Genomic DNA, 57,671 nt, shown 5'->3' with positions numbered 1-57,671 from the left:
CTACCCTGCAAAAAGCCACAGAACAGGTTCTGCAGCTTTTTGGTGGGACTATTAAAATCTCTAATTCAGGACAGAGGTTGTTCCTTCTGATCCTTGCATTTCATCAGATCCCTTTCCTTGAGATTCGGCAAGTTTGCGAAAGTCAATCATGGCAAGATTAATGGGAACTACACTTGCCTCATGGGTTGTGCTTGCGATAATTGCCCGTGCAAAGGGGAATAAAATTCGTGGGCAGTCAATAAGAAGCATTTCTTTGAGTGCACGTTCATCTGTTTCTGTGATTGTGAAAATTCCTGCGTACGTGAGCTCAAAAATAAACATTTTTTCCGATTTATGCGTTGCTTCTGCCCGTACGATCAACTCGACTTCGTAGGTTTGCTCGGCCACGCCACGCCCCTGGACTTCAACGTTAATGCTGATATCTGGGTTTTCTTGCATACTAAATGTTTTGAGAGGGTTAAGGTTCTCAAAAGATATATCCTTCACATATGTTACATTAATATTAAGGGGAAGGCCGTCATATGCTGTTACAGGGGCCGTTGGTTTTTCTTTGGACATGTTGTTTCTCCATTTTTCTCAAACGATGGTAATGGAAAATCCCTCTTTAAATCAACAGGTATGTGGCAAAATGCCTTTCTTATTACGCACATATGCGTTAATTTGTTCATAATAACCGATGGAGATTCACGTAATGGGAATTGATCTCATGTTTTTGGCACTGGTAGCCGGAGTTTTGATTTTTCGACTTTATTCTACACTGGGTAAGGAAGATCCTCATACCCAAGAGCGTGTCAGGCACATCAAGGAAAATCTTGCCCGTGAACTAGGTGAAATTACCGAGCGCGGGTTACCATCATCCCACGACACAGAACCCTTCGATGATGTGCTCAATCTTTTCCGTGATTCTGAGCGTCCTTTTCTCTCTTCCCTTCACAAAAACTGGCCAGAGTTTTCTCCTGTGATGTTTGTGGAAGGAGCAAAGAAAGCCTATGTCTTTATTGTGGAATCATTTGCAGCAGGTCAAAAAGAAGTCATCAAACCTCTTGTTTCGCAGGATTTATACAATACCTTTGCCACAATTATGGATGCACGGGAAAAAAAAGGAGAAGTGCATCAACATACAGTGAATAATGTCCGCTCGTTGCGCTTCGTCGATACATCTTTTAAGGGGAAAGTGGCCACAATTACTCTTGATATTCATAGCTTTCAAACGCATACCTCAAAAGACAAAGACGGAAATCCTCTTTACGAAACGGGTGAAGATTTAGAGGAAATGTGGGATCGGTGGGTGTTTAGTCGTGACACTACCAAAGCTCATCATTCTTGGGTTCTGATCAAGATTGAGGCGACCCCACGAGATGATCGAACAGAGTAAATCCGTGACGTTGGCAAGACTTTACAGACATGCGGATATGAAGGATTTTGATCCAGATTCTGCCTGGGAGTCATTTGCAGAAACGGTGACCCCTCATTGTGAAAAAATTTCTTCGGCGGTGCCCAAATATTTGCCTAAGCCTGATCCTCATATCAAAGGGACGCCGCGTCCAGTTGAAACCCTCTTTGCTGCTTCCTCTGTCCCGCAGGTTGCATCGTTTCAATCACGTAAGCAAAAGGGTAAGATTCCTTTGATTGAGACTACGCTTGATCTTCATGGGTTTACGCAAAAGTTGGCCTTTGAACGCCTGTGTAGTTTTGTGCATATGTGCTGCACCCAGAAAAAACGGTATGTGTTGGTCGTGACAGGTAAGGGGAATCCTCTGACTGGCACAGGCATTATCCAACAGGAACTCCCGCGCTGGTGTGCTGTATCACCCTTATCACAGCATATTATTGCGTGTGCATTTGCCCCCCCAAATAGGGGAGGTAAAGGTGCCTACATTCTGCATCTTCGGATTGCCAAAAACCATCAGTCAGAAACAGAAAGCGATTAACGATGGGGATAAAATGCTCACATACATAGGCTCGTTTATTCTCTGTATTATGCTTGCGACGCCCACGTGTGGGGCAAGTGTCTCTGTGCTTGATGGCGCTACGATGGGCTTGGCATGGACATTGCCGTTTGTCGGGATTTTACTATCAATTGCAATGGGCCCATTACTGTTTCCGCACGTGTGGCATGCGTACTACGGACGCATTGCACTTTTTTGGGCTCTTTCAATGATTGTACCCTTATATATGACGAACGAAGTAGCAACAAAAACAATTCTTGTTCATACCTATATAGCAGAATATATCCCGTTTGTTTCTCTTGTTGGAGCCTTATTTGTTGTGGCCAGTGGATTGCATATACGCATTCGAGGAGAGGGTGGGCCCGTGATCAACGTTACGATCATGCTTGTGGGATCAACTTTTGCAAGCTTTGTAGGAACAACGGGGGCAGCACTTCTCTTTATTCGACCACTCATTCGCATGAATGCGTGGCGAAAATATCGTTCTCACACAGTGATCTTCTTTATTTTTACTGTTTGTAATGTGGGTGGAGCTCTCACAGCACTGGGGGACCCCCCCTTGTTCTTAGGTTTTTTGAATGGTGTTGACTTTTTTTGGACGACAAAGCATTTGTGGCCTCCAACAGTATTCATGGTTTTTTCTCTGCTTTTTATTTATTGGGTGATTGATCATCGCTATCACAGGAAAGATGTTGCTGCGCTTGTGCCACCACACGAACGCCGCAAAAGCCACGACATGGTTCGTTTTGTCGAAGTTGAAGGGAAGGAAAACTTTTTTTATCTCGGTATTATTCTTGGTGCTGTAATCATGAGTGGATATTGGGACCCTGGTGTGAACACCGTGATTTTTGGTGTAAAGCTTGAACTTCAAAATATTTTGCGTGATATCATTATTGTGACGGCTTCTTGTTTTTCTTATGTGCGTACCCCAAGCAACATTCATCACAAGAACCAATTTAGATGGGAGCCACTGTGCGAGGTTGCCAAATTATTTGCTGCTATTTTTATTACCGCATCGCCCGTTTTTTCTATGCTAAAGGCGGAAAAAGCAGGGGCATTTTCTTGGCTTATTGACTTTGCTTACACAAATGGCAAGCCCAGTACAGATGCCTTTTTTTGGTTAACAGGATGGCTGTCATCTTTTCTGGATAACGCTCCTACATACATGTTGTTTTTTCACCTAGCAGGAGGAAATGCCACCACGCTTATGAATGAGTATGCGAATGTTCTTGCAGCCGTTTCCTGCGGATCCGTCTACATGGGGGCCATGACGTACATTGGGAATGCGCCTAATTTTATTGTCAAATCTATAGCTGAAGAAAATCACATTCACATGCCTAGTTTTTTTGGATACCTGGGATGGTCGAGCGTGATTCTACTGCCTCTTTTCATTTTTGTGGATCTCATTATTAACTGGTGGTAAATAATCGTTCACACGCATAACTACCCATCTGTTTCGGGTAATAGTACTTCCCGTCTGCCTACATGATTTGCCTCAGAAACAAAACCGCGTTTTTCAAGATCATCCATAATTGTGGCTGCACGGTTATAGCCAATCTTTAAGTGCCTTTGAATGAAACTAGTGGATGCCTTTCGTTGTTCCTGAATCAATGTCACAGCCTTCTCAAAAAGATCGTCACCATCGCCACCGGTGGCGCTAAAGCCCGTCACTCCTGAGGATGTATCCTCATTTTCCTCAAGAACAGTTGATACATATGAAGGAGATCCTGATGCACGGAGGCTATTGGCGACACTCTCGACATCGTGATCTTTAACAAAAGGACCGTGTACGCGGATTGTGCGCCCACCGCCTGCCATGTAGAGCATGTCACCCTGTCCGAGAAGCTGTTCTGCACCCCCTTCTCCCAAAATGGTACGGCTATCAATTTTTGAAGTGACCTGAAAGCTAATACGGGTAGGGAAATTTGCTTTGATTGTTCCGGTGATAACATCAACGGAGGGGCGTTGTGTTGCCATAATAATGTGTATTCCAGCTGCGCGGGCCATTTGTGCCAAACGTTGAATGGCCCCCTCGACATCTTTGCCTGCAACGAGCATCAAATCGGCCATTTCATCAACAATAACAACAATATAAGGAAGTGCCTTCATATCAAGCTCTTGTTCCTCAAACTGCGGACGACCGCTTTCATTATCAAAGCCAACCTGGACACGTCGTGTGAGAACATCGCCCTGCTTATTGGCGCGTACAATTTTTTCGTTATAACCATCGATGTTCCGTACACTAAGCTGTGACATGGCCCGGTAGCGATCTTCCATTTCACGTACAACCCACTTTAAAGCGACAACGGCTTTGCGGGGATCTGTTACGACAGGTGTTAAAAGGTGGGGAATACCATTATAGACAGATAGCTCAAGCATTTTGGGATCAATCATAATAAACTTACACTGATCGGGCGTTAGGCGATAAACGAGTGATAAAATCATAGCATTCACAGCCACCGACTTTCCTGACCCCGTTGTGCCGGCGACAAGTAAATGGGGCATCCGTGACAAATCTGCAATAATGGGACTCCCACCAATATCCTTTCCTAAAATCAGTGGCAAGTTGGCTTGATGACTTAGATAACTGTCACTTTGCAAAAGGTCTTTGAGGTAAACGGTATGGCGATCTTCATTGGGAAGTTCAATACCAATAGCATTGCGCCCAGCAATCACAGAAACACGTGCCGAAATTGCACTCATGGATCGGGCGATGTCATCAGCTAATCCAATAATACGCGATGACTTAATTCCTGGTGCCGGAACGAGTTCATAGAGTGTTACGACAGGGCCTGGACGCACGCTCACAATGTCTCCGCGTATTCCGAAATCCTCGAGGACAGCACTCAGCTCCTGAGCGCGCTGGGAAAGCGCATCTTTAGAGATGCGAACGTTTGTTGATTCTGCGGCTGCGTCACTAATCAAGTTTACGTCAGGTAATTGTAATGGGGTATGTACCTGGGATGGGACAGCAACAGAGGAAGATCCCAATGCTCCAGGAAAGCGTGTGCGTGATTGCGTGTGTGAGGATGCTGGTGCACGTGTCCTTGATGTTTCAGGGGGTTCTTCGGTTTTTGGTGTGTACATACGGTAAGAATCAAGGGATCCATTATTTGACACCCCATCATCAGGAGAGTCACCCACGACATCCACAGGACCTATGCTCGGTGCCTTGCTCTGCAAAGGCCGGACTATGTGTGAATTCCTTGCGAAAACACGTGTATTTATTCTCGAAAATACACGCACCCCATAGCCGTACATTAGTCGCATGCTACTAACAATACTGTGGCCACACACTGTCTTTATTTTCTTCCACTGTTCATCACGCAGCCCCAGTGAGAAAAAATATCCCGCAAAACCAATGAGAAGAAATATTCCTGAAACCCCCCAGCTGATGTGTGGAAAGTGGGTCTTACGCACGCACCACTCTGCTACAAGATAACCCATGTGTGAGCACACAGAAGAGACCCCCACAGATGCTCCTGTTCCCATTGCGACCACAATAAGGGAGAGAGGCAAAACAGCAAAGCGTAAATACAGCATGCGAATGTCACGGAAGTTCATGATTTCCCATCCCCAAATGAGAAAGGGGAGGCCAAGTAGTAATGACCACGCATGAATGGATTGCCATAAAAAATCATGAATAACGGAACCCCAAAAGCCAAGTATGTTGCTATAGCTATCTGTGGATACAATATTATTCAATGATGCATCTTCGGGGTGTGCGGTAATGAGGGCCATCGTAAGAAGAGCGCCCCCTAAGACGAATGCTAGACCTCGTGCTTGGTGGAGGCGTCGTGACAGATATAGCCGCAACGATAATGGCAAAAGGCGGGATTTATTTTTTGATCCAGAAGATTTTAAGTACATATAATTTTGTTTATTTTAGAAATACTTTTATTATAGATTCCATCATAAAACGTTTTTGAGTGAGAGGGAATACAGGAACCGTCACGGGCACATATTTTTTGAATAGGAGCATAGCTCTGTCTATGGAAGGGGGTAATCCCCTGACGGATAAGTGCGTTGAGATGCGCCTGTGTCCCGTATCCCACATTGGTGAGCCAGCCGTACCCCGAGTATAGTGTATCAAGGTGTGCCATGATAGTATCACGAACAACCTTGGCGACAATCGAGGCAGCGGCAATGCTGTAGGAGATTTGATCTCCCTTCACGATCATTTGCGTGGGGAACGGCAGAAGTGGATCACGGTTGCCATCAATGATAAGTGCAGAAGGCGGCACAGATAAATCATCTATAGCCTCCTTCATTGCTTGCTTTGTAGCCCCTGCGATGGTTATCGCGTCAATTGTAGCGGCACTTATTTCCCCAACACCGATATGCACTGTGCGACCATTTTCATGACAGAGCTGTGAAAAAATGGCTCGACGTCTAGGAGCGCTTAGCTTTTTGGAGTCTCGTAAGACACACAAAATATTTTTCGGGAAATCATACAATATAATGACAGCAGCGGCAACAACGGGTCCAGCCCAAGGACCACATCCGACCTCATCAATACCAGCCACGAGAGATGTGCCCATGGATTTCTCATAGGCAAAACTGGGCATATGGTCAGGCATCAGAAGCGGATTCATCGATCAGAGAAGGTTCCTTAGAAGACTTCAGGCGGGTTATTTTTTTTTCACCTGCTCCTGCTTGCGTTTTCAACTTTTGACGCAAATGCTGATGGCATGATTGGAAAAAATTCAGCTCCTGTGTGTATACCTCGCACATGATTTCGTTTGCATCCAAGGTTGCTTTCGTCAATTTTTTCAATCGACGCAGTGAGCGCACCCAGTAAGGACTAAAAACTAGTGATAGGGCTACGAGAGTCAAGATCATTTTCTTTCCATAAGGGCTAATAAGGGATTCTTGTGCCCCAATTGTCGCCATGAGGAATCCGAACTCTCCCATTTGTGAAAGAGCAATTCCTGAAACAAAAGCTGTTTTCCACGTTTGACCAAACAACCGCAAGGAAATAACATTGACAAAAGTTTTAATGCTTGCCACGGCAAACAGTGCAAAGAGCAACAAATTCCAGTTGTCAAAAATAAAGCGCACATCCAAGAGAAGGCCAATTGAAAGAAAAAACACGGCCATTAAAATACTTTGTACGGGCTGAATGACTTTAAAAAGGGCGTGACTTTGGCTGGAGTTTCCAATGATCAGACCTCCAATAAATGCACCATAGGCCGCAGAAAGCCCCACAAGACCCGAAAGTGCCGCACATGTAAAGCAAAAAGCAAGACCTGCCAAAGGGGAAAGCTCTGCATTTTTCGCTAATGTATCAAGCGCTCCTAGGCGCCAGGTTCCTCCCTCGCGAAACAGCCGTACAACACCCCATAAAACCCCCATAGCAATAGCCATCTTTCCCAACAAGGAGGCATACCCTGCGTTTTCCCCCCACTGTCGAAGCATGATAATTACTGGAATTACAACCAAATCCTGTGCAATCAAAATACCAACAGAAAGCCTTCCCACTTGTGTCGTTAGTTGGTCAATGCGGTTTAGCATGTTAATTGCGACGGCTGTACTGGAAAAACCAACACTTGCGCCCAACACGACAATCATTTGTGTCGATAAACCAAAGATCGAACCACCGATGTACACGGCAAGAAAAATCGCCGCTAACTGGGTCAAGGCGGCGCCTAAGGCAATGCTCCACACTTTCTGAAACTCCTTCAGCTTTAGTTCCATACCAATAACATAAAGCAACATCTGAACACCAAGTTCCGCTAAGAGAGTGATATAGCTTGCGTCAGAGGCAAAGCCTAAAACTGAGGGACCTAAGAGTGTGCCGGCAAGAATGTACCCCAGAATAGCCGGTTGCTTAAAATATTCAAACAAGAGCCCACACCCCAATGCCATCATAACCAGCAGTGAGAGTTCAACCAAAAAACGATCTTCCATATATGTAATCCTTAAAAATCTAAGTTGCTATAGTGGGGGCTTGGGATAAGAGCGGGTACGCGATCTTTTAATAGGGGGCGAAAACTAGGGCGCGACTTGACCCGTGCATACCAATCTGATGCCTGGGGATAGTTTGCCCAAAAAATGTGTCCTAAGTAATCCACACACGATAAATGTGCAGCAGCCGTGATATCGGCAAGGGTGAGTGCTTCGCCAGCCAGCCAGTCATGCATCGTGAGAAGCGATGTTATATAATCCAGGTGCTGTGTGAGAAGGATGTTGCCTTCGCGGATGATTTTGGCATCTGGATTGCCGAGATTACACTTTGATTTCAGGCTCTTTTCAAAAATAATTGCTTGCCACACATCGTTATAAAACTTCTGGTCAAACCACGCCACTAACCGCCGCACTTCTGCACGTCGCAAGGGGTCTCGACCAATCAGCCCAAGTGCGTATGACTCGTCTAAGTATTCGCAAATAGCCTGGCTATCGCAAAATGTAATATTGTGTTCTTCAATAAATACTGGCAATATTCCTGACGGGTTGAGCTGTAGAAAATCCTCTCGTAAATCCCACGGATTTACGAGGAGAACATCATGGGGAAGGCGTGCCTCACCAAGCATGACCCGCACTTTTCGTGAGAGAGGGCACAACCACCAATAGTATAGCTTGCGCATCTATCAAATATTTCATCCTCTTACTTTTTGTAAGTGAACGTGACGAGGAACGCAAGGAAAACTCTCAAAAAATATTCACTAATGTGCTGTTTTTTCAGAACCCAAACCAGTGTATTGTAGATTTCTATAATTTTAGGATACACATATGAGCCTTATGCACGCACTTTTACTTGCACTTATTCAGGGGGTAACAGAATTTCTTCCTGTTAGTTCGTCTGCACATTTACAGCTTGTGCAGTTTGTTACACCCTTTCCTGCGCATGACAAGTTGTATGATGTTGGTCTTCATGGTGCAACACTTCTAGCTGTTTTGCTTTATTTTCGTCACGATCTCACGCAAATGACGATAGGGAGTCTGCGTGCTTTGCAGGGGCAGATAACCCCACCTTTTTACAAAGTACAGTGTCTCATTATTTCAACACTTCCTGTCATTATTACCGGGGCATGTGTTTCTCTTTTTGAGATTTCATTTCCCGAAACGTGGTTGGGTGCCAATATGATCATCTTTGGTATCCTGATCGGTTGGGCTGATCACAAAGGAAGAAAAAACCGTACACAGGAAGAAATTACCCGTATGGAGGCTTTGGTTATCGGCATGTGCCAGGCCTTTGCTGTTGTTCCAGGTGTAAGCCGACTCGGTGCATGTCTTATAGGAACACTGATGATTGGGCTATCACGGGTTGAGGCTTTGAAGTATGCATTGCTGCTATCCATTCCTTCCGTGGTGGGGGCTATTGCCATGACAGTGTTTAAGGAATCAGCAGGTAAGGAACTGGTATGGGACTACACAATGACGGTAGGCGCATGCATGGCCCTGTCTATTGCCATGATGACACTGCGGTGGGTGTTTGTGTGGTTATCACACAATTCTTTGCGACCAATTGTAATCTATCGCATAATTATTGGTCTTGTGATTCTTCTGGGAAGATAAGGCCCGTTTCAGTGCAAAGTTGTGGATGGTTGGAGGTCTTAGTCGTTCAACCTCACACTGAAAAGGTATCTTCATAGTATCCATAAAAGGTTAATAAACAGTTAAGGGGATGCACGGTGAAATACGGTAGTGTGTAAATCTCCAGATCCACTGTGCTACCTAAGGAGTGTGCTGTGAGGCGGATGGGCATAAAATGGGACCGGAGAAGGAGCACTATTTTATGGGTGAGCCGAGGCTAACGCCTTCTTTGTGATGATGAGCACGCAATTCTTTTTCTTTTTTCGCCATTTCTGCCCGTGGTAAGGGCACTATTTCCCCCTTGTCTGGTACTTCATGGAGGCGAGGTATTGTTTCACCTGGATTAAGATCACGACCATGCTTGCTAAAAAGGGTGCCGATACACCCTGAAAGAAGCAAAAAGATTGCACCGACGATCAGAGGTTTTATGATCATGACGGCGTTCCTTCTTTTTGTGCCAAGGCGCTTTCTAAAAACATGTCAATATCGCCATCAAGAACATCTTGTGTTTGTGCTGTTTCTGCTCCTGTGCGCACATCTTTGACCATTTGATAGGGGTGTAGCACATACGAGCGAATTTGATTGCCCCAGCCCATATCTGTCTTTGCTGCTTGTCCTGCGATTGCTTTTTCTTCTCGTTGGCGCATTTCATATTCAAATAAGCGCGCTTTGAGCATGGTAAGAGCCTCTGCTTTGTTACGGTGTTGGGACCGATCATTTTGGCACTGTACCACAATGTTTGTGGGGAGATGGGTAATACGAATAGCACTGTCTGTGGTATTGATATGCTGGCCACCGGCTCCTGATGCTCGAAATGTGTCAATGCGTAGATCCTTGTCCTCAAGAACAATATTAATATTATCGTCAACAACAGGAAAAATATTCACAGAGGCAAAACTCGTATGACGCCGGGCGCTGGAGTCATAGGGAGATATGCGTACCAACCGGTGCACCCCCTTTTCGGATTTTAGCCACCCATAAGCTTGTAACCCATCGATTTCCATTGTCGCAGATTTAATACCTGCGCCATCCCCTGGCAGATAGTCTACTGTGCGGACGTTGAATCCCCGTCGTTCACCCCACCGCGCATACATCCGCCACAAGATTTCTGCCCAATCTTGCGCTTCTGTTCCTCCGGCTCCGGCGTGTACTTCGAGAAAACAGCTATTGGCATCTGCCTCTCCTGAAAGAAGAGTTTCGAGACGCTTGCGCGCAACGGTTAGGGCAAGAGCATCAAGCAATTTTTTGGCCTCAGCCCCGGTTTCTGCATCATCTGCATCGTCAGCCAACTCGAGCAATTCCTGGATCTCGGTTAATTCTTGCGCCAGTGTCGCAACGTTAGAAACCTTTCGTTGGATGCTCTCACGTTCTTTCATAAGCTTCTGGGCGGCTGTGGAATCATTCCATAGCTCAGGATCTTGGGCCTTTTCATCAAGATTCTTTAGCGTTTCGGTTAGTTTTTCCCAGTCAAAGAAACCTCCGCATAAGGGCAAGAGAATTTGTAATCGTTGCTATTATATGGGTATTTTCAGCATTCATTGTATATAATCCTATTTTTCCCGAAAGAGACAGTAGTCTACCATTTCATATAAGTAATCACGCGCCTGTCCAGATGGTAGATTAGCAAGAAGGCGTTTGCTTGTGTCAGCATATCTGGCACATATCCCTTTGATAGTATCAAAAACACGATGATTCTGCATATACGCAAGAGCGGTGATGAAGTCATCGGGCTTTTGTTCTTTGTAGCAAAAGATACGTTCCCAGAAGGCTCGTTCTTGGGGAGTGGCGCGCTGATAAGCCAACAGTACGGGGAGAGTGACTTTTCCTTCGTGAAAATCATCACCCTGACCTTTGCCGAGGATATCACTTGGCGTCAGATAATCAAGGCTATCATCAATCAACTGAAACAAAACACCCAATGCTCTACCATAAAGACTTAACGCCTCTACCTGTTCAGCATGTGCTGACATAAGCATGGCCCCAGACGCAAGGGCGGCGGCAAAGAGTCTGGCTGTTTTTGATTCAATGATGGTGATATAAACATCTTGTGACATTGTCAGATTGCTGTGGTTCGATAGCTGCAAAACTTCGCCCTCAGCTAGATATCCAGCTGCTACGCTCAATGTTTTGACAATAGCAAGGCTATCAAGACGCGTAACCAGTGCAAATGACCGTGCCAGCAAGAAATCCCCAACCAGAACACTAAAAGCATTTCCCCAAACGGTATGCGCGCTGGGCTGGCCCCGACGTAGAGTGCTGTCATCGACAACATCGTCATGCAAAAGGGTTGCTGTGTGGATACACTCGATTCCCGCAGCCAAGTAAGAGAGGTGCTCTGATCGATCTTCATCAGGAGCAAACACATGCCGTGCGAGAATACTAAGTGTTGGGCGAATACGCTTTCCCCCACTACGTATCACATAGCGAGCAATTTCTGGCACATGAGGAGAAACACTTTCAAGGGTGGTGTGAAGAACATCGTTGAGAGCTGCAAGCTCACACGCGTAGGTTGTGTGAATGCGGTGTAGCAGGTCTTTCTGATGGCCTGTTTCCGTCTGTGTGCGCTGTGCTTTCATTCACATAACCGTTCATCATTGAGCGGTCATTATGCAATTTTACACGGACTTGTCCATAACCGAATGATAGGGAATCACGAATTACTTCCCTTGTAATTCTTACGATGAGAAGAACTCAGGAATATTTTTACTCATCTTTTTTCCCAAGAATTGTTTGAAACAAGTGTGGTGGGGTAAGACCTCCCTTATGCAAGATTCTTTTTAAAGAGAAAATTAACTAGAATCCTGTATGCTTTCCGTAAGTGATCCATACGTTCGTGATGCGGCTGACATTACATATATATAAAGTTTTGATAATGTGTATCTGCGTGTTTCCTCTTTGTGCGACACCGGTAAGTCTGGTTATTGCGGAAATTGAACGGGAAATTACAGGTGTGTCAGAAACAAACAATACCAAGCTGTCAGCCAAGACTGAACCAAACCTTCGTTGTCGCACCCAATTTCGTCAAGCGCACAAAACTTGCACGACAGACCGTTGCCGTGATTCGGCTATAACGGAGTTTCGTTTTTGTACTGTCAGTGTTGCGAAAATTGCCCATGAAGCCCAACAAAAAGCCTCCTTTGAGAAGGCCGAGGTCTTGCGTATGGAGGCTGTAAAGCCTGATTCATGCATGACTATTTTGCAGCTTCGCACAGTTTGTGGGAAAAACACCCAATGTAAGAGTGCTTTGTGGCAAACGTATCAGTCTTGTCTGCGACGCTTTGATACTTCTGGAAAAAAATGGGAAGATGCCTCGATGAAAAATGAGGCAAAGTTATCACCTTCTGAGCTGAAAGAATTTCAAATTTCCATTGAGCGCCTACAAAGTGAAGCTTCTCAAGCGCGGGCCAAGCTTGAGGAAAAAAATAATAAAAAGATGATGCGCAAAGCACGCAAACAGCTAAAAATTAATAAACGAAAACTGAAAAATCTTTCAACAAAAAACAAAAAACTTGGTGGAAAGGGGGTGACCCACAAATCTGATGTTCCCCCAATAGTGCGTCCAAAACCGCTTCCTCACAACGGCAAGCCAATGAAAGATTCTGTCAGTGCTCCTGGGAACATTGCAAAAGTCTCAGCGCTGATAAAAGAAGGTGATGGGACTAAAAAATGCCAACAAACATTTATTGAGGCGGTACAGAAATGTCAGAAGCGCTATCAGCTTAATCCTATTCCACGCTTTGATAATGCCCATGTGGAGTGTGTGCGTACTGCTCACACCGAAATGACAGAGTGTGGTGTGAAGCAAGGAATTCTTGGATTAGCAGTGCCTTATCATGAAGACATACACTTGGAGTTTGAGGGTCAAAAACCGGAAAATCCCCAAGCCTGTGAAAAGTTGTTTGCAAGCGACTTGGACAAAAAATGTGGCAAAAACTGGTCTTGTCGCAACCGTCTTCAGCAAAAAGCATGGATGTGCAAGGCTCTTGTGAGTCTTCCTAAGTAAAATCAGAGAAAATTTTTCCTTTGCTCACAGGCGATTTTGTATAGATGTCCTTGACAAGCACTGGGTGTTGGGGCTATCCATATCGTCTATATTTTGTGGCGGAGTAGCTCAGTTGGTTAGAGCAGCGGAATCATAATCCGCGTGTCGGGGGTTCAAATCCCTCCTCCGCTACCATAAAAATATCTAATAAAATATAGAGACACTTTTCAACAGCAATTACTCTATGTCTTGTTTGTACCAAGAGGAATACCTTTCTTATCAGCGATTATTGTAATTGCTCTTCTTACAGCACGATGCGCACCATAGTTGATTTTTCAGGCTTTTTTTTGCGTTCATTTCAGTGTAGAGTTTTTTTCATGCGTAACGAACATGCTGTATGTGAGGAAAAAGAATGCGCCGTATGTCTCTGCTTGTATTGTTAATTTTACCTTTGTTAGCTTCATATGAAGTACCCAGCGATTTAGGTGCATTTCGTTCTTTTTCAGGTGAATACTTACGCGATGCAAGAGGAAAATACTTACGTGATCCAAGAGAGGAGTATGTTTTTGATTTTTGTCTTTCCGAAGGAAAGAACGCTCATACGGTAGAACCTTTTTACCATGAAGGGCAGATTTCTTTCAGGAGACGTGAGTTCAGCTTTCTTTCAGACGGAGAGCCTTTTGAGAAAACGATTTTTGATTGTGATTTTTCAAGAAAAGGGTTTACCTCTCCCAACGGAGACCTAAATCTGGATATAGCGGCGTATCGCGATGGTGGTGGTGGGTTTTTGTCTGCAGCGGGCGATGTGCGGGTTATTTGCTCAGATTTTATTGGACTTTGTGAAAGTAAAATAATGTGGGGAGGAACAGCGGGTTTTTATGCCGCACCAGAAACACCATCGGCCTTGTATTCCATTGAGTTGTTACCCAAAGGACTTGAGCCCCAACGCGCTATTGTTTGGGGAAATATTGATTTTAAGAAACCAGGCGTGGTGATGGGACCCACGGATATCCCTGTTCATGAGAGTGTTGGTCAGGCATTTTCCGTATGTGGTGCCAATATACGCATAACAGTGCAAAAATTTCCAACACTTACGACGGAAGAAAATACGCCAGAAACCTATGAAGTCATGGGACCCCGAATGGTGGGCACGAATAGGCAATTGGAAGCTTATAAAACTACCGAGGTACCGGTGTCGTTAGAGTAATTCGTATTCGTAAAAACAAGTCAGGGGTGTTACACGGTGACTTTTGGGATGGAGTTTCATGGTGCTTAGCACTATCAGGCTTGTTGTAAGGGGGGTATATGTGTGGCCTTTGGAAAAGACTCGCAGGAGTCTTTCTTCACACAAAGGTCTTACAGGTGGGCACGAAACTCTGTGGACAGTTCTTCATCTGTGCGAGCTCGAAAGAGGGTTGCTTGAATATATCCTTCTTTCGATCCGCAATCAAAGCGTGTCCCTTCAAATGTGAGGGCGTGGAAGGGTTGGCCGGATGCAATAAGAGGATTGAAAGCATCGGTCAGTTGAATTTCTCCCCCAGTACCTTTCTTTTGTTTGCTGAGAAAATCAAAAACGTCTGGTTGTAAAATATAACGCCCAATCACAGCAAGTGTAGAGGGTGCTTCTGAAAGAGATGGTTTTTCAACAACGGATGCCACAGCTTTTAGGGCAGTGCCAGGCAGAGGAGAATTATACAATTGGATGATTCCATAGTTGCTTACACAGGGGGGTGGCACATCCATGGACGCAACAATGTTACCCGGGTGCATGGCGTATGCATCGACCATTTGTTTCAAACAAGGAACCTTTCCCATAATTAAATCGTCGGGTAACAAGACAGCGAAAGGCTCATTGCCAATAAACTTCCGAGCGCACCAGACCGCATGACCTAATCCCAGAGGTTTTTGTTGGCGTGTAAAAAAAGCCAGTCCAGGTGGTAGGTTTGATGGATTCAGTCGATCCAGCAAATCCACCTTGTTGGCTTCAGCGAGAGAATGTTCCAACTCATAGTTGATATCAAAGTAGTCTTCGATCGCCGCTTTCCCCCGAGAGGTCACAAAAATAAACTCTTCAATGCCGGCAGCTCTTGCTTCATCTACGGCAAATTGGATGAGGGGTTTGTCCACAATGGGTAGAAGCTCTTTTGGTACAGATTTTGTTGCAGGCAAAAAACGTGTTCCCAGGCCCCCAACAGGAAATATCGCTTTGCGAATGTGGGTCATGGAGCTTTAAAAATTACGAATATGACATCCTAAGGATTTTCAGCAACCCACGCAACATTTAATGAACGTTGTTGTGGGGAAAACCCTCATTCAGAACCTTGGCTACCCTTGGCAAGTTTTCATAAATCAAGGGGGTTATTGGTTTTGTTGTGTGTATCGGCGAGCACACAACATTCTCCGTGTTGTCTTTATGGGAACCCCTACGCTTCTTCAGTATCAGGTAATTCGTGCAGGGAGGGCCCGGGAAGAGTAGTTTCAACGGGTAAGCGAATTTTCTCACGCACACGTGGCGGCAGTTGATCAGCTATCCATTCGCTAATACTAGCCACGTAAGGAATAAGTTTGGCATTTTCAACGGCATCAGGCCACCTCTTGTAATCTGAGATTGTAAGGGTGGCAATATAAAAACAACATATAACCCCAACTCCTCGGATTGCCCCAAAAATAAGCCCAACTACTCGATCAAATCCTGATAAAGAACTTTCCCGTACTTTTTCTTTCACCCCCGGGCGTAGCACAGATAAAAAAAGCACGGTTATGATAAAGATGCTCAACATAGCGAGGATTTCTGCCACAAAAGATTTGCCAAGAAGTTGATAGAAATGGGGCAAAATATGAGGTGTTCCGTATATTGTTGCTGCTATTGCTGATGCCCAGGGTAGCAAGCTCATAAACTCGACAACAAAACCACGCCATAGGCCAATGATGACAGACAAAAAGATAACGGTAACAATAACCCAATCCAGCGCAGCAATATCAAAAAATTCAGACATACGTATTCCGTTGCGTGTTTATTGTGTGAGCGTAGCACGCCCAGGACGTCCTTGCCACGGGAAAAATACCTTTATAGACACAGGATAAAACACACTACTGACAGATCGTTACCAGGGGGGGTGGCGCCTCGTCTGGCAGAAATCTACGCGGCCAAAACGTGATGTATTTGACGATCTTTGTGGTTATTATTGCAAAAACAATACGCCGGTTATGGCAACCACTGCCAGCCATGGATCCTTTATAGGGTCTCCTATCAAGCCATACAGGGATTCCCATATAAGGCTCCCCCAGAAATTCTTATTTTTTGTTCGTGAGAAGGATAAAGATTTGTACAAAATTGTTTGGCGCATAGCACCCGACTGGCGTTCGTGGTGCGCGCGCAAGATCATCAAGGTCAAAGTGCGTATCGGACGCTTAATCACATAAAAAAGATTCCTGAGCAAAAGCATAGGTCTGGCTTGATAAATATTTTTGAGCATCGTTATTGTTCCTGTGGTCATGGATAAAAATGGCGCAAGCGTATAAGAAATTTATAAGAGGAGTATTTCTTTTTCTTTTTGCTTGCTCTTATGGGTGTGTACAAAGTTTTCAAAACACGCATAGAAAAATATTCCCAAATGTGCCATTTTGATCCAAAATTATGTTGAAAGATCCGTTATGGTACAGAATCCAACAAAAAAACTAACAATTATTGTTCTGGCTGCGGGCAAGGGAACGCGGATGCATTCCAACACCCCCAAGGTCATGCACCCGATTGGAGGACTGCCCATGGTGGGGCATGTAGTGATGGCTGCGGCAGGACTTGATCCAGACAAAATTGTGGTTGTTTTAAGCCCTGAAATGACAGCAGTGAAAGATTTTGTGGAGGGCCTAGACCCACGTGTCAATGTCTCCTGGCAGCATGAACAAAAAGGAACAGGACACGCAGTGCTTAGTGCCAGAGAGCATTTTGCAAACGCACAAGGCACTGTGTTGGTAATGTTTGGTGACACCCCGCTCATTCAAACAAACACCTTGTCACCAGTGGTTAAAGCTTGTGAGTTGGGTGCAGGGGTGAGCGTGGTGGCCTTTCATGATTACGAAGAAAATCGCTATGGCCGTCTGGTTACGGATAAGCACGGTAAGGTTGAGCGTATCATTGAGTTCAAGGACCTCGATGAGGGACAGGAGCAAATCTCTCTCTGTAACTCGGGTGTGATGGCTCTGCGGGCACAGCATGTCTGTGGCTTACTGGATCGGCTGGAGTGTGATAATGCGGCTCATGAGTATTACCTTACAGATGCTGTTTGTCTCGCACGCAAGAGTGGCTTGTATGTGGATTGTGTGGCCGTTGAAAAAGAAGAGCTTATGGGGATTAATTCCCGTTATGAACTGAGCATTGCGGAACGGGCTTTTCAAGAGCGTCGTCGTAAGGAAATTATGATGGCGGGTGTTACACTTGTTGACCCTGATACGGTTTATTTTCAGCATGACACACGCATAGGGAAAGATAGCTTAATCCATCCCCATGTAACGTTTGGTTCGGGTGTGCAAGTAGGTTCTGATGTGGAAATATTGCCCTATTCTCGGATTGAAGAGTCAATTATTGGAAACAAAGCAACGATTGGTCCTTTTGCTTATGTTCGCAAAAACAGTACTGTGGGCAAAGGGTCACACATTGGGGGTTTTCGGGAAGTCAAGGCGAGTACGATCGGTGAGAAAACTTTACTGAAGCACTTTGGGTATGTTGGCGACTCAGAGATTGGCGACGGTGTAACAATGGGCGCAGGGAGTGTAACGTGCAATTCAGATGGTTTTGAGAAACACAAAACCGTCATTGAAGATGGTGCGTTTGTAGGAGCAAATGTAAGCTTAATTGCTCCTGTTATCGTTGGTAAAGCAAGCATTATTGGTGCGGGTAGTGTGGTTACAGAATCAGTTGAGGATTACAGCATGAGTGTTACCCGGTCCCCTCAGCAACATTATGCTGATGGTGCAAAACGCTACCGTAAGAAACGAATGAACTAATGACACACTATATTTTTATAACGGGCGGTGTCGTTTCGTCTCTGGGGAAGGGAATCTGTGGATCATCACTAGCAGCACTGTTGCAAGCCCGAGGATTGCGGGTACACATGCGAAAATTTGATCCCTATTTGAATGTGGATCCTGGAACGATGAGTCCCTATCAGCATGGTGAAGTTTTTGTAACCCATGACGGCGCTGAAACTGATTTAGATTTAGGCCATTATGAGCGCTTTACCGACCAGCAAAGCACCCGCTACGACAGTGTTTCTTCAGGCCAAATTTACCGCAGTGTGATAGAGGCCGAACGCCGCGGGGATTATCTAGGAGCAACAATTCAGGTCATTCCTCATGTTACCACAATGATCAAACAGGCCATGATGCGGGATATTGATGATGGTATCGATTATTGCATTATTGAAATTGGGGGAACAGTAGGGGACATTGAAAGTTTGCCTTTTCTTGAAGCCATACGTCAATTGCGTGCCGATCTTGGTCGTGAGCGCACACTGTTTGCGCATGTAACTCTGGTTCCGTATATCCCTGCTGCGGGAGAACTCAAAACGAAGCCCTCCCAACACTCGGTGAAAGAGCTTTTGGGACTTGGTATTCAACCAGATATACTTGTGTGTCGATCAAGTGTGGAGATTCCTGCGAGTGCCCGTGAAAAACTAGCGTTGTTTTGTAATATTCGCCCTGAAAATGTTATTGCTGCCCATGATGTATCAACAATTTATGCTGTTCCTCAAGCCCTACACGAAGAAGGATTTGATCGACAGGTCTTGCAATATTTTGGTTATGACCCAGCGACAAACCCTGCAAATATTGAGCCGTGGATAAATTTTGTGTCCCGTATTCAGGCGCCTAATCGGGAGGTAACGTTGGGAATTATTGGCAAATACACAGGTCTTGTAGATGTTTATAAGTCCATTTGCGAGTCCCTCATTCATGCGGGAGCACAAAACAATACAAAAGTTCATATACGTTGGGTTGATAGCGAGTCCTTGGAGCCCCTGGATGAAGCAGGAATCGGCCACACACTCGGTGGCTTGGATGGTATTTTAGTTCCGGGGGGGTTTGGTCACCGGGGTGTTGAGGGGAAAGTACGTGCGATTACCTATGCGCGCATACACGCAGTGCCCGTTTTGGGGATTTGCTTAGGTATGCAAATGATGGTTGTTGAAGCTGCGCGTAATCTTCTTGGTCTTTCTGATGCAGGAAGCTCAGAGTTTGGCGAAACACCACACCCTGTTGTTGGGTTAATGACTGAGTGGATTAAAGACACCGAAACAATCAACCGTCATACACGCGGTGATTTGGGAGGAACGATGCGCTTGGGGGCATATCCGTGTATACTCGCACCAGGAACGCATGCTCAAAAACTTTATGGGTGCTCAGCAATCGTTGAGCGTCACCGCCACCGCTATGAAGTATGTGCAACATATGTGCCTGATCTTGCAAAGAAAGGCTTTGTTTTTTCGGGAATGTCTCCGGAGGGTGATCTCCCTGAGATTGTAGAAATAACAAGCCACCCCTATTTTATTGGTGTGCAGTTTCATCCGGAGTTTTGCTCTCGCCCGACACGCCCTCATCCGTTGTTCGATGGGCTGGTGCGGGCTATGGGAATGGGAAAAAACCATAGCTAAAAAGGATTATGGAGCCCCTTCTTGCCAAGAGAGGTTGCTCGCGCTAAATTATGCCCACACAAATTGTTTTTGGTTATGTCTCAAGGAACCTCTTTTCAAGAAGTAATTTTTAAGCTCCAGCAGTTTTGGGGTGCGCATGGGTGTATCATCCTTCAACCCTATGATATGGAGATGGGTGCTGGAACCTTTCATGTTGCTACGACGCTGCGTTGTTTGGGACCTGATGCGTGGTCGGCTGCGTTTGTACAACCAAGCCGTCGCCCAACAGATGGGCGTTATGGAAAAAACCCTAACCGCTTACAAATGTTTCACCAATTTCAAGTTGTTGTGAAGCCTTCTCCTGAGGATGCACAAGATTTGTATTTAAAAAGTCTGGCGCATATTGGGTTTGACATACACGCTCATGACATTCGTTTTGTAGAAGATGACTGGGAAGGTCCAACGCTGGGAGCATCAGGTTTGGGATGGGAAGTGTGGTGTGATGGCCTTGAGGTGACCCAATATACATACTTTCAGCAAATGGGAGGAATTCCGTGTGCGCCTGTTTCTTTGGAGCTTGCTTATGGGCTTGAGCGCTTGGTAATGGCTTTGCAAGGTGTTGATAATGTCTATGAGCTGACTTGGAACCCCCGGGGTGTTACGTATGGAGAGATTTTTCTTGCGAATGAACAACAAGCTAGCGCATACAATTTCATGGAATCAAACCCGGATTACTTATTTCAGCATTTTGATCATGCTGAAGCACAAAGTAAGCACCTTAGTGAGCAAGGTTTAGCGATTCCAGCTTATGAGCAGTGTATTAAAGCAAGCCACGCTTTTAATTTACTGGATGCCCGTGGTGTCATTAGTGTAGCAGAGCGTGCGGGTTACATTGCACGGGTGAGGAGTCTTGCGCGCGCTGCGTGTCAGGCATGGATTATCCGTAACGAAAAACAGGAAGCAAAGTAATGTCTGATTATTTGTTTGAAATTTACGGGGAAGAAATGCCATCCCGTTTTCAGGAAATGGCAGAAAAACAAATAGCGCAGTTGTTTCATGACAGACTCCTGGCGCATCACTTGACTTATACCCAAATCGAGACCTATGTAACGCCGCGGCGTTTGGTCGCACACATCACGGGACTGCCAGACAAACAGCCTGATTACTCAGAAGAGCGTCGTGGACCACGTGTGGACGCCCCCCAGGCAGCTATTGACGGTTTTGCTCGCAGTGTTGAACGCTCTTTAAATACATTGGAGCGTCGCACTATAGAAAAAGGTGAGTTTTATTTTGCTTCTCTCACACATCCGGGGCGCCCGCTGCAAGAGTTGCTCGTGACGTTGGTCCCAGAAATTTTAGAAGCGTTTGCTTGGCCAAAATCAATGCGCTGGGGAACATCCACACAAGCATGGGTGCGTCCTGTTCATCATGGTCTATCTCTTCTCAACGGTTCTGTTGTCCCACTTACATGGGATATTGGAGGGGGAATGTCCATCCACTTTGGTCATGCGACCAGGGGACATTACTTGATTGATAATACCCCATTACAAGTGATCGATTGTGAGGATTATAAAAAGCAGCTTTTGAAAAACAATGTAATGCTATCATTTAATGATCGCAAGCAAGCCATACGCGATCAGGTCAAAGCATTGGCTACCCAACAAGGGCTTTTGGGTGACAATGATGCGCAGCTTCTAACCGAAGTAGCTGGCCTTGTGGAGTGGCCGGTGACCTATATGGGTAAGATTGATCCTGATTTTATGCACTTGCCTACCGAGTTATTGGTCACAGTGATGAAGCGCCACCAGCGCTATTTTCCTATGTATGATGGTGCAGGTGTTTTAGCTCCCTATTTTGCGGTTGTTTCTAATGGCCCAGCCGTCCAGAATGGCCAGAATATTGTTGAGGGAAATGAGCGGGTCTTGAGGGCGCGCTTTAATGATGCGCGGTTTTTTTATGAGAATGACAGTAGCGTGTCCTTGGAAGATCACGGGCAAAAATTAACCCAGATTGTGTTTCATGCGCAGCTGGGAAGTATGGCAGACAAGGTGGCGCGTCTTGAAAAACTGACGGGTCATATTGCAACACATGTCGAGCAGCCCAGAGAGGACGCAGTACATGCTGCACGGTTATCGAAGTGCGACCTAACAACAGAAATGGTGATTGAGTTTCCAGAGCTTCAAGGGGTGATGGGTCGTTATTATGCCACAGGCGTTTCACCGGAAACAGCTGTGGCCATTGGTGAGCACTATCGCCCTGTTAGTGCTAAGGATGATATCCCACATACACCCCTGGGCAGAATCGTGGCGCTTGCTGACCGCCTTGATACGTTAGTTGGTTTTTTTGGTGTGGGGATCCAGCCCACAGGATCAAAAGATCCCTTTGCCTTACGTCGAGCGGCTTTGGGTGCGTTGCGTATTCTAGAGGAGGGACAACTTAATATCCCCCTAGGGACATTACTAGCATGGGCAATTGAAGGGTATGCGGGCAGTTTAACCGTTCCGCATGGGGATGTTTCAACACAACTTATCGCATTTTGTACAGAACGCCTGAGTGTGTTCTGGAAGGATAGTGGTTTACGGTATGATGTCATCAGAGCGGTGCAGCGATTCTTGTTTATTGAACCGTTAGCAACAGTACGTGCCAATGCGACGGCGATTCAATTGTTTTGTTTGTCATCGGATGGTGAAAATTTGTCTCAGGGGTTTACCCGTGCCTATTCAATCCTATCAAAAGAACAGGCTAAAGATGGCGTAACTTACACACAAGAAGTGGACCAAGTATTGTTACAGGAACGAGCCGAGAAATCTTTGGATGCCGCGCTGAATGCTCTACAGGTTGATGAGCGTGATATGAAAGGTTCTCTGGAGTCTCTTGCGTCTTTGCGTCACAGTATCGATGGTTTTTTCAACACGGTCGTTGTGAATGCAACAGATCATCGGGTGCGTCAGAATCGTTTACGCTTGCTGAATAAAGCGATTACGATGATGCAAAAAGTAGCTAACTTTGAAGAAATACAGGTTTCTTAATGTCTGAAGATACGTATCAGTCACCATTTTTGCGTGAAGCGTCGGCTCGGGGGTTTATTTATCAAGGCACACATCTTGATAAATTGGACATCCTATTATCTACCCAAAAAATTGCTGCATATATTGGGTTTGATCCTACAGCAGATAGTTTGCACGTTGGGAATCTTGTGCAAATTATGTGGTTACGCATGCTTCAAAAACACGGACATACACCGATTATTCTTGTTGGTGGCGGAACGGGGCGTGTGGGGGATCCAAGTGGTAAAGATGCCCAACGTCAAATGATGACCGATGATACCATTGCACACAATATTGCAGGCATCAAAAAAACACTTGAGCAGTTTATTGATTTTTCCCCGCATTCTATCAATCCTGCTATTCTTGTTGATAATAATGCATGGTTGGCTCCAATCAATTATTTGGACTTCTTGCGGGAATACGGCACGCATTTTACGATTAACCGCATGCTGACATTTGATAGTGTCAAAACACGCTTAGAGCGTGAAACCCCACTGACATTTCTTGAGTTTAACTACATGTTGTTGCAGGGGTATGATTTTGAGCAGCTTTTTTTGAGCCATAACTGTGTTCTTGAGTTAGGTGGATCTGATCAGTGGGGGAATATAATTTGTGGTGTTGAACTCATTCGCCGGCGGCAAAACAAGCAGGTGTTTGGTTTAACCTCACCGCTTGTGACAACATCATCGGGGGCAAAAATGGGAAAATCCGCCCATGGTGCTGTGTGGCTTACTCATCAAAAATATGCAATTTTCGATTTCTGGCAATATTGGCGCAACACAGACGATGCTGACGTAGGGCGATTTTTACGAATGTTTACAGATCTTCCACTGACAGAGATTGAGAATCTTGAAAAATATAAAGATGCAGAAATTAACCAAGCCAAAATTGTTTTAGCGAATGCGATGACAGCTCTTTGTCATGGGGAATTAGCCGCTATTGAGGCCCAACGGGCCGCAGAATCTCATTATAGTACGGCTGGGCAAAGTGTTTTTAGGGGGTTGCCGGTTCTGCGGCTTGACATGACTCTTGTGGGGGAGGGCATAAGTGGGACAAGTCTTTTGGTTTGTTTGGGTCTTTGCGCCTCTAAGGGAGAGGCGCGTCGCCTGATTGCCGGAGGAGGGGTGCGTATTAATAATATTCCACTTGCAGACGCAGAAGCCCTACTTTTCCAAGAGGAGTGCCCGTCAGAGGGATGGAAAATTTCTCTTGGCAAGAAGCGGCACTATCATGTTGTTAGTGCGTGAAAGTGAGGCCTGGAACTAGAAGTGGAGAAAGACCATGCTCGGCACGCATCCTGTTGGCACACAAAAAAAGCTGTGTTTTATCCATAATTTGCCCCTGCACAAGATAGGAATGGGTTGCTGTTCTTTTTGGCAGAATAGGAGAGACAACAACATTCTCGTGCTTGAGGTACGTCATGACTTCTGACCAATCATTCCACTCATCATAAATAGAGCGCTCATGGATTTTCCTCTGTATGTGCAAGTTAGTGTCATCGGGGTGCACAGGGTTAACAGCCCAGGGGCTTAAAGCCAGAATCTCAGGAAAATACTCCGTAAATGAACGGACAGTCCACGCTAAGTTTGTTTGTGGGTGTTGCAAAAGTCGTAATAACTCTTGGCGAACCTCTTGGGTTATTTCTAGTTTTTGTTCCCGTAACCGATACCGCTTGATAACTTTTTGAACAGAAGCCAATGTGCGGTCAAGCAACGCGCTAATATCCTTGTAAGGAATTTTCATATGAAAACTCAACCAAACAAGTAATTTTTCAGCATTTGACCATTTAAGATGTTTCTTTTTTGCATTCATTTTTGCAATTGTCCCTATTCTTATTATTTATACATACCATTGATATTAATTCATATTTACTATTATCAACATGTGAACTCTGCATTAAGTTTTTTTAACTGTCAAATTAAAGATATTTTTTGTCCGCGCATTTTTGTGCCGTTTGTCAAAATTAATGCTTGATAATAGATATCCTACGGTTGATACTAATCTGGTTTAGGGAAGTTAAAATGGAGGACTACGTAATGCAAACACGTGTAAAACCGAACACTTTTTTTACCATGGCGCAAGAAGCATTAGAACAACAAGGCATACAAGTGATTGAAAACAAAAGCCCAATCGCCTCGGCGGATGCTCACAATGTAGCCAAGTTTCGTCGCCGAAAGCGCTGGCAAACACGTAACCCGCTGCGTGATTTGCGTGTCAACAAGGCATACACTCTTGAGGAGTTAGCCTTAGCAACGGGTTTATCGCCCTCGTATCTATCGCGCCTTGAAAGTGGATCGCGCCGGTTGAATGCAGATATTATTCAAAAACTGTCAACAATTCTTGAGTGTGCACCAGCTGATTTGTTGCCTTTTGCAAATGGCCCAACAAGCGCTCAGAATGTGTTTCCTGCAACAGGAAATGCCCAACACTTGCCCGTGAAAACAGCGGGGAATCAAAATACCCCTGTGGTGGATCTCCCCTTGTATGAGATGTCGGATGAGAAGGGGGTGATGGGTTTTGACTTTAGCAAGCCCAAGGACTGGATTATGCGGGGTGCCGAGTTTGTGGGGGTCGCGGGTGCCTTTGCGTTGCGCTTGAATACCAATACATTTGGGCCGCGTTATACGCAACACGATTTGCTGTTGGCCCATCCATCGAAACCATTGGTTTCCCAGTGCTATGTGATAGTTGTTTCTCAGGAAAATCAAGTCTTTCTAGGGCAGTTTGATCACTGGAGAGCAGCTGTGACTGTAACGGGAAGCCTAGGTCCTGTTGGTGCAAGTGCTGACGATATTTTGCATATTAAGGACTTTCATGATAGCACAAAAACACATGAATTTATCCGTAAAAATCTCAAGGGTGTATATCGCATTGTAGGAACGGCAGAAACGATCTGACAAAAAAGGAATGCTTCTTACGTCTGTGGAAAAACACAGAAAAGAATTTTTCTTTTTTCATGTGGGGGGAGTCTTAACGGATTCCTCTCATTTTTTATAGTAACGGCCGTGCCAAATTTTTTGCTGTAACGAGATAGATCGCAAAGGCGAATCCCCGAGATTTTTTACCTACAAAGAAACTATAAAAGCGATAGAAAAATATTTTATGCGATAATGTCAGGAATAGTCTGACCACGCAAATGGGTGATTTGTCTAGAAACTGAATCGTACTGTGTTTGTAATTCCCGCAGAACAAAAGGATTAATAACTTTTTGGCACTTCATTGCGTTCAGTCGTGAAGAAATGGTCGCTTGTTCTCCGTGGAGTTGCGTAATGCGTCGCATAACAAATGATTGCTGGTAAGACATTATTCACGATTCCTTAATCCATCGTTAACATTATAGGATTTTAAAGAATAAATCAAGAAAATTATATTATTAGATAAAAACAAAATAACTATAGAAGCGGCATATGGCGCTCTGTTGGTTGTTTGTTTTTCTTAAATACATTTTTTAGAGAAAGTATAGGAAAATAGGAGTTTTTGGTTGCGGGGGCTGGATTTGAACCAACGACCTTCAGGTTATGAGCCTGACGAGCTACCAGACTGCTCCACCCCGCGCCAACTGAGATGAAATAACCACACAGACGCATAAAAATCAAGCTATTTTTTGCGCAAAGTTTCACGGCTCTGTATCTTGGAAAAAGTGTGCTCAACAGAGCACACAAAACAACAACCTCTGTGCTTGTGCTTTGTATGTATGTGTTTAGTTGGTGCACGGCTACCGAGCATTATCAGGACTAGATGTAAAGTATTCATAAAGATATGCTTATAAAACCTTGCCTTCCCCGCGAAAGGTCCATTTGAGGAGGGGCAGCTGTGAAGATTATACAAGCGCCCACAGGTGTGGGACAAAGAGAATCTAAAAGTGTGTTTTTACTCCATCAAACCCTTTGAATACCCATGTAGGTGGGGAACGTAGCTTCCGCAGGGGGGTCAGCTCCTCGGATGTGGGAAGATCATACAACCACCCATACCGATGAGCTGTAACACCCGTTAGTACGAGCATGGTATCCCATGCATGAGCCTGCGCTCCGGCAATGTCTGTTTCTAGGGAGTCCCCGATCATAATGATACGGGATCCATGGGGTATTTTCTGCATAATGTCTTCAAAAATCTCAGGATGAGGTTTGCCAAAGGAAATGACTGTTCCTCCTAGTTCTTCATAGGTGTGGGCAAGTGAGCCTGTGCGAGCGTGGAGTTTTCCTTCAATCACAACGCTGGTATCAGGGTTTGCGCATATGAGCGGAAGACCCCGAGCGATCGCTTCCTTAAGGACATCCGTATTTTGTGCAAATGAGGAAAGTAAAGATCCCCGCGCGACAAGAAGAAAATCGGCAAGATGAGGTGTGTCCACAAAAAATAGAGGGTGCTGTGAAAAATACTTTCGAAAAGAAATATCATTATTTACATGAAGGCACGAGAGGGGTTTTTCCTGCGTTCGCTTCGTTAAGTAGTTCAGTGTGGCTTGACCCGACGAATAAGCACAATCGTATAAGTCCCGGGGGACCTCCATTGCTTGAAGATGCTGTTCAACCTCTGATGATGGCTGGGACATATTGGAAAGAAAAATGACTTGTTTATGAGCCTCCCGAAGCGCCTCAAGTGTGGGGCGTAGTTTTGGAAAAGGCCGATATCCATCATGAACAACCCCCCAAATATCGAACACGAAAGTGTCGTATTGCGGAATAATTTCGTTAAAAAATGCTATTTTCTTCACGGCGTATCACCGTTAATTTGCATCACTAGAAGACCACAAATTTTTTAATTTATCGAAAAAACTAGATCCCTTAGATTTGCTCGTTTCTTCAATTTCCGCAAATTCGGTAAGAAGTTCTTTTTGTCGCTTCGTAAGCTTCGTGGGCACATCAATGCGTGTGTGGATATACATGTCACCGCGAAGATCTCGACGAATTATAGGCATCCCTTTACTTTTTAAGCGAAACTTCTGGTTCGCTTGGGTTCCTTCAGGAATGGTAACCCGAGCTTTCCCCCCATCGATGGTGGGGATCTCAATCTCACCGCCAAGGGTAGCTGTCGTAATGCTTACAGGAATTTCACAGTGAATATCTGCACCTTCACGTTGGATAAATTGATGAGGACGAATAGAGACAAAAATATACAAATCGGCGTGTCCGCCTCCTCTATAGCCGGCCTCTCCTTCCCCACTGAGCCGAATGCGCGTACCATCCTCAACACCGGCGGGAATAGATATCTTCAGTGTGCGTTGTTTACGGGTACGTCCATGCCCATGGCATTTGATACAAGGATTTTCAATGATGCTCCCCTCTCCATTACAGGTTGGACAGCTGCGCTCTACGGTGAAAAAGCCTTGTTGTGCGCGAACAGTCCCAGACCCATGGCAAGAGCCACACGATGTTGGTTTTGCTCCCTCTTTGGCCCCTGATCCAGAGCATGATTCACAGCTGACGTATGCAGGGATAGTAATCGTTTGTTCAAGGCCGCGAAAGGCCTCTTCCAGACTAATAGACACATCGTAACGAAGGTCTGATCCTCGTTGTCCGGAACTCTTCCGCGTCTTATTACCACCGCGCGTCCCCCCACCCATGAACTCGTGAAAGACATCCTCAAAACTAAAGCCGCCCGTTGCCTGACCAAAGTCGAACCCAAACCCACCCCCTGGTTGAGATCCACCACCAGAACCATCGAAAGCCGCAGATCCAAATTGATCATAGTGCGCGCGTTTTTGAGGGTCGCTAAGAATTTCGTAGGCCTTGTTTATTTCTTTAAATTTTTTCTCAGCCTCTGCATCTCCTGGATTCCGGTCCGGGTGACATTTCATAGCAAGAGAGCGATAGGCTTTTTTGATCTGAGCAGCATCGGCTGATTGGGTGATACCGAGCCTGGCGTAATAATCTTTACTCATAGGGGAATGTCCTGCTTTGAATCAAGAGGCTGGTGTATCGTTGAAAGATATACCAGCCGTATGTACGTTAATTAGGCTTCTTTTTTATTGTTTTTGGGGGTGTCTTCGGAAACATCCTCGTAGTCCGCATCAACCACATTTTCATCCGCAGAGGAACCCTTATCAGCATCTGCTGAAGCAGTTGTTTCCTTCTGTGCTTCTTCTTGGGCTGCCTTGTACATGGCTTCGCCAAGCTTCATGCTGACTTGAGAAAGCGCGTCTGTTTTTTGTTTGATGCTCTCGAGGTCATCGGAATCCTTCATAGCCTGAAGAGCGGCAATTGCCGACTCAATAGCCTCTTTTTCATTTGCTGAGACTGCCTCGCCGTGCTCCTTAAGACTTTTTTCTGTGGCATGAATAAGTGCTTCAGCCTGATTATGTGCCTCAACCAACGCTTTACGCTGTTTATCAGACTCTGCATTGGCTTCAGCATCCTTAACCATGGTTTCGATTTCTTCATCGGTAAGACCCCCAGACGCCTTAATCTGAATATTCTGTTGCTTGCCCGTTGCTTTGTCTTTGGCAGAAACGCTCACCATACCGTTGGCATCAAGATCAAAGGAAACCTCAATTTGTGGTGTTCCTCGTGCAGCAGGGGGGATACCTACAAGATCAAACTGCCCGAGAAGCTTGTTGTCTGCAGCCATCTCACGCTCCCCTTGAAACACCCGGATGGTAACAGCAGACTGGTTGTCTTCAGCTGTCGAAAAAACCTGGCTTTTTTCAGTGGGGATTGCTGTGTTGCGTTCAATAAGCTTCGTGAATACACCACCAAGTGTTTCAATGCCAAGCGAAAGAGGGGTCACATCAAGCAACAAAACATCTTTGACGTCCCCCTGAAGAACGCCAGCTTGGATAGCCGCCCCACACGCAACAACCTCATCCGGATTGACACCACGATGGGGTTCTTTGCCAAAGAACTCCTGCACCTTTTCAATAACTTTGGGCATTCGTGTCATACCACCTACAAGGATAACCTCATGAATATCTGAAGGTTTAAGACCGGCATCTTTGAGGGCTTTTTTGCAAGGATCAATGGTGCGCTGAATAAGGTCATCAACTAATGACTCAAATTTTGCCCGAGTGAGCCGCACATTGAGATGCTTCGGACCATTCTGATCGGCTGTAATAAAAGGAAGATTTACCTCCGTTGCCTGCGCACTTGACAGTTCAATTTTTGCCTTTTCCGCCCCTTCTTTGAGGCGTTGAAGCGCAAGATTATCCTTGCGTAAATCAATGCTGTTTTCTTTTTTGAACTCATCAGCAAGAAAATCGATGATGCGGTTATCAAAGTCTTCACCACCAAGGAATGTGTCCCCGTTTGTGGATTTTACTTCAAAAACACCATCGCCCATCTCAAGAACAGAAACATCGAATGTACCACCACCAAGGTCATACACAGCAATAGTTCCTGCCTCTTTTTTGTCTAGACCGTAGGCAAGAGCAGCAGCTGTCGGCTCGTTAATAATGCGTCGTACGTTAAGACCCGCAATTTTACCCGCATCTTTTGTGGCTTGGCGCTGGGCGTCATTAAAGTATGCAGGCACTGTAATGACTGCTTCAGTGACTTTTTCCCCAAGATACTTCTCGGCAGTTTCCTTCATTTTTTGAAGGATAAAACCGCTAATTTGACTGGGGCTGTACTTTTCACCGTTGGATTCTACCCACGCATCTCCGTTAGGTCCCTCAACAATCGTGTAAGGAACGACTTTTTGATCTTCTTTGGTAAGGGGATCATCAAAACGCCGCCCAATGAGGCGCTTGATAGCAAACAACGTATTAGTTGGGTTTGTTACCGCCTGGCGTTTAGCCGGTTGCCCCACAAGACGTTCGCCGTCTTTGGAAAAGGCGACAATAGACGGGGTCGTGCGGGCACCCTCAGCGTTTTCAATAACGCGGGTGTCTTTCCCGTCCATAATTGATATACAGGAATTTGTTGTACCGAGATCGATACCAATGATTTTAGCCATCATTAACCTCTTTCGTTAGCAAGAATATACAGCCCTTTAGGCACTGTAAGATCTTCTTTGGTTAAAAAATGTTGCATACAAGCAACCTTTACACCTGGACTATAACAAAAGTTCCCATCAAAATGCAAGACTTTCGTGGCAACTAAATGGAGATATTGTGTGTGGATACACTCATTCATCAGATAAACGCATGTGTAGAGGGCTATCTTCGGCAGGAAAACATCCATTTTACCGGGGATGATTTTGAACGATTGAACGCGGCATATGCCAAAAATAAACATTACAGTACGGGGGTGAACCTTTCTCACGCGCCGCAGCGCGGGTTATATGTGGCGTGTCGTATGCCGGCAACCACGGCGGTCATGCAGCAGATTTTTGCACAACTTCCAGCTGATTTTCTGCCTGAAACGTTGTGTGATCTGGGAGGTGGTTCGGGGAGCGCTGTTGTTGCCGCAGGTAAGCGTTTCCCTGCACTGACGGATGTGACAATCGTTGATGAAAACCCGCACCTTCTTTGCCTAGCAGAGCTATTTTTTCCTTTATTGGCTCCTCAGATAAACGTGCGTACGCGCATCCTTTCCTATGTGACAGGAACAGTTTCGGGAGCGTATGATCTTGTAACGCTTTCATACACCTTGAACGAAATCCCAGAGTCTTGCCGTGAGTTAGTGGTTACCAAGGCATGGCATATGTGTAAGGGTATGCTGGTGATTGCCGAACCAGGAAGCCCCAAGGGGTTTGATGTGATCATGCAAATACGGGATTGGGCCTGCAAACATAATATTCATGTTTATGCGCCGTGTTCGCATCACGGACAGTGTCCCTTGAGGGTGGGTGACTGGTGTCACTTTCATGCCCGTTTTCCCCGTTCAACACGCTTACGTCAGCTGAAGGGTGCTTCTTTGGGGTATGAGGATGAACCCTATAGCTATCTTGTTCTTTCGCGCCAGGAGTACCCTCCCCAAGGGATGCGGATTATAGAAAAACCACGCAAGTTTCCTCATGGACTTACAATCAAGACGTGCTCCCCAGAGCACGTTCACACGCATCCGATAAGAAAAAAAAACCCGCTGTATAAAAGTCTCAAGAAATCTAAAAGGGGCGATTTATACCAGGGACCAATCACACGGTCATTGGTGCCTGCAACATGAGAGAGTTGATGACTGTTTTTGACGGCGTACGTCGTGTTCAAAGATTTGTAGTTTTGAGCGCTGAGAACCTAAGAACCAAATTTTACGGCTCTGACTTTATCATTCAGTTCGCTCGTGCACATTCTTCTTGTTCCCTCTAGACGCATAGTACAGTTCGTATTTGTATTTTTGCTTCTTCCCCACCAACCTTTTGTATAAGTTATGCAGGATGGAAGCTCTTTTTCGTAGGCGCGCCCGCAGGTTTGGTGTCCTAAGGATTTCACATGACTTTCTACTAGGTTTAGGTAAAAAGTACCGCTTTGTATACCTCTATGGCCGTCTGGGGCAAATTCTTCTTTCCATGTCTGTTTAAAATCATCGGCATTTTTTTGTAGTTTTGCCATAACTTCTTTCACACTCTTGAAGGTGTTGAGCGCGACTGTGAAGTCAGTGACTTTCTGAATATCGTTGTATGTTTTCTGGATATCAGCAGACAATTTTTTGCCTGTTTCCATGGCTATTTTTCGTTGTCCTTCTTTATCTGCTTTTTTAAGATTTTCCATAATTCCTTTTATATGGGTATCGATATTTTTCAGTATTTGTGGACTAGGAGACCCCCCCTGAGGGAAATCCTTGGCACGTTTAACGGTTATTGCTTTGGCCTCCTCTTGTTTGGCCAAGGCTTGCTTGTGTTTTTCTTGAACATCAGCAAAATTCATATTGCCATTCGTTTGTGTCAGAAGTGTAGCTGTTTCCTTTTCAAGGTTTTTTGTTTTTTCTACTGTACTCCAGTAGGAGAAATGACTTTCGGTGCTTTGGAGAGGTGTTTTCATTTTTTCCATTAAGGCTAATACCTCAGGAAGCTCCCGTTTATGCTCACCCTTCCATTTTTCATGCGTCTCATTGGCACGCTGGAGTGTTGCGCGCATTTCATCCACACGAGGGCTAATACTGGCTATAGTATGGGCTTGTGCACGCGTTTGCGTATCCATTTTTACAAGGCGATTATAGAATTCCTGAATATCTTCTTTAATAGTAACGTTTGCAACGTGTGCGACAGACTTTTGATAAATGCTGTCCATTTCTACAAAAATGGGATCAACCTTATCTTCAGAAAGAGATGTGCTTGTCTTCCAAACGGTATAGGCCTCTTTGGCGCTATCACGGAGTGTAGCCATTTCTTTGAGTTTTTCCTGTGCAGGGTCTGTGGCTTGGATAGCTTTCAGTTCTGTTGCTTTTGCGTTGATTTCATTGCGTTTTGCCGTGGTGTCTTCTATAATTTTGAGTTTATGGCGATGATCGTCTGCGGGTTTGCGGGCGGCCTCTGCTTGGGTGATAATTTTTTTAGCTGCTTCAGATGTAAGTTTAGTAGTGGTTTCCCAAGATTTTAATTCATTTTTCATCGTGGCAATTGTCTTGGACAGCTGATCTTCTTTGCCGCTAATGATTGCATAGCTTGTTAATGTAATATCTTCACTCACTTGCTTTTTGATGGCATTTAACTGCTCGTGAAGAAGGATGCCAATTTGAAGAGTTTTTAGGTGGTTGTCAGTGCGCGTGTTTTCGTCGGCGATGGCTGTGAGTGTTGTTTCAACAGCAGGAATAGCCATATCATTGTGTGTAGTCTTCCATGCAGCGTATTTGCTTTGTGCTTCTCCCTTGGCTTTTATAATCTCGGTAATTTTCTCTTCTACATAAGTGCGGTCGGTCTTTGACTCTGTATTTCTACGTGTAAGGGCTTCATCGGCAGCTTTTTTACTCCCGTCGTGCAGGGCTTGGACTTCTGCTATGAGGGTGTCATGGGCTTTCTTCTGTGCGGTAAGTTTTTCGATGTGTTTTTTGAGACCTGCAATGGTGGTTTTAATTTCAGTCAGGGCTGCTTCTCCATCGGGCAGTGTTTTATCCGTTGCAATACCAGGAATTTCTATACTTGCCACAGTTTTGTAGGCTGTATACTTTTCTGTTGCTTTGGTTTCTTGGTCTTCGAGCGCCTTCAAATCATTTGTAAGAGCAGGAATATCTGTTAAGAAATTCATGCGAGTCAGACTGATTTTGGAAGAAAGATCTACCGCATTTTTTGTTCCAAGTAGCACACTAAGAGTATCCTTTTTCATATTTTCCAGTGTTTCGTAGTCTTTCTGTCGTTTTTTTAAAACACCAATATGCGACATAGCTTCTTGGGACAACAGATCAATTTTTGTAATTTTTTCATCAATAACAGGGACTTTCTCTTTATACTGAGAGAGCCAGGCTTCATAGGCGTCACGGGCTTCTTTGTGCACATTAATTATTTTCAAGCGACCATCAATAACGGTATTAATTTGGCGAAAATCTTGGATTTCTTTACCAACCAAAAGGGTGCGTTTAGCCTGCTGGAAGAGTTTTTCTACCTTTCTATCAAGCGTCTGATGATGGACTTTCTTTTGGAGATTACTGACATCTTGAGTGTGCTTGCTGTGCTTTTTTAGGAGGTTTTCGCGTTGAAAAGAGGCGCGTGCTTGTGCGACCTGGGTATCAAAAGAAGCGATCTCTGTTTCAAGATATTGGTTTTCTGCTTCAAGGGCATCGATTTCAGCTTGTAGCTTTATTTTTTCAAGAGTTTTGCGTGAGTGCTGTGTGCTAACTTTGGGTGATTGAGGGGCTGGTTTGGAGCCTTGAGTAGCCAGTGCGTCAAGATTTACCATGGGCGCATCATCATCCGCCATGAAGCGCTGAGCGCAGTTATTAAATCCATCAAAGATTTTCTGACGACACAGGCTATCTGTTCCGCACTTTTGGCGAATTTCTGTAGCCTTGAAACAGTCAGACATAGATTCGGCCTCAACAAAAATTTTTTGCGCTTCTTCTATAACGTCTTGGGCACTGACAGGGGTTTGCGTTTTTAAGGAATCATGAACACACGTACGAAACTCAGACCATGCGCTGTCTTTACATGCACTATTTTCAGCACACGTTGCAAGGGTTGTGCGTAAATCTTTTCGGCACGATTGCGTGGGGTAGCTGTGAGAGGACTCCGAGTCGGGAGAGCCGTCAGTTGGGGCTGTTTCTGTTTGTGGTGCTGTTATTGACTCTTTGATTTGTTGCATCAAATTATTTACTGTATCAATCACTGAACTTGCGTGTGCGTAAGGCGTTGTTATGCCTATAGCGACCCACATCATCATAGTGTACACAAGATTCTTTTGAAAAATATACATGTTTTTTAACACAACCCTTGTGTGGATTATATTTTATAAATGTAAATAAAGAATTATTTTTTTTGAACAATATTTTATATGCTGAGGATAGTCTTTACGTATTGATCATATGGAATCATACAGCTGATAAAGTATCTCAAGGGCTTTTCTGGGGGTTAAGTCATCCACAGCATATTGGTGCAGGAGGTTTTTTATGGCTTCCAACTCAGTGTTGTTTTGTGGCGTTTCCTGTCTAGACGGGTGGGTGGGCGTTTCTTGTTTTGTAACAATTTCAAATAAGGGGAGGGCTCCCTTTTGTATAAGGGGTTGTTCTTTTTCAAGCTGACTTAGAATTTGTTCTGCCCGCGCCAGGACAGTTTGAGGGAGTCCTGCAAGTTTTGCCACATGAACCCCGTAGGAGCGGTTTGCTGATCCAGGAATTACTTTGTGCAAAAATAACACCTCTCCTTTGTGCTCACTGACACTAACAGTGTGTGCTGTTAAGCGAGGGAGCCTTTCGGACAGGGCAACCAGTTCATGGTAGTGGGTAGCAAAAAGTGTGCGACATTTCTTATGGTGATGAATATATTCGGTGACTGCCCAAGCAATTGCAAGACCATCGTGTGTAGAGGTTCCACGCCCAACCTCATCCAAAATCACAAAAGATCGTGCAGTGGCGTGGTTGAGAATCGTTGCTGTTTCTAGCATCTCAACAAAAAATGTTGAGTGGCCACGAGCAAGGTTATCAGAAGCGCCCACACGTGAGAACAAGCGATCAACAACCCCAATCGTGGCGGACTGTGCAGGAATAAAAGATCCCATTTGCGCCATAATGATATGGAGCGCGCACTGGCGTAGAAATGTGCTTTTCCCTGCCATGTTAGGCCCTGTTAATAGCCATAGATTTGATAAGACAGAATGATTCACAGAGTTTGGTTCGAAGTGTTTGTTTTCAAGGGTTTCGATATGTTGTTCTATGACTGGATGACGGCCATTGCTAATTACCAGGATGGATTCGTTTGAAAGTGTTGGGCGACAATACGTCCGTGTGAGTGACTGTTCTGCAAATGCTGACCATACATCAAGGTGCGCAATCGTGCGTGCCACCAGCAACAAACTGTCAATTTTTTCAAGAGCCATGTTGCATAATTCTTGAAAGAGAGAAAGCTCTTTTGCAAGGGCTTCATGGGACGCATTGAGGAGGAGTGTCTGCAGATTGGACAAATCTTCGGTAGTAAATCGCATGGCATTAGCCATGGTTTGTCGGTGAATAAAACGCGTTGGATCGAGCTTTTCTTGGTGTGCGGACGGAATCTCAATAAAATATCCCAGGAGATTGTTATGTTTAATTTTGAGTGTAGTGATGCCTGTTTCTTGCCGGTATGTTTCTTGAAGAGCCCCAAGACGCTCTGTTCCATGATCGCGTAATTGTCTAAGCTCATCAAGATTTGTGTCATAGCCTGTGTGAATAATCCCCCCTTCGCGGGCAAGAGCCGGTGCTTCAAGAACAAGAGCTTTTGTGAGGGTTTCCTCCAGGTGGGTGAAGTCACAGACTTCCTGGATCAAATCTGCAATAAGATCGGGAAGGATGGGATGTTGTTTGAGAACAGTGAGAGCACTGCGTGCTTGGATGAGGGCTTGTTTGAGAACAAGCAAATCCCGTGGTCCTGCACGTTGAACACTGATGCGTGCGAGCGCCCGTTCAAGATCAGGAAACGCTGTGTTTTCATGAATAAGGCGGCTTCGTGTTTCCCCTTGCGTGCGGAGAAAAGCAACGCAATCGAGGCGTTTATTCAGGTGTTCTACATCAAGAATCGGATTATTAATCCAGTGAAACAGTAACCGAGAGCCTGCTGCTGTGACGCATGTGTTAAGGCACGCAAACAGCGTCCCCTCTTTGTGACCATCTTGGGTTAAGGTAAGTTCAAGGCTTTTGCGGGTGGCGGCATCAATCGATAAGTAGGCAGAGGTGTCGTTGCGCTGTGGTGGCTTGAGATGCGGTGCTTTGCCCTTTTGGGTGATGGTCACATAGTCCAGAAGACTGCCCGCGGCAAGAAGAAGTTCTTTCTGTGCGAGCCCATACGCATGAAGGCTTTTAACATGATAGTGGCCACGCAAACGCATTTCCGCATTTTCATGATCAAACCGACTGTTGGGAAGAGGAGAAAGTTTCTTTTTATAAAGTTGCCAGAGCTTTTCTCCCAGGGGGGCTTTCAGGAGGGACTCGGGAACAACAATTTCTGAGGGTGTGTATTTCTGGATTACGTCAAAAATATCATCACCAGAGCACGTATGGAGATAAAAATCACCTGTTGAAATGTCAGCACTCGCACAGCCAAAAGAGGTACATGTCCTGTCAGAAGGAACAAGCACCATCAAAAAATTATTATATTTTCCCTGCAGAAGAATGTCTTCTGTCAGGGTTCCTGGGGTGATAACTCTTACTACATCCCGCGTAACAATGGATTTGTACCCGCGTTTTTTTGCCTCTTCGGGGGATTCCATTTGCTCGCAGATAGCCACATGATATCCCTTGGATACAAGGCGGTTGAGATAGTTTTCATAGGCATGAAAAGGAACACCACACATGGGAATAGGGTCTCCATCACTGGCTGTTCCTCGCCGCGTGAGGGTAATATCCAGGATTTTTGAGGCTGTGACTGCATCGTCAAAAAAAAGCTCATAGAAATCGCCCATACGGTAAAACATCAAACAGTCGGGGTGTTGCTTTTTCAGCGCCAAATACTGCACCATCATGGGCGTTTGGGAGTGTGTCTGGGTGGTAAGGTGTTCTGACATCTGACAATCAAATCGCGTGATGATCATTGTTAGCGCAATAAAATCCCTATATCAACACACAATCACATGGTGTTGATGGTGAGGCCGAAATAATCAGGCACTTTTCTTGTAATAACCAGGGCCTTTTTTAAGAAAGTTTTTTCCATACTTTTGCAACGTGTGTCGGGTCACCCGCAAGGTAATGTGTGCTAAGATAGCTTTCTTCACTGTCACATCCTTGAAAATGTGCAGCTGCTTCTTGAAGAATGAAATGTCCCGCTGCTGTTTCATAGGGATGTTCGTTTTCCACCCAGACAACCCCAGCACGACCAGCTGCTGCATAACATAAATCAAGAGCAGGTGCTCCTGAAACACGCAGATCTGAAGTCTCAGAAAGTTTTCCAAAAACACTGTGCGCGTGCTGAGGATTGCCCGCAAAAAGCGCGAGAGTTTCAGCGGTGGTTACGTTGCGTCGCGGTTGAATGCGACGTTCATTAACGTATACACCCTGGCGGCGCTCCGCATAAAACATTTCATCATTGATAGGATCATAAACAGCGCTTGCTAAAATCTGTCCTTTTAGCTCTACTGCTACAGAAAGGGCAAAGTGTGGGTGCGCGTTCATAAAGTTTTTCATGCCTGATATGGGCGCAATAACCCAAAATTGTTCATCGTCTGTGCCAATTGTGTCTGCCTCGTTAATGATTTTTAGACCAAATCGTGGACGTGATGACTGGAGTTCGGTTACCAGAAGGTCTTGCACCCTATCGTAACAGCGACTTGCAAACTCCCCCGGTCCGTTCGTTGTATTAAGCAAGAGGTCAACTTCATTGAAATCTCGGGCAATGTGGCGAACGGCATTATAAATACTGCGTGTAATAACGTTAATGAGAGGCGTGCGAATAAGAAGGCGGCGATCAGATACCATTGTGTGTTAATACCCTATGAATTTTTAGCGCGTTCAACATAGGTACGCTCATGAGGGTTTACGACGACACGTGTACCAGATTCAATATGTGGTGGAACCATAATACGCACACCATTTTCAAGAACAGCTGGCTTGAAGGAGGATGTTGCTGTTTGTCCTTTAACCACAGGATCAGCTTCTGTAACCATGAGTACAATACTATCAGGAAGAGTCACTGAAATCACTTCCTCCTCGTAGAAGTTGATTTGCACAACCATGTGATCGCATAAAAAAATACTATCCTCTCCTAATACGGAGTCTTTAATTTCAAATTGATCAAATGTGTCTTGATCCATAAAGGTATGGACGTCATCGCTGGTGAAAAGAAACTGACAATCACGCGTCTCAAGACGGACACGCTCAACATCCTCGCTGGCACGGAAGCGTTCGTTCAGTTTCGTACCATCACGGATATCTTTGAGCTCTGCTTGAAGGTAGGCCCCTCCCTTACCTGGTTGTGTATGTGCTGTTTTCACAACAACCCAGAGGCGGCTTTTGTGCTCAATTACATAGCCAGGGCGAAGGCTGTTACCATTAACTTTCATCGAGATCACTTGTAAAACTAGATCATATTTAACCGAATACGGTTATTTGCGAAAGGTTTTTTTTGTGAGGCCAGTCAAATTTTACCTAAAGAAACACTCACCCAGAGGGCGATAAGGAATAAATCCTATGGGTCTTGGCAATACCTCTATTAAATGCCACGATGGCAAATGTGTCTTGTAATACATGCGATCTTGCTCTATCGAATGGCTGAAAATAGATAATAATTAATAATGACAGTTCAGGTGATTGGTCATCGCGCTCGTTTGCGCATGCGTTTTCTGGCGCATGGGTGTGGATCTCTCCATGATTATGAACGATTAGAGCTGTTGCTCACCTATGTACTTCCTCGCCAGGATACAAAAGCTCTTGCCAAGAAACTGATTGAGCGCCACCAAGGCTTGCGCAATGTTCTTTTGGCAGCACAAAGTACTCCAGATGTTGTTTCTGAGCGCTTTCAGGTGCTTGTGCAGATGTGTCTTTTGGATGGAATGTGGGAGGGTTCTGCACATACACAGATGATTACCTCTGTGCACGATATGGTCAATTATGTGCTGCCGTTAATGTCTAAGCTGTCTTACGAGCAATTGAGAGTTCTCTATATGGGCTCTCAAGGAAGAATTATTTATGAGCATGTGATTGACAGTGTTTGGAGTGATCGTGTGAGTGGGGAAATTCCCACAATTGTGCGTGTGGGACTTCTTTATAAAGCGCACGCATTGCTGGTGGCTCATAACCATCCAAGTGGAGACCCCACACCCTCTCACGCCGATTATGTATTTACGCATAAATTACAACAGGCGTGCACAGCTGTGAATCTTGTTCTCGCTGACCACCTTGTTATTGCAGGGAAAAACTTCCAGTCATGTTTGCCCGTAAATGGTGTGTAAAATCGTGTTAGGAGGTACTTCTAGGGCCTTATAAAGCCATTAATAGCTACGCTTCTGAGGGAATTTTCAGGATCGTGTGAGCGGGGAATAAAAAAGACCAACCCCATCATTGTCCACATCGGTATGGGCTCTGCGTCTGCTGCCTTGGATCGTGAAAAAAGCATACCACAATGTCCCACCCAGAGATTTCTTTTGATCGAGCAGATGGTTTTTTGGATTGGTCCTAGGTTGATTGCTTCGTCAGGGGAGAGGTATTCCTCTTTTTTTCCTCTGGACGGTAAAATTATCCAATAGTGTTGCCGCAAGGCTTCGATCTGATCAGAAAGATGTGAGCGCTGACCGGAAGAAAATGCATCACAGCCATATACGATAGCCCCTAACATGAAAAGATCAGCCTCACTTTTGCTATGTCCCTGATCAGATACATCGCATATATTCTTTAAAATATCAGGAAGCGTCTTGTGCGTTATTTTCTTATTGAGATAAGCCTCATAATACTCAATAGTTCGGGCAGCATAGGGTTTTGGGTCTTCTTCGACGGCATGGGCCAAGGAGAGGTCTTCAAGAACTAATCGGTCTCTTCGGGCCAATGTTGGGGGTGTTGCAAGCGTTTCTGTGTGGTGGTTTCTGGTTTTTGCTTTGAGGTCTACGGGGAGGGCTGCTGGTGTTTTTTCTGCAGGGATTAAATTTAGTGATCGGGGTGTTAGATAGCAGCTACTTTCTTCTTCATATGCGGAGGAAGCATTACATTTCTTTACCCATGTTGTAACTATTAAAAAAGCGGTAAAAATTTCTTTATAATAAGCAAATCGCATATATTTTTATTATTAATTATTTCTCATTTTACTTAATTTTAATGTGTTTTCCAAGAGGCTTTGTACTGTCATTGGACCAATACCCCCGGGAACGGGTGTTATGTATGATGTTTTTGGTGCAACTTTTTCAAAGTCTACATCGCCAACGAGTCTATTATTGTGGCGTGTGATCCCGACATCAAGAACAATAGCGCCGTTTTTGACCCAAAAGTCTGTGACCAAATGTGGAACGCCTGCCGCACTAATAAGGATATCTGCATGACGTGCGATGAGATGAGGGTTGCACGTGCGCGTGTGGATGACATTGACCGTTGCGCCAGCCTGCTCCATCAAATAGCGTAGTGGTGTGCCTACGAGGGGAGATCTGCCAATAATCGCAACCGTTTGACCCCTTACAGAGAGATTATATGCGCGCAAAAGATTCATACACCCAAGGGGTGTACAGGGAATAACACCAGGTGTTCCCTTGGCAAGATTTTGTGCGTGAATATCGGTAAGGCCATCGACATCCTTTTCTGGGGCAATACAATTAAGACATTGACGGGCATTTAGATGGCCAGGTAAGGGAAGCTGTAATAAAATTCCATCGACTTCAGGATTGTTGTTAAGGGCTTCAATGAGGGTATGGATTTCATCTTCTGAAGCCTCTTTAGGAAGTTCGTGTAGTGTTGTGTCGATTCCCACTGTTGCGCATATTTTTTGTTTGATTGTGACATAGGCCTGACTTGCGGGGTCATCGCCTACGCGCACCACAGCAAGGTGTGGAAAAATATTTTTTGTGCGAAGAGCCCGAATGTTTTGCGTAAGATCTTGGCGTCGCTGCTTAGCAGTGGTGATACCATCAAGCAGAGTATGCATCATTAGGACCCAATCATTCTCACAGCAACATTAATGAAAACGTTCTCCAAAAATGTGATGAGAAGAATTAACACAAGCGGCGAGAGATCAATAGAGCCCGTATGTGGCAAAAAGCGCCGAATCGGGGCAAGGAGGGGCTCCGTAATGCGGAAAATAAAATCATTCATCATAAGCACAAAGCGATTGTAGCCATTAACAATGGTGAAGGCTTGTAAGATGCTGAGGATTGCCCCAGCAATAATCGCCCATTTATAAAGACTTAGCACTGTGAGAAGTAGTTTTAATAAAGGTGTTCCAAGAATACTCATGTGAAAAAAAACGATATACAAAGTGAGGGAAACTTAGCATGAACTTCTCTAAAGGAAAAGTGAAAGCGTATCCTGCGGTATAAAGCGTCCCCTAGGGGATATGGATGGCTTTATCAAATGCCTGCAACGAAGCCTCACGTACTGCTTCAGACAGAGTCGGATGCGCATGACAGGTTCGGGCGATGTCCTCGCTGGAAGCCCCCATTTCCATACCGAGGGCAATTTCTCCAATGAGTTCTCCTGCGTGTGCCCCTATAATTGTCCCCCCGATTACCCTATCTGTGCAGGGGTTGGTAAGAATTTTTACAAATCCCCCCGTCATGTTGACGGCGCGTGCCCGGCTATTAGCAGTGAGAGGAAATTTCCCTATTGTGTAGGAAATACTTTCCCGCAAGCACTGTGTTTCCGTTTTACCGACCTGGGCCACTTCGGGATTGGTGTACATAACAGAGGGAATGACTTGAGGATTGGTCCATACCTTATGCCCTTTCAGGCGCTCAACCAAAGTGACCCCCTCATCGGAGGCACGGTGAGCAAGCATCAAGCCTTTTACAACATCACCAATGGCGTAAATATGGGGTATTGATGTGCGGTTTTCTTGATCAACAGGAATAAACCCTCTGTCGTCGCAGGCAATACCTACCGCCTGTAAATTTAAATTAGCCGTGTAGGGCGTTCGCCCGATGCTGAGAAGGACCTGTGTGAATGTGGCTGTAGTGATGGATTGATCTGAGCGATTTTTCAGCGTGAGCTTAATGCTTTTTGGGAATTTTTCTGCGTGGGTGACCTCTGTATGTGTGAGGAAGGTGATGCCAATATCCTCAAGATTATGCCGCAGAACCTGGGCGACATCCGCATCAAGAGTTGTGCCAATAGCATCAGAATACTCGACAATCGTGACCGTGGAGCCAAGACGCGCCCACACAGATCCTAACTCTAGTCCAATATATCCCCCACCAATAATCGCGAGTGTGTGCGGGATTTTTGTGAGTGAAAGGGCATCAGTTGAATCGAGAATGGTTTTGCCGTCTGGGGTGATGCCATCGAGAGGGGTCACAGAAGATCCTGTGGCGATAATAATCGTTGTGGCGGTGAGCGATGATTTCCCAATGCTGAGCGTGTGCTCATCCAGAAAGGAGGCCTCTCCTGTTATATGTGTGATTGAATGAAGGGCAAATAGGCTATCGATTCCCTTGGCTAAGCCATCAATAGTGGCACGCTTGTATGCCATCAGCTCAGAGATATTAATCGTGGGATTTTTCACATGGATACCAAAGGCATGGATGTGTTTCAGGCCATGAAACTCTGCTGATCCATGGAGAAGAATTTTTGAGGGGATACACCCCGTATGCAAGCATGTCCCACCCAGAGCTTGCTGTTTATCAATCAATACAACCCGAAACCCCAACTGCGCTGCCCGTATGGCTGCGCAATATCCACCAGGACCTCCTCCGATAATGGCGATATCGTAATCATAAGACATAGATAATCCTTTGTAGTTTTTGTGTTGGCGTCCTTTAGAAAGCGAGAAAAAGACGGGAAGGGTCTTCGAGATTTTCTTTGATTGTCAGAAGAAAACTGATGGCTTCTTTTCCATCGATAAGGCGATGATCATAGCTTAGTGCTACATACATCATATCGCGCACAACAATCGCACCATCTGCATTCACAACGGGGCGCTTCTGTATGGTATGCATGCCCAGAATTGCGGACTGGGGGGGGTTAAGCAAGGGCGTTGAGAGGAGTGACCCGAACACGCCCCCATTGGTAATAGTAAATGTTCCATCCGCAAGGTCAGATGGTGAGAGCTGTCCCTTCGTTGCTTGTGCGCGCGCGTCAATAAGTGCACGCTCAATGTCACCAAATGTTTTTGTATCGGCGCTGTGAATAACAGGAACAATAAGAGCATCTTTGGTAGCGACGGCAACCCCAATATTTATTTTTGTATGGTACAGAATATCTGTCCCATCAATGGAGGCATTTACAAGGGGATATTTACGTAAAGCGGCGACACTTGCTCTTACAAAAAAGGACATGAGCCCAAGTTTGACACCGTGCATCTGCGTGAAAGATGATTGCTGGTCTGTGCGCAGTGCCAGAATAGCAGTCATGTCGACCTCGTTAAATGTTGTGAGAGTCGCGGCCGTATGTTGGGCTTCCTTTAATCGCTGAGCAATGCGCAAGCGTATCCGTGACATGGGAACGCGTTTGACGTTCTGAGTGTGTGAAGATGGCTCTTGCGCGGTGTTGGGATTGTGGTTTCGTTCCAGGTAAGACAGTACATCTCCTTTGGTGATACGGCGTGAAGAGATACGTGTTTCGAACTGTGTGGTATCAATTTTTTCTTCGGCTACTAGACGGCGGGCGGCCGGTGTTAAGTGAATGTTATGGTATGGGAGGTTTGGGTTACCATTTTTTTTTTGAGGGGGCTTGTCATCTTGTGAAGCCGTTTGATAGACAGGCGGTGGTGGTGTTTTGTGGGGATTTTCTGTGTCCTGGGGCTTTTGCGTAGCGTCTGGTGGACTGGCGTTTGTTGAAACAGATTCATTAATCTTGGCGATGACATCTCCAACACGTACTTCAGTAGTTGCCGGTGCTAAAATGATCGTAAGCGTTCCGGAGGTAGGAGCGGTAACCTCAAGCGTAACCTTATCTGTTTCAAGTTCAACCAAGGGCTCATCTTGATTAACAAAATTCCCCTGGCTTTTCAGCCAACGGGCGATAGTAGCCTCATTAATGGATTCGCCCAGCTGGGGCACACGAATGTCGATCATGCGATGAGTGTAGTTCTGTAAAAGCCTCTATAAATAACACATTAATGCTTTAGACAGTGAAGAGCAAGGGGATGTGTTGGTGTGATTCGATATGTTGGTGTCTGTGTAACGATTGGGCCACTACTTCCTGTTTGCTTTTTTATCCTGTGAAAAAATCTCTGCAATTATAGCCTCTTGCTCACGTGCGTGCTGACTAGGAGATCCTGTTGCTGGTGAAGCACTAGAAAGACGCGTGATTTTTTGTGGCCATATCTGTGTGCGTTTAAGGTGCAAGAGAACGGTTTCGATTTTACGATCCATATATGTCCACGCCCCCATGTTTTCAGGTTCTTCTTGGGCCCACAAAACCTTTGCGTGGGGATATTTGATGAGTTCAGCGATGATTTGATCGTGGGGGAAAGGATAGAGTTGTTCCACACGGATCAGGGCCACATCGGATTGACGCTGGGTCTCACGGCGGTGTACAAGAAGATCATAAAAGATTTTTCCTGAACATAAAACCACCGTTTTTATGAGGGTAGAAGAGGGATTATCTGGATCGGGAAGCAAGGGAAGAAACACACTTTTACTGATAAAGTCTTCACGGCTTGATACGGCTAATTTGTGACGCAACAGAGATTTAGGTGTCATGATAATAAGCGGTTTTCGTGTGGGATGTGCCACATTCTTGCGCAAAAGATGAAAGAAATTGGCGGGGGTTGTACAGTTTGCAACCGTCCAGTTTTCTTGAGAAGACATTTGTAAAAAACGCTCCAGGCGTGCCGAAGAATGTTCAGATCCTTGTCCTTCATAGCCATGAGGGAGTAATAAAACAAGGCCGTTCAAACGATGCCACTTTGATTCAGCACAGGCAAGAAACTGATCAATGATCACTTGGGCACCATTGGAGAAATCGCCGAATTGTGCCTCCCACATGACAAAGTTTCGAGGATCCGTTAGGCTGAACCCATACTCAAACCCCATCACGGAAGCTTCGCAGAGGGGGCTGTCTATAAGTTCAAAAACACCCCGTCCAATGTGTTCCAGAGGTGTGTGCGTACACTCATTGGTTGTGTCAATCCACCGTCCATGACGATGAGCGAATGTTCCTCGTCCAGAATCCTGACCAGAAAGTCGCACATGAAAACCATCATGTACGAGGGATCCAAAAGCCAGTGCCTCACCAATAGCCCAATCGAGGTTTCTCCCGGCTGCCAACGCGGCTTTTTTTGTCTCTAGTTGACGCTTTAGCTTGGGATGTATGTGAAAGCCATGAGGGATGGTTGTCAAGGTGCGTGCTAAGCTATCATAGATTTTCCGGGTGATTGCTGTTTTGGTGACTGCTTTTTTTGCCAGATTTTTCCATGCCCCACACTTCCATTCGGGTTCTGGTGGTGTTGCCATTTTTTGAGACTCAACAAACGCCGATTCAAGATCATTATGGATCGTCTCTTCGATTTTTTGTATCTCATCAGGACTAAAAAAATTGTGCTGGGTTCCCTGGTTTTTATACTGTGTGTAAACATTTTTGTGGTTCCCAATACACGCATACATAAGAGGTTGTGTGTAGCTAGGTTCATCCATTTCATTGTGCCCCATACGACGATAGCAGTGCAAGTCGATCAGGATATCTTTGTGAAACCTTTGACGAAATTCCATGGCCATGCGGCAACAAAAAACAACAGCCTCGGGATCATCACCATTAACATGAAGAACGGGCGCTTGAATCATTTTCATCACATCAGAGGGGTAAGGGGATGATCGCCCATGCTTGGGCTTGGTTGTAAATCCGATTTGATTATTGATGATGACGTGAATGATCCCCCCACACTCATATCCTGGTAACTCTGAGAGCATGAGTGTTTCTGCGACAAGACCCTGCCCTGCAAAGGCAGCATCACCGTGAATGAGGAGGCCCATAATAGCATCTTTTGGGTTTTCCCCCGGATTTTGGATGCGAAAGTAGGCTTGTTTGGCGCGGACGCGCCCCGCAACAATCGGATTCACAGCCTCAAGATGGGAGGGGTTGTCGGCAAGATTAAGGTGAATCTGTGATGTATTGATTGTACGATCTGTCGAAAATCCTTTGTGGTATTTCACATCCCCAAGGTGGGTGCTGTTTGGTGTGGGTGCTCTGTCCAGAAAATCAAAGAGAATGTGTGCTAATTTTTTGTCTAGGACATTGGCGAGAACATTTAGGCGTCCTCTGTGTGCCATCCCTACAGAAATATCACGAACCGATTCATTGGCTGCAACTTCAAGCAGCGCATTTAGTCCTGGAATAAGTGCCTCACCCCCCTCAAGACCGAATCGCTTGGCTCCTGGGAATTTGGCTTTTAGGAAGCTCTCAAAAATATCGGCGCGTGCCAGAGAGGTAAGAATTGCAAGGCGATCTTCTGAAGTAATGTGTGCATCAATGGGATGATTCTCCACATAAAGTTGTATCCATTTTTTTTGTTCAGGATCTTGGATGTGCATGAACTCCACACCAATATGGTGACTATAGACACGTTTGAGCCGTTCTTCAATTGTGCAAATGGATGCTTTTTCAAAACCAAGTACACCATTTAATACAATGGGTATTTCCCTATCTTTTGCCTCAAAGCCGTAAGTGATGGGGTCAAGCTCAGTCTGTGCGGGTCGCTTCTCAAGATTTAAGGGATCAAGAGCTGCGTGCAGGTGACCTCTCACACGATAAGAGCGTATGAACATAAGGGCTTTGATTGTACGATCAACGTCATCGTTCGTCTTTTGTCCATCGGATCCCGTAAATAAAGGTTCTTGGTTTTCTGCCTGAAACCAAGCCCTCCAGGACGGATCGAGGCTCTCTGGATTGGTAATGTAGTGGTGGTATAGTGCCTCTATATAGGCACGATTATGGCTCAGCACAGTGGCTCAGAACTCTTTCATAGTCTCCCTAGTGATAAAATTATACGAAAAACCCTTAGCGGCCTAGGCCAAATCTGCTATTAGTAGGTAAAATTCTCTCTAAAAATTCATGACATCAGGTTACTATCGCTATCCCACAATGCACAAAAATATCCTTATCTTCACCGCTGAGGATGATTTGTGGGCCTATGACTTCTCCACACAAACAATCCCGCGACGACTAACAACCCAAGCGGGTGTTGATCGCAATGCTGTATTCTCACCCAATGGAAAATTTTTAGCGTTTTCAGGAATGCATGAGGGTTCAGAAGAAGTTTATATCATGTGTATGGCAACAGGGTTGTCAACGCGCCTCACTTACGTGGATGAAAACGCAACGGTTGTGGGGTGGCGTGATGACAAAACAGTTCTTTTCCGCACATCAGCTTTTCAGGCTATTACGCGCTATTATGCTATTCATACGGTGGACATCGAAACAAGCCAGATTGGTGATCTTCCTTTTTCTCGTAGCGCCCAATTTTTAAGTTATAGTAAGACAGGGATGTGCGCTATGCAGCGCCACGGCTATCGGGAGTATGCGTATTGGAAGCGCTATCGCGGGGGCACGGCAGGTCAAATTTGGATTGACTCTTCGGGTAAGGGAAACTTTGTGTTGGTCGATCTTCCTCCTGCCGATTGTTCGCGTCCAGTGTGGGTGGATTCTCGGGTATATTTTATTAGTGATCACGAGGGAATGGGGAATGTGTACTCCATCAATAGTGCCGGGAAAGATTTGCAGCGTCTAACAGATCATAAAGACTATTACGTTCGTCATTTATCCACAGATGGCGAGAGCCTTGTGTACTCATCAGGTGGTAGCCTTTATCGCATTGATGCTAAGACAGGTGCGGGGGGGAAGATTGATGTTCCCTTCCAGTCAGATCGTCCGTTAGCGGCATCGCGTTATGTTGATCCTGAGGACTACCTACAAGATTTTGATCTACACCCGTCAGGTCGTCATGTGGCAGTGACCTCGCGGGGTAAAGCTTTGCATATGGGAACCCACGAAGGAGCTACATATGTGATTGATCCGGCCAGCACAGGACGTTTTCGTTTGGCACGGTGGTTGCATGATGGCAAGCGCTTGATTGCTGTCAATGATGCCGATGGCGAAGAGCGCTTAGGTATATACGACGCCACAACTCTTGTAAGGATAGCCATGTCCCCCGCAGAAAGAGCCTCTGAAAAAGAAAGAGGTGTCAATGCTCCTCATCCATCGAGTGGTAAACTGGGTCGTGTGGTGGATCTTTTACCTTCTGGGAAAAAGGATCAGGTGTTGGTTGTCAACCATCGCCACGAACTTTTGCTTGTGGAGATCAAGGGTTGGAAGATTACACTCATTGATCGCAGTGCATTTGGGGGAGTTGCGGGCGTGTGTTGGTCCGCTGATGGTGCATGGATATCGTACGGCAAGTGCTTGAGTGAAAACACGACGGCGATAATGGTTTGGGATATCAAGAAAAAGAAAGCCCATCAGGTTACAACGCCTGTGCTGCGTGATGGATATCCGTCCTTTGATCCGGACGGTAAGTATCTTTACTTTATTCGCTATGGGGAGTTCCAACCCGTGTGGGATACTTTGCACTTTGATATGCATTTTCCTCGTGGATCAAAGCCTTATGCCATTGTCTTGCAGGCAGACGGAGAGAATCCTTTCGTTGATAGACCAGAAGAGCTTGCTAGCGAACCTCAGGCAGGTGAAGGGAAGAAAAAGAAAAAAGAAGCCCCTGATGCTACGCACGAGGATGAAGAAAAACCCCAGAAATCCTTGGGAATCGACTTTGAGGGAATTGAGACCCGCGTTCTTGAGTTTCCTGTCCCTGCTGGTGTCTATTCCTTGGTGATGGGTGTACCTGGCAAGGTAATCTTGGGCCACATGCCCGGGAACGCATCGCGTTCCAAGGGACAGATTTTGAAGGTTTTTGATTACGAATCCAAAAAAACGGAAACACTTATTTCGCAGGTTGTTGATGAAAAGCTATCGCTGAACCATCAGTGGTTTATGTATGCAGATCATGAGGGTAGTCTTCGGGTGTGTAAGGCAGGCGAAAAACCAGATGATTCTGATGATAGTCCGTCAAAAAAATCCGGATGGATTGATATGGAACGCCTGAAGATACGTATTGATCCTCGGGTGGAGTGGCAGCAAATCTTTGATGAAACATGGCGACTACAGCGTGATAATTTCTGGGTTGAAGACATGTCGAAAATCGATTGGATGGATGTGTATACCCGCTATCAGCCTCTTGTAGCAAGGCTAGGGTCCCGCGCTGACTTAACAGATTTGCTTTGGGAGGTCCAGGGTGAGCTGGGAACTTCTCACGCCTATGTGATGGGTGGGGATGAGCAGCCGACCCCCAAACTGCGTGTGGGGAAAATTGGCGCAGACTTTGTTTATGACCCCAAGGCTAAGGGCTACCGTATCACCAAAATTTATACAGGAAATGTGGGAAAGTTGGCATCGAGCTCACCGCTTATTCACCCGGGTGTGCGTATGAACGAGGGAGATGTAATAACGGAGATTAATGGCATTTCCTTATCTGAAAAAGTATCTCCTCGTCAAGTTTTGCTATACCAGGCAGGCCATGAGGTGCGCATAACTGTCCTACCAAAAGGTCAGAAGAAGACTCGGTATGTTTCCGTTAAGCCACTGCCAAGTGAAACGTCACTCCGCTACCGTGCCTGGGTGGATGCGAACCGTTCCTATGTGCATAAAGCAACCAAAGGTAAGGTGGGATACGTACATATTCCTGACATGGGGAAAGAGGGATTCGGGGAGTTTCACAGAGGATATCTGAAGGAGTGCGCGCGTGATGCTTTAATTATCGATGTTCGTTTTAATGGCGGGGGGTCTGTTTCTCCCTTGTTGCTCGAAAAATTGATGCGCCAGCGTCTGGGTTACGACATGAGTCGCTGGAGTGGAGTTATGACCTATCCTGCTGATTCCCCGTCAGGAGCCATGGTAGCGCTAACTAATGAATACGCAGGCTCTGATGGTGATATTTTTTCCCATTGCTTCAAAATGTTAGATCTAGGTCCCTTGATCGGCAAGCGTACGTGGGGAGGGGTGATTGGCATTAGCCCTAGTCACGGTCTTGCAGATCGTGGAATGACGACACAACCAGAGTATTCTTTTTGGTTTAAAGACTTGGGCTGGAGTGTTGAAAATTATGGGGTTGATCCGGATATTGAAGTAGAGATCACACCACAGGATTTTGCATTAGGCAAAGATCCACAGCTTGATCGTGGAATTTCTGAGGCTCTTAAGGAACTTAAAAAGAAGCCTCCACTACAATTGGATATGAAATCCCGGCCTAATCTTGCTGCGTGGCAAAAGAAAAAAGCGTAACGAGGATGATGGGGGCGCAAGTGAACCCTGGTTTTAGAGTATCGCACATGCTTGTGTTAACCAGGAACGTCCCCTCGGTGTAAGATGCTCCTGGATGCGAGAGATGATTCCGGCGTGATAAGCGTTAACCCAGGCGATTTCTTCAGGGGTCAGTATGTTCTTGTCAATTAATGTGCGATCAAGAGGAACCTGTGTGAGGGTTTCAAATACTATATAGTCGTCTGTTCCTCGAAGAGCGACCATAAGGTTTTCAATACGAATGCCATACTTTCCGGGGTGATAAATACCAGGCTCATTGGATAGGACCATGCCAGGCTTGAGTCCAACGTCTGTGGCGCGTGGGGAAATATGAAAAGGCCCCTCGTGCACACTGAGGCTATGACCAACACCGTGACCCGTTCCGTGAGCATAGTTTTGTCCGTAGTGGATGATAGGTGTACGTGCAAGTGTATCAAGTGCCATACCGGATGTTCCCTCATCAACATGGGCTTGGCTGAGGTGGATCATCCCCTTGAGCACGTGTGTATAATCGGAAATCTGATCAGGAGTGGGACAGCCTAAGGCTAAGGTGCGTGTTACATCTGTTGTACCATTCTTGTACTGTCCGCCCGAATCAATCAGCAGAAGCCCATTTCCGGAAATGCCAGCGTTTGTATGGGGTGTTGCGCGATAATGAATAATGGCACCGTTAGCATTCCAGCCCACAATTGGGTCAAAGCTGAGCCCACGATTGTATAGCTTTTGGCGGCGGTGTTCATTCATGAACGCCTCAATGCTTATTTCTGACAAAGGACGTTTGTGGGTATGGGTGTCATGTATCCATGCAAACGTTTCGCACAAGGCAAGGGAGTCCTGGATGTGACAGTCTCGAAATCCTTGGATTTCCGTTGTGTTTTTTTGTGCCTTCCAAGGGACTACCGGATTGGGGGTGGGGATTACGTCGTGGGCCTTATGAAGGTATTGCCACAGTGCCTCGGTTGTTTCGCACGGATCAAGTAAGAGTCGAAGGCCCTGCAGGGTTCCCATATAGGGAACAAAGCTGTCGTAGTCTTTTTTATCAACGGGTGCCTTTCCTGTGTAGGGGCTTCGTGTAAATAAAACAGGATTACCGGTGGCTGGCACAAAAGCATAGGCGTAACTAACCGGTGTGTGCTCAAGGTCAGACCCGCGGATATTCAAAAGCCATGCTAAGGCACACAGGTTTGAAACTACCAGTGCGTCTGCATTTTTCTTATGGATAATTTGTTGCAGCTTGGCTAGTTTTGTTGCTGTTGCGGCGCCAGAAAATGATTCATCTAAATCAACAAAGGGTGTGCAAGGCCAAGGGGGGCGTGCATCCCATATTTCATCAATAAAACCGGATATAAAGGATAGAGGGTTTCTACTGCTCAGCGTTTCACGCCACATGCAGGCACTTTCTGCACAAAGATGGTCAGCGTCGATACCGATGGGGATCGCGTGTGGAACGTGCTCATGAAGGAATGTTTTAATTTCTTTCCAATTCCATGAGTGAACGCAAACACCCGGATGGACTTGTTGGGGCGCTTGTGTTGCGTATCGGCCATCTACAAATAACCCTGTTTTTTCAGGGGTTATGATAAGAAGGCCTGCGCTTCCTGTAAATCCTGTGAGCCATGCTAGGTGTTCTGCGGCGGGAGGTAAGTACTCGTTAAGGTGGTGGTCCGTGCGAAATGTCACAAAGGCTCCCAGGTGGGATTTTTTTACCTTCTCTGCAGCGCGGACAAGGGGAAGCATTTGCGTATTCTTCTCTATTTTTGGGTGTGTTCGGTGATCCATGCCATGAGGGTTGGTTTGGGTGAGAACCCCGTTTTTGTGCTTAATACTTTTCCGTTTTTGAGTAACAAAAGTGTTGGGATGCTGGCAATGGTGTATTTTGTGGCGGCTTCGGGATTTTTTTCAACGTCGACTGTGACGATTTTTACGGCATCAAGCATTTCGCTAGCCAGTTCCTCCAGAATCGGACTCAACATTTTGCAAGGGCCGCACCAGGGGGCCCAAAAATCAATCAGAACAGGAACTGATGATAGTGCAATTTCCTGATCAAGTGTTGCATCTGTGGCTGCAATCGTGTGCTTTCCTGACATGGTGTATCCTTTTTCTTGATTATGGATCTGCAATATAACGCTATTACTCTAGGCAGTGAAAGAGGATTTTGCAAATATATTTATGTTCTCCTGTATGAAGCTCGGGAAATGCATCCCGAGCCTCACAAAAGAAGATTATAGATGAATAGTTTTGTGTTTACACGATATAAGGATTTGGGTTTTCATCTGCGTTCTTGTCCACAGGAAGAGAGAGTTCTGTGACACTATTGGGGATTTTACCCACATTTTTCGCGTGTGCGTCCTTAGCAGCCTTTGCTGTGGCAAAAATCATATCAAGGGCAGCGCGTGCTTCGCGGGTATCTTCGGTTGATGGTAATGCAGTGCGTACCAATCGTGCCGTTCGAAGGGCAGTCTCAAAAGTTATTCCTCCTGTGCGAATCCCTGCTAATGCTTCTTCAGTAGTAGCTGCATGCCCTGATACAATGGCGCTGTAATCGTGTATATTCTGCATTGCTTGACGGGTTTTTAAAATATTTGTTCGTGCTTCGGCACTCAGAGATCCCTCAGGAGCCAAGGCTAAGAATGTATCTATTTGAATGCCGATAACATCTGCTGCACTCCCTGTGATTTGAGATATGCGGGATACTTGCGCAGAAAGGCGTTCTATCTGAATGGCGCCATCTTCGATGACATCTGCTGTGCGCCCGAGGCAACGCATGAATGAGCCCCAACACCCAACAGAAACAGGTTCTATGTGTGCAGGCACAGCAGGAGAAGAGGGCTCAAGAACGATATCGGTTATGGCTGTTACGTTGTCGTTACTTGCCGCGATTGAGGTAATAAAAAGGATGCTCATTGCTGATGGAAAAAGCACTGAGTTTTTGTTTGTTTTTTTCATGATTGTTTCACAGTTTAATAAATATAAAAAATATACTCATTACTTATTAATATTAAATTTATTATTACTTTTATTTTTAATTATGTTTATGAATTTGTGAAAATATATAAACAATATTTAAACATTCATGTGCTAGCATAAGAAAATAGGGTGTTTTTTCTCAGTTTACGGAATGAATGTTTTTAACAAAGAATTATTAGCGGATATGCCTTCTTTGGGTCCGTATATTGATGAAGACATTCTGGATGAAATTAATAGATTAGCAACTCAGTTATGCAATCGCTGGGGTTTTCGTGTTTGCGTACAAAACACGCCTCATGACACCCGTATTATACTTATGGCACAGGAGTCTGCGCTTCTTATTAGCACAATGCATGTAGTTCTGGAGGAACGAAAAATAACGCCGTGCGTGTTTTCTTATGCGCGTTTTTGTGTGCCGCGCACAGGGAAAGAAAGTGACGTTTACGCCATTTCTTACAACGCAACAGCGGATAGAAAGACTTTTACAACGGAGGTTTTGGCTGTTTTTGTTTTTCCTCAGGAATTTGCGTTTGATGCATTTGTATCGATTTTGAAAGAGCGCCTTATTCTTTTGCATGAAATTAACAGCAGTTTGGCACACGTAACCACCCTCATTAATGATAGCGTACCGATCCATTCGCATGGCAAGAGATATCTTGGATGGCTCCTTAATGGACACTTTAGTTTTTTCGGGTGTGCTTTTACCGATAAACGTGCCACACAGGGGAAAGATGCGTGTGGTCTCTTGGCGTCTGGTGGATACACCCTGCAGTCTTTATTAAAGGGGGTTAGTCAAAAAAAACGGTCTGATGTTTTGATCAGCCAAAAAGAAATAGTTTTTGCTAAGTCGTCATGTAAGTCTCCCGTCCATCGGTTTTTGCCTATGGATCTTATTTTTGTCCCGCTGGTGAAAAACCAAGACCAGCCTTGCGAATATTTAGTGATTGTTGGTTTATATACCTCGGAAGCCTATACCGTCGGGACGCGTTATATTCCCTATATTTCTGATAATATTTCGCGTGTCATAACACGACTTGGTCTTGGAGAGGGTTGGCATGATGGAAAATGGCTCCATCATATGTATGACAGTTTTCCTCGTGACGAAATTTTTCAAAGTGATATCACAACCCTCATGCATATAGGTCAGGGTATTCTTGAAGCGAAAACGAACCATAACTTTGGCGTGATTGTCACCCAGGATCCTTTCAAACGTTATACAAATATTGTGATACTTATCCCTGGTCCCAATTTTGATACCACTTTGTTTGAGGCGCTATCAGCGTATCTTGCGCAGAAGTTATCACGGCGCACAGAACTGGTAAATGCGGCAGTATATAGCTATGCGCTTGCCTTTGCTCATTATCGTGTATACACCAACGATCTTGCACGTAGGGATATTCAGCCAGAGATTATGGATTTTCTCACACGATGGCAGGACAAGATATTACTTTTGTTGCAAGCTAATCCTCATAACAAAGCTGACTATCAACGGATTTTGCCTCGGGGGTATCCTACGACATATCAAGTGAACAATAGCCCAGCCGAAGGGGTTTTGGATTTGGATTACGTGTTGGGGATGAATGCGGGAGAAAAAAGGTGCCGTGTAAGAATATGGAGGCGTGATAAGCGTGTGTGGGGCATCAAGGTGTATACCCTTCACGAAGGACTCTTGTTGACAAAAATTGTATCAAATCTTGTGAATTTTGGTTTGGAAGTGTCGCGTGAGAGTGTTTATAGAATTGAAACAATCGCAGGTGTTGATTTATGGATACACGACCTTTATGCAAGCTGCGCGTCTGACACATGTGCCGTTGGAGAAGTTACTGCTCGTAACTTAACGGATGCTTTGGAACGACGATGGTCTGGACAGTTGGGCGATAGTGTTGCAAACCTTGCTTTGTTACGTTTGAACGTGACGTGGCGCGAATGCTTTTTAGTCACATGTTTTTTGCAGTACATGAAACAGCTTGGTTTTGCCTATGCACCCGAAAGTTTAGCGCGCATTATCACCTGCCACGGATCAATAATGGGGCGTATTCTCGATCTTTTTAAGGCACACCATGATAGTACGTTGGCACACACCTTGGCAGATCGTCGTACGATCGGTCGTCTGATTTTTGAAGAAATTCTCGTAGATCTTGATGGCATGAGAGACTCTGAGGCTGAGCAATGGTTACGTGGATTAGTCTTGGTTGTTTGGGCTACCGTACGAACGAATTTCTACAGAGATTTCTATCAGAAATCTGCGGGGGAGCATATTGCCCTTAAGATCAGCAGTGAGAAACTGCCATTTCTTCAAACACCGCCTCCTTTTTGTGAGATTTTTGTTTATTCCAACAGTTTTGAAGGAGTCCACGTGCGAGGAGGCAAAGTGTCACGCGGAGGGATTCGTTGGTCTGACCGCGGTGAGGACTATCGCACAGAAGTCTATGGTCTCTTTAAAGCGCAGATGGTAAAGAATGCTGTTATTGTGCCCGTTGGGGCAAAGGGTGTATTTTACGTACGTGCAGGAAGGTCTGATTTTGCACGACCGGATATGTATAAGACCCATGGTGTTTGTTGCTATAAATCTTTTGTGCGGGCACTTATTGATATTACAGATAACAGTGTGGATAAAAAAATAGTCCATCCCCATGGTATTGTGTGCTTTGATGATCCAGATCCTTACCTTGTTATTGCTGCTGATAAAGGAACGGCTGCATTTTCAGATTATGCGAACGACATTTCCCGCAAGCAGGGTTTTTGGCTTGGCGATGCTTTTGCTTCGGGTGGGAAAAATGGCTATGAGCATAAAAAGCTTGGTATTACTGCAAAGGGTGCATGGGTTTCTGTGTCACACCATCTCAAAACACTGGGGATCGATGAGCAAACGGATGCTCTTTCCGTTGTTGGTGTTGGGGATATGTCAGGGGATGTTTTTGGCAATGGAATGTTGATTTCACCGCGGATTGCCTTAGTGGCAGCCTTTGATCATCGTCATATTTTTCTTGATCCCAAGCCTGACCTTAAGCGTTCCTATGCGGAACGTGCGCGATTGTTTTCCTTAAAACAATCCTCATGGGAGGATTATAATGCAAACACTCTCTCAAAAGGAGGGGGTATCTTTTCTCGTGATTCAAAGCACATTCCTGTGACGGTGGAAATGCGATTGTTGCTAGATC

45 protein-coding genes and 2 tRNA genes (1 of these 47 running past the window's edge) are annotated in these 57,671 nt (G+C 45.4%); 17 read left to right on the top strand and 30 right to left on the bottom strand.

Features of this window, described 5'->3' with window-relative positions; translation table 11 throughout:
• Positions 1-60 precede the first annotated feature (60 nt).
• Positions 61-558: a protein-export chaperone SecB gene (gene secB / locus H6849_01315; GenBank protein ID USO01671.1), complete on the bottom strand. Its 498-nt coding sequence runs from the start codon at positions 556-558 to the stop codon at positions 61-63.
• 133 nt (positions 559-691) lie between these two features.
• Here secB and H6849_01310 point away from each other — a divergent pair, with 133 nt between their 5' ends.
• The 3 genes from H6849_01310 to H6849_01300 are packed head-to-tail and all read left to right on the top strand — an operon-like array spanning position 692 to position 3,372.
• Positions 692-1,375 carry a Tim44/TimA family putative adaptor protein gene (locus H6849_01310; GenBank protein USO01670.1) on the top strand — a complete coding sequence of 228 codons (684 nt, stop codon included), beginning with the start codon at positions 692-694 and terminating at the stop codon, positions 1,373-1,375.
• On the top strand, positions 1,359-1,931 hold the full coding sequence (locus tag H6849_01305) for a Smr/MutS family protein (protein USO01669.1): 573 nt from the start codon (positions 1,359-1,361) through the stop codon (positions 1,929-1,931). The genes H6849_01310 and H6849_01305 overlap by 17 nt, the downstream gene beginning before the upstream one ends.
• 49 nt (positions 1,932-1,980) lie before the next feature.
• Positions 1,981-3,372, top strand: a complete 1,392-nt coding sequence (locus H6849_01300) for a sodium:proton antiporter (GenBank protein ID USO01895.1) — start codon at positions 1,981-1,983, stop codon at positions 3,370-3,372.
• Between the two features lie 20 nt (positions 3,373-3,392).
• Here the strand turns inward: H6849_01300 and H6849_01295 are convergent, their stop codons facing one another.
• Genes H6849_01295 through H6849_01280 form a run of 4 tightly spaced genes read right to left on the bottom strand, consistent with a single transcriptional unit; the run spans position 3,393 to position 8,536 of the window.
• Positions 3,393-5,819, bottom strand: a complete 2,427-nt coding sequence (locus H6849_01295) for a DNA translocase FtsK 4TM domain-containing protein (GenBank protein ID USO01668.1) — start codon at positions 5,817-5,819, stop codon at positions 3,393-3,395.
• A complete protein-coding gene (locus H6849_01290) occupies positions 5,810-6,517 on the bottom strand; it encodes a ribonuclease HII (GenBank protein USO01894.1) in 708 nt (235 codons plus the stop codon). Before H6849_01290 ends, H6849_01295 begins: the two co-directional genes overlap by 10 nt.
• Before the next feature lie 4 nt (positions 6,518-6,521).
• Entirely contained in the window at positions 6,522-7,859 is a 1,338-nt protein-coding gene (locus H6849_01285; protein USO01667.1) for a cation:proton antiporter, read from the bottom strand.
• An 11-nt stretch (positions 7,860-7,870) separates the two neighbouring features.
• The gene (locus H6849_01280) at positions 7,871-8,536 is read right to left on the bottom strand and encodes a glutathione S-transferase family protein (protein USO01666.1); all 666 of its coding nucleotides are present in this window, start codon (positions 8,534-8,536) and stop codon (positions 7,871-7,873) included.
• Positions 8,537-8,681: 145 nt separating this feature from the next.
• On the opposite strand from H6849_01280, the gene H6849_01275 reads away from it, so the two are divergent.
• Positions 8,682-9,467, top strand: coding sequence for an undecaprenyl-diphosphate phosphatase (locus H6849_01275; protein USO01665.1), 786 nt, complete (start codon positions 8,682-8,684; stop codon positions 9,465-9,467).
• Between the two features lie 213 nt (positions 9,468-9,680).
• Here the strand turns inward: H6849_01275 and H6849_01270 are convergent, their stop codons facing one another.
• The 3 genes from H6849_01270 to H6849_01260 all read right to left on the bottom strand — a co-directional run bounded on the left by H6849_01270 (position 9,681) and on the right by H6849_01260 (position 12,061).
• The gene (locus H6849_01270; protein USO01664.1) at positions 9,681-9,920 is read right to left on the bottom strand and encodes a hypothetical protein; all 240 of its coding nucleotides are present in this window, start codon (positions 9,918-9,920) and stop codon (positions 9,681-9,683) included.
• A protein-coding gene (gene prfB / locus H6849_01265) for a peptide chain release factor 2 (protein ID USO01663.1) occupies positions 9,917-11,024 on the bottom strand; the annotation gives its coding sequence in 2 pieces (ribosomal slippage) (positions 9,917-10,954 and positions 10,956-11,024; 1,107 coding nt in all). Before prfB ends, H6849_01270 begins: the two co-directional genes overlap by 4 nt.
• Before the next feature lie 11 nt (positions 11,025-11,035).
• The gene (locus tag H6849_01260; protein ID USO01662.1) at positions 11,036-12,061 is read right to left on the bottom strand and encodes a polyprenyl synthetase family protein; all 1,026 of its coding nucleotides are present in this window, start codon (positions 12,059-12,061) and stop codon (positions 11,036-11,038) included.
• 296 nt (positions 12,062-12,357) lie between these two features.
• Between H6849_01260 and H6849_01255 the strand changes: the two genes are divergently transcribed.
• From H6849_01255 to H6849_01245, 3 genes are all read left to right on the top strand, one after another.
• The gene (locus tag H6849_01255) at positions 12,358-13,488 is read left to right on the top strand and encodes a hypothetical protein (GenBank protein USO01661.1); all 1,131 of its coding nucleotides are present in this window, start codon (positions 12,358-12,360) and stop codon (positions 13,486-13,488) included.
• A 97-nt stretch (positions 13,489-13,585) separates the two neighbouring features.
• Positions 13,586-13,662 (top strand) — tRNA-Met (locus H6849_01250).
• A 217-nt stretch (positions 13,663-13,879) separates the two neighbouring features.
• Positions 13,880-14,674 carry a hypothetical protein gene (locus H6849_01245; GenBank protein ID USO01660.1) on the top strand — a complete coding sequence of 265 codons (795 nt, stop codon included), beginning with the start codon at positions 13,880-13,882 and terminating at the stop codon, positions 14,672-14,674.
• A gap of 149 nt (positions 14,675-14,823) precedes the next feature.
• Here the strand turns inward: H6849_01245 and H6849_01240 are convergent, their stop codons facing one another.
• The 3 genes from H6849_01240 to H6849_01230 all read right to left on the bottom strand — a co-directional run bounded on the left by H6849_01240 (position 14,824) and on the right by H6849_01230 (position 16,943).
• Entirely contained in the window at positions 14,824-15,690 is an 867-nt protein-coding gene (locus tag H6849_01240; GenBank protein ID USO01659.1) for a UTP--glucose-1-phosphate uridylyltransferase, read from the bottom strand.
• A gap of 200 nt (positions 15,691-15,890) precedes the next feature.
• Positions 15,891-16,463: a CvpA family protein gene (locus H6849_01235; GenBank protein ID USO01658.1), complete on the bottom strand. Its 573-nt coding sequence runs from the start codon at positions 16,461-16,463 to the stop codon at positions 15,891-15,893.
• 186 nt (positions 16,464-16,649) lie between these two features.
• Positions 16,650-16,943, bottom strand: a complete 294-nt coding sequence (locus H6849_01230) for a hypothetical protein (protein ID USO01657.1) — start codon at positions 16,941-16,943, stop codon at positions 16,650-16,652.
• 178 nt (positions 16,944-17,121) lie between these two features.
• On the opposite strand from H6849_01230, the gene glmU reads away from it, so the two are divergent.
• The 5 genes from glmU (at position 17,122) to H6849_01205 (ending at position 24,387) form a co-directional block, all read left to right on the top strand.
• Positions 17,122-18,471, top strand: a complete 1,350-nt coding sequence (gene glmU, locus H6849_01225) for a bifunctional UDP-N-acetylglucosamine diphosphorylase/glucosamine-1-phosphate N-acetyltransferase GlmU (GenBank protein USO01656.1) — start codon at positions 17,122-17,124, stop codon at positions 18,469-18,471.
• Entirely contained in the window at positions 18,471-20,114 is a 1,644-nt protein-coding gene (locus H6849_01220; protein ID USO01655.1) for a CTP synthase, read from the top strand. Before glmU ends, H6849_01220 begins: the two co-directional genes overlap by 1 nt.
• A gap of 75 nt (positions 20,115-20,189) precedes the next feature.
• On the top strand, positions 20,190-21,062 hold the full coding sequence (locus H6849_01215; protein ID USO01654.1) for a glycine--tRNA ligase subunit alpha: 873 nt from the start codon (positions 20,190-20,192) through the stop codon (positions 21,060-21,062).
• Positions 21,062-23,122 carry a glycine--tRNA ligase subunit beta gene (locus tag H6849_01210; GenBank protein ID USO01653.1) on the top strand — a complete coding sequence of 687 codons (2,061 nt, stop codon included), beginning with the start codon at positions 21,062-21,064 and terminating at the stop codon, positions 23,120-23,122. The genes H6849_01215 and H6849_01210 overlap by 1 nt, the downstream gene beginning before the upstream one ends.
• Positions 23,122-24,387: a tyrosine--tRNA ligase gene (locus H6849_01205; GenBank protein USO01652.1), complete on the top strand. Its 1,266-nt coding sequence runs from the start codon at positions 23,122-23,124 to the stop codon at positions 24,385-24,387. The genes H6849_01210 and H6849_01205 overlap by 1 nt, the downstream gene beginning before the upstream one ends.
• Here the strand turns inward: H6849_01205 and H6849_01200 are convergent.
• A complete protein-coding gene (locus H6849_01200) occupies positions 24,377-24,952 on the bottom strand; it encodes a hypothetical protein (GenBank protein ID USO01651.1) in 576 nt (191 codons plus the stop codon). The genes H6849_01205 and H6849_01200 overlap by 11 nt on opposite strands.
• Before the next feature lie 224 nt (positions 24,953-25,176).
• On the opposite strand from H6849_01200, the gene H6849_01195 reads away from it, so the two are divergent.
• A complete protein-coding gene (locus H6849_01195; GenBank protein ID USO01650.1) occupies positions 25,177-26,037 on the top strand; it encodes a helix-turn-helix transcriptional regulator in 861 nt (286 codons plus the stop codon).
• Between the two features lie 203 nt (positions 26,038-26,240).
• Here the strand turns inward: H6849_01195 and H6849_01190 are convergent, their stop codons facing one another.
• The 5 genes from H6849_01190 to dnaK all read right to left on the bottom strand — a co-directional run bounded on the left by H6849_01190 (position 26,241) and on the right by dnaK (position 31,030).
• Positions 26,241-26,444, bottom strand: coding sequence for a hypothetical protein (locus tag H6849_01190; protein USO01649.1), 204 nt, complete (start codon positions 26,442-26,444; stop codon positions 26,241-26,243).
• A 174-nt stretch (positions 26,445-26,618) separates the two neighbouring features.
• Positions 26,619-26,695, bottom strand: a tRNA-Met gene (locus H6849_01185).
• Positions 26,696-26,996: 301 nt separating this feature from the next.
• Entirely contained in the window at positions 26,997-27,854 is an 858-nt protein-coding gene (locus H6849_01180; GenBank protein ID USO01648.1) for a TIGR01459 family HAD-type hydrolase, read from the bottom strand.
• Between the two features lie 12 nt (positions 27,855-27,866).
• On the bottom strand, positions 27,867-29,021 hold the full coding sequence (gene dnaJ, locus H6849_01175; GenBank protein ID USO01647.1) for a molecular chaperone DnaJ: 1,155 nt from the start codon (positions 29,019-29,021) through the stop codon (positions 27,867-27,869).
• Between the two features lie 71 nt (positions 29,022-29,092).
• Positions 29,093-31,030 (bottom strand): molecular chaperone DnaK, encoded by a 1,938-nt coding sequence (gene dnaK / locus H6849_01170; GenBank protein USO01893.1) that lies wholly within the window; start codon positions 31,028-31,030, stop codon positions 29,093-29,095.
• Between the two features lie 146 nt (positions 31,031-31,176).
• Here dnaK and H6849_01165 point away from each other — a divergent pair, with 146 nt between their 5' ends.
• Positions 31,177-32,181: a hypothetical protein gene (locus H6849_01165; GenBank protein ID USO01646.1), complete on the top strand. Its 1,005-nt coding sequence runs from the start codon at positions 31,177-31,179 to the stop codon at positions 32,179-32,181.
• Positions 32,182-32,249: 68 nt separating this feature from the next.
• Here H6849_01165 and H6849_01160 read toward each other — a convergent pair whose 3' ends face one another.
• The 4 genes from H6849_01160 to efp form a co-directional block, all read right to left on the bottom strand.
• Entirely contained in the window at positions 32,250-35,324 is a 3,075-nt protein-coding gene (locus H6849_01160; protein USO01645.1) for a hypothetical protein, read from the bottom strand.
• Between the two features lie 138 nt (positions 35,325-35,462).
• A complete protein-coding gene (gene mutS / locus H6849_01155) occupies positions 35,463-38,162 on the bottom strand; it encodes a DNA mismatch repair protein MutS (protein USO01644.1) in 2,700 nt (899 codons plus the stop codon).
• A 100-nt stretch (positions 38,163-38,262) separates the two neighbouring features.
• Positions 38,263-39,042, bottom strand: coding sequence for a hypothetical protein (locus H6849_01150; GenBank protein ID USO01643.1), 780 nt, complete (start codon positions 39,040-39,042; stop codon positions 38,263-38,265).
• A gap of 14 nt (positions 39,043-39,056) precedes the next feature.
• Entirely contained in the window at positions 39,057-39,626 is a 570-nt protein-coding gene (gene efp / locus H6849_01145) for an elongation factor P (GenBank protein USO01642.1), read from the bottom strand.
• A gap of 231 nt (positions 39,627-39,857) precedes the next feature.
• On the opposite strand from efp, the gene H6849_01140 reads away from it, so the two are divergent.
• The gene (locus H6849_01140; protein ID USO01641.1) at positions 39,858-40,514 is read left to right on the top strand and encodes a hypothetical protein; all 657 of its coding nucleotides are present in this window, start codon (positions 39,858-39,860) and stop codon (positions 40,512-40,514) included.
• Positions 40,515-40,534: 20 nt separating this feature from the next.
• Here H6849_01140 and H6849_01135 read toward each other — a convergent pair whose 3' ends face one another.
• The 6 genes from H6849_01135 to H6849_01110 form a co-directional block, all read right to left on the bottom strand.
• Positions 40,535-41,329, bottom strand: coding sequence for a hypothetical protein (locus H6849_01135; GenBank protein ID USO01640.1), 795 nt, complete (start codon positions 41,327-41,329; stop codon positions 40,535-40,537).
• Positions 41,330-41,341: 12 nt separating this feature from the next.
• The gene (locus H6849_01130) at positions 41,342-42,190 is read right to left on the bottom strand and encodes a bifunctional 5,10-methylenetetrahydrofolate dehydrogenase/5,10-methenyltetrahydrofolate cyclohydrolase (GenBank protein ID USO01639.1); all 849 of its coding nucleotides are present in this window, start codon (positions 42,188-42,190) and stop codon (positions 41,342-41,344) included.
• Positions 42,190-42,495, bottom strand: a complete 306-nt coding sequence (locus H6849_01125) for a YggT family protein (GenBank protein USO01638.1) — start codon at positions 42,493-42,495, stop codon at positions 42,190-42,192. The genes H6849_01130 and H6849_01125 overlap by 1 nt, the downstream gene beginning before the upstream one ends.
• A gap of 91 nt (positions 42,496-42,586) precedes the next feature.
• Positions 42,587-43,978 (bottom strand): dihydrolipoyl dehydrogenase, encoded by a 1,392-nt coding sequence (gene lpdA, locus H6849_01120; GenBank protein ID USO01637.1) that lies wholly within the window; start codon positions 43,976-43,978, stop codon positions 42,587-42,589.
• 34 nt (positions 43,979-44,012) lie between these two features.
• On the bottom strand, positions 44,013-45,269 hold the full coding sequence (gene odhB / locus H6849_01115; protein USO01636.1) for a 2-oxoglutarate dehydrogenase complex dihydrolipoyllysine-residue succinyltransferase: 1,257 nt from the start codon (positions 45,267-45,269) through the stop codon (positions 44,013-44,015).
• 120 nt (positions 45,270-45,389) lie between these two features.
• The gene (locus H6849_01110; GenBank protein USO01892.1) at positions 45,390-48,134 is read right to left on the bottom strand and encodes a 2-oxoglutarate dehydrogenase E1 component; all 2,745 of its coding nucleotides are present in this window, start codon (positions 48,132-48,134) and stop codon (positions 45,390-45,392) included.
• Positions 48,135-48,246: 112 nt separating this feature from the next.
• On the opposite strand from H6849_01110, the gene H6849_01105 reads away from it, so the two are divergent.
• The gene (locus H6849_01105; protein ID USO01635.1) at positions 48,247-51,525 is read left to right on the top strand and encodes a PDZ domain-containing protein; all 3,279 of its coding nucleotides are present in this window, start codon (positions 48,247-48,249) and stop codon (positions 51,523-51,525) included.
• A gap of 33 nt (positions 51,526-51,558) precedes the next feature.
• On the opposite strand, the gene H6849_01100 is transcribed toward H6849_01105, so the two are convergent.
• The 3 genes from H6849_01100 to H6849_01090 all read right to left on the bottom strand — a co-directional run bounded on the left by H6849_01100 (position 51,559) and on the right by H6849_01090 (position 54,489).
• Positions 51,559-53,280 (bottom strand): aminopeptidase P family protein, encoded by a 1,722-nt coding sequence (locus H6849_01100; protein ID USO01634.1) that lies wholly within the window; start codon positions 53,278-53,280, stop codon positions 51,559-51,561.
• A gap of 14 nt (positions 53,281-53,294) precedes the next feature.
• Positions 53,295-53,630, bottom strand: a complete 336-nt coding sequence (gene trxA, locus H6849_01095; protein ID USO01633.1) for a thioredoxin — start codon at positions 53,628-53,630, stop codon at positions 53,295-53,297.
• 157 nt (positions 53,631-53,787) lie between these two features.
• Complete coding sequence (locus H6849_01090) at positions 53,788-54,489, bottom strand: hypothetical protein (GenBank protein ID USO01632.1); 702 nt, start codon at positions 54,487-54,489, stop codon at positions 53,788-53,790.
• A 172-nt stretch (positions 54,490-54,661) separates the two neighbouring features.
• Here H6849_01090 and H6849_01085 point away from each other — a divergent pair, with 172 nt between their 5' ends.
• On the top strand, positions 54,662-57,671 hold the 5' portion of the coding sequence (locus H6849_01085) for an NAD-glutamate dehydrogenase (protein USO01631.1). Its footprint extends 1,403 nt past the window's final position; only the first 3,010 of its 4,413 coding nucleotides appear in the window; its start codon is at positions 54,662-54,664; its stop codon lies off the right edge, out of view.

Source organism: Alphaproteobacteria bacterium (genome assembly GCA_023898725.1).
GTDB lineage: Bacteria > Pseudomonadota > Alphaproteobacteria > JAUHZC01 > JAUHZC01.
The sequence above is the reverse complement of the archived record's forward strand: the minus strand, read 5'-3'. Positions and strand labels throughout refer to the sequence as shown.

Coding starts and splice junctions, on each gene's coding strand:
- H6849_01215 (USO01654.1), top strand. CDS start 20,190: ATGTCTCAAGGAACCTCTTTTCAAGAAGTAATTTTTAAGCTCCAGCAG.
- lpdA (USO01637.1), bottom strand. CDS start 43,978: ATGTCTTATGATTACGATATCGCCATTATCGGAGGAGGTCCTGGTGGA.
- dnaK (USO01893.1), bottom strand. CDS start 31,030: ATGGCTAAAATCATTGGTATCGATCTCGGTACAACAAATTCCTGTATA.
- H6849_01195 (USO01650.1), top strand. CDS start 25,177: ATGCAAACACGTGTAAAACCGAACACTTTTTTTACCATGGCGCAAGAA.
- H6849_01100 (USO01634.1), bottom strand. CDS start 53,280: ATGCTTCCCCTTGTCCGCGCTGCAGAGAAGGTAAAAAAATCCCACCTG.
- H6849_01245 (USO01660.1), top strand. CDS start 13,880: ATGCGCCGTATGTCTCTGCTTGTATTGTTAATTTTACCTTTGTTAGCT.
- H6849_01105 (USO01635.1), top strand. CDS start 48,247: ATGACATCAGGTTACTATCGCTATCCCACAATGCACAAAAATATCCTT.
- H6849_01280 (USO01666.1), bottom strand. CDS start 8,536: ATGCGCAAGCTATACTATTGGTGGTTGTGCCCTCTCTCACGAAAAGTG.
- H6849_01310 (USO01670.1), top strand. CDS start 692: ATGGGAATTGATCTCATGTTTTTGGCACTGGTAGCCGGAGTTTTGATT.
- H6849_01205 (USO01652.1), top strand. CDS start 23,122: ATGTCTGAAGATACGTATCAGTCACCATTTTTGCGTGAAGCGTCGGCT.
- trxA (USO01633.1), bottom strand. CDS start 53,630: ATGTCAGGAAAGCACACGATTGCAGCCACAGATGCAACACTTGATCAG.
- H6849_01260 (USO01662.1), bottom strand. CDS start 12,061: ATGAAAGCACAGCGCACACAGACGGAAACAGGCCATCAGAAAGACCTG.
- H6849_01235 (USO01658.1), bottom strand. CDS start 16,463: ATGTCTGAATTTTTTGATATTGCTGCGCTGGATTGGGTTATTGTTACC.
- H6849_01305 (USO01669.1), top strand. CDS start 1,359: ATGATCGAACAGAGTAAATCCGTGACGTTGGCAAGACTTTACAGACAT.
- H6849_01135 (USO01640.1), bottom strand. CDS start 41,329: ATGCGATTTGCTTATTATAAAGAAATTTTTACCGCTTTTTTAATAGTT.
- H6849_01270 (USO01664.1), bottom strand. CDS start 9,920: ATGATCATAAAACCTCTGATCGTCGGTGCAATCTTTTTGCTTCTTTCA.
- H6849_01255 (USO01661.1), top strand. CDS start 12,358: ATGTGTATCTGCGTGTTTCCTCTTTGTGCGACACCGGTAAGTCTGGTT.
- H6849_01285 (USO01667.1), bottom strand. CDS start 7,859: ATGGAAGATCGTTTTTTGGTTGAACTCTCACTGCTGGTTATGATGGCA.
- odhB (USO01636.1), bottom strand. CDS start 45,269: ATGATCGACATTCGTGTGCCCCAGCTGGGCGAATCCATTAATGAGGCT.
- H6849_01125 (USO01638.1), bottom strand. CDS start 42,495: ATGAGTATTCTTGGAACACCTTTATTAAAACTACTTCTCACAGTGCTA.
- H6849_01160 (USO01645.1), bottom strand. CDS start 35,324: ATGATGATGTGGGTCGCTATAGGCATAACAACGCCTTACGCACACGCA.
- H6849_01165 (USO01646.1), top strand. CDS start 31,177: ATGGAGATATTGTGTGTGGATACACTCATTCATCAGATAAACGCATGT.
- H6849_01220 (USO01655.1), top strand. CDS start 18,471: ATGACACACTATATTTTTATAACGGGCGGTGTCGTTTCGTCTCTGGGG.
- H6849_01140 (USO01641.1), top strand. CDS start 39,858: ATGACAGTTCAGGTGATTGGTCATCGCGCTCGTTTGCGCATGCGTTTT.
- H6849_01090 (USO01632.1), bottom strand. CDS start 54,489: ATGAAAAAAACAAACAAAAACTCAGTGCTTTTTCCATCAGCAATGAGC.
- H6849_01295 (USO01668.1), bottom strand. CDS start 5,819: ATGTACTTAAAATCTTCTGGATCAAAAAATAAATCCCGCCTTTTGCCA.
- glmU (USO01656.1), top strand. CDS start 17,122: ATGGTACAGAATCCAACAAAAAAACTAACAATTATTGTTCTGGCTGCG.
- H6849_01230 (USO01657.1), bottom strand. CDS start 16,943: ATGCTCAAAAATATTTATCAAGCCAGACCTATGCTTTTGCTCAGGAAT.
- H6849_01290 (USO01894.1), bottom strand. CDS start 6,517: ATGCCCAGTTTTGCCTATGAGAAATCCATGGGCACATCTCTCGTGGCT.
- efp (USO01642.1), bottom strand. CDS start 39,626: ATGAAAGTTAATGGTAACAGCCTTCGCCCTGGCTATGTAATTGAGCAC.
- H6849_01150 (USO01643.1), bottom strand. CDS start 39,042: ATGGTATCTGATCGCCGCCTTCTTATTCGCACGCCTCTCATTAACGTT.
- H6849_01200 (USO01651.1), bottom strand. CDS start 24,952: ATGAATGCAAAAAAGAAACATCTTAAATGGTCAAATGCTGAAAAATTA.
- H6849_01275 (USO01665.1), top strand. CDS start 8,682: ATGAGCCTTATGCACGCACTTTTACTTGCACTTATTCAGGGGGTAACA.
- secB (USO01671.1), bottom strand. CDS start 558: ATGTCCAAAGAAAAACCAACGGCCCCTGTAACAGCATATGACGGCCTT.
- H6849_01210 (USO01653.1), top strand. CDS start 21,062: ATGTCTGATTATTTGTTTGAAATTTACGGGGAAGAAATGCCATCCCGT.
- mutS (USO01644.1), bottom strand. CDS start 38,162: ATGATCATCACGCGATTTGATTGTCAGATGTCAGAACACCTTACCACC.
- dnaJ (USO01647.1), bottom strand. CDS start 29,021: ATGAGTAAAGATTATTACGCCAGGCTCGGTATCACCCAATCAGCCGAT.
- H6849_01190 (USO01649.1), bottom strand. CDS start 26,444: ATGTCTTACCAGCAATCATTTGTTATGCGACGCATTACGCAACTCCAC.
- H6849_01240 (USO01659.1), bottom strand. CDS start 15,690: ATGACCCACATTCGCAAAGCGATATTTCCTGTTGGGGGCCTGGGAACA.
- H6849_01130 (USO01639.1), bottom strand. CDS start 42,190: ATGATGCATACTCTGCTTGATGGTATCACCACTGCTAAGCAGCGACGC.
- H6849_01300 (USO01895.1), top strand. CDS start 1,981: ATGCTTGCGACGCCCACGTGTGGGGCAAGTGTCTCTGTGCTTGATGGC.